This window comes from Coprococcus sp. HPP0074, assembly GCF_964238105.1.
GTDB classification, from domain to species: Bacteria; Bacillota; Clostridia; order Lachnospirales; family Lachnospiraceae; genus Faecalimonas; species Faecalimonas umbilicata.
The window spans coordinates 1-57671 of the sequence record NZ_CAXSKS010000009.1 but is presented as its reverse complement, the minus strand read 5'-3'; the positions used below and the strand labels follow the sequence as shown (position 1 = coordinate 57671).

Annotated in this window: 51 protein-coding genes, 5 tRNA genes and 1 other annotated feature (1 of these 57 running past the window's edge); of the genes, 49 read left to right on the top strand and 7 right to left on the bottom strand. The window is 42.5% G+C overall.

Going from position 1 to position 57671, the window contains the following annotated elements:
* The 19 genes from ACESPO_RS11690 to ACESPO_RS11600 form a co-directional block, all read left to right on the top strand.
* A protein-coding gene (locus tag ACESPO_RS11690) for an AI-2E family transporter (protein ID WP_270457541.1) crosses the window boundary here: on the top strand, window positions 1–325 show its 3' end. The gene continues 728 nt to the left of window position 1, outside the view; only the last 325 of its 1053 coding nucleotides appear in the window; its start codon lies off the left edge, out of view; its stop codon occupies window positions 323–325.
* A 36-nt stretch (window positions 326–361) separates the two neighbouring features.
* Window positions 362–589 (top strand) — a binding site (T-box leader).
* A gap of 132 nt (window positions 590–721) precedes the next feature.
* Window positions 722–2161, top strand: a complete 1440-nt coding sequence (gene proS / locus ACESPO_RS11685; protein ID WP_009263767.1) for a proline--tRNA ligase — start codon at window positions 722–724, stop codon at window positions 2159–2161.
* 68 nt (window positions 2162–2229) lie between these two features.
* Window positions 2230–3564, top strand: coding sequence for a CCA tRNA nucleotidyltransferase (locus ACESPO_RS11680; RefSeq protein WP_016439902.1), 1335 nt, complete (start codon window positions 2230–2232; stop codon window positions 3562–3564).
* Window positions 3565–3731: 167 nt separating this feature from the next.
* Window positions 3732–4727, top strand: a complete 996-nt coding sequence (locus tag ACESPO_RS11675) for a CotS family spore coat protein (RefSeq protein WP_270666164.1) — start codon at window positions 3732–3734, stop codon at window positions 4725–4727.
* 46 nt (window positions 4728–4773) lie between these two features.
* Window positions 4774–6507 (top strand): phospho-sugar mutase, encoded by a 1734-nt coding sequence (locus ACESPO_RS11670; RefSeq protein ID WP_009263764.1) that lies wholly within the window; start codon window positions 4774–4776, stop codon window positions 6505–6507.
* Window positions 6508–6740: 233 nt separating this feature from the next.
* Complete coding sequence (gene hbs / locus ACESPO_RS11665) at window positions 6741–7016, top strand: non-specific DNA-binding protein Hbs (RefSeq protein ID WP_008977591.1); 276 nt, start codon at window positions 6741–6743, stop codon at window positions 7014–7016.
* Window positions 7017–7100: 84 nt separating this feature from the next.
* A complete protein-coding gene (locus tag ACESPO_RS11660) occupies window positions 7101–7340 on the top strand; it encodes an RNA-binding S4 domain-containing protein (RefSeq protein ID WP_008977590.1) in 240 nt (79 codons plus the stop codon).
* A 95-nt stretch (window positions 7341–7435) separates the two neighbouring features.
* Complete coding sequence (gene yabP, locus ACESPO_RS11655; RefSeq protein ID WP_008977589.1) at window positions 7436–7723, top strand: sporulation protein YabP; 288 nt, start codon at window positions 7436–7438, stop codon at window positions 7721–7723.
* Window positions 7724–7731: 8 nt separating this feature from the next.
* Window positions 7732–8061 (top strand): spore cortex biosynthesis protein YabQ, encoded by a 330-nt coding sequence (gene yabQ, locus ACESPO_RS11650; RefSeq protein ID WP_116440921.1) that lies wholly within the window; start codon window positions 7732–7734, stop codon window positions 8059–8061.
* A gap of 52 nt (window positions 8062–8113) precedes the next feature.
* Window positions 8114–8440, top strand: a complete 327-nt coding sequence (locus ACESPO_RS11645) for a septum formation initiator family protein (RefSeq protein WP_008977587.1) — start codon at window positions 8114–8116, stop codon at window positions 8438–8440.
* Between the two features lie 182 nt (window positions 8441–8622).
* Entirely contained in the window at window positions 8623–10029 is a 1407-nt protein-coding gene (locus ACESPO_RS11640; protein ID WP_270457539.1) for a SpoIIE family protein phosphatase, read from the top strand.
* Window positions 10030–10121: 92 nt separating this feature from the next.
* A complete protein-coding gene (gene tilS / locus ACESPO_RS11635; protein WP_317344064.1) occupies window positions 10122–11639 on the top strand; it encodes a tRNA lysidine(34) synthetase TilS in 1518 nt (505 codons plus the stop codon).
* Entirely contained in the window at window positions 11623–12150 is a 528-nt protein-coding gene (gene hpt / locus ACESPO_RS11630) for a hypoxanthine phosphoribosyltransferase (RefSeq protein WP_008977583.1), read from the top strand. Before tilS ends, hpt begins: the two co-directional genes overlap by 17 nt.
* Window positions 12151–12164: 14 nt before the next feature.
* Window positions 12165–13994 carry an ATP-dependent zinc metalloprotease FtsH gene (gene ftsH, locus ACESPO_RS11625; RefSeq protein ID WP_008977582.1) on the top strand — a complete coding sequence of 610 codons (1830 nt, stop codon included), beginning with the start codon at window positions 12165–12167 and terminating at the stop codon, window positions 13992–13994.
* Between the two features lie 35 nt (window positions 13995–14029).
* The gene (locus ACESPO_RS11620; protein WP_499788881.1) at window positions 14030–16057 is read left to right on the top strand and encodes a glycoside hydrolase family 13 protein; all 2028 of its coding nucleotides are present in this window, start codon (window positions 14030–14032) and stop codon (window positions 16055–16057) included.
* 183 nt (window positions 16058–16240) lie between these two features.
* Window positions 16241–17737: a M81 family metallopeptidase gene (locus ACESPO_RS11615; RefSeq protein ID WP_499788880.1), complete on the top strand. Its 1497-nt coding sequence runs from the start codon at window positions 16241–16243 to the stop codon at window positions 17735–17737.
* Between the two features lie 157 nt (window positions 17738–17894).
* Window positions 17895–19355, top strand: coding sequence for an MBOAT family O-acyltransferase (locus tag ACESPO_RS11610; RefSeq protein ID WP_499788879.1), 1461 nt, complete (start codon window positions 17895–17897; stop codon window positions 19353–19355).
* Window positions 19356–19386: 31 nt separating this feature from the next.
* Window positions 19387–20784 carry an alginate O-acetyltransferase AlgX-related protein gene (locus ACESPO_RS11605; protein WP_499788877.1) on the top strand — a complete coding sequence of 466 codons (1398 nt, stop codon included), beginning with the start codon at window positions 19387–19389 and terminating at the stop codon, window positions 20782–20784.
* 41 nt (window positions 20785–20825) lie between these two features.
* Complete coding sequence (locus tag ACESPO_RS11600) at window positions 20826–21938, top strand: DUF3048 domain-containing protein (protein ID WP_499788875.1); 1113 nt, start codon at window positions 20826–20828, stop codon at window positions 21936–21938.
* A 119-nt stretch (window positions 21939–22057) separates the two neighbouring features.
* On the opposite strand, the gene ACESPO_RS11595 is transcribed toward ACESPO_RS11600, so the two are convergent.
* On the bottom strand, window positions 22058–24025 hold the full coding sequence (locus ACESPO_RS11595) for an oleate hydratase (RefSeq protein WP_499788873.1): 1968 nt from the start codon (window positions 24023–24025) through the stop codon (window positions 22058–22060).
* A 111-nt stretch (window positions 24026–24136) separates the two neighbouring features.
* The gene (locus tag ACESPO_RS11590; protein WP_116440914.1) at window positions 24137–24700 is read right to left on the bottom strand and encodes a TetR/AcrR family transcriptional regulator; all 564 of its coding nucleotides are present in this window, start codon (window positions 24698–24700) and stop codon (window positions 24137–24139) included.
* A 226-nt stretch (window positions 24701–24926) separates the two neighbouring features.
* Here ACESPO_RS11590 and ACESPO_RS11585 point away from each other — a divergent pair.
* Window positions 24927–25008: transfer RNA gene (locus ACESPO_RS11585), tRNA-Tyr, on the top strand.
* A 17-nt stretch (window positions 25009–25025) separates the two neighbouring features.
* Window positions 25026–25112: transfer RNA gene (locus ACESPO_RS11580), tRNA-Leu, on the top strand.
* Between the two features lie 157 nt (window positions 25113–25269).
* On the opposite strand, the gene ACESPO_RS11575 is transcribed toward ACESPO_RS11580, so the two are convergent.
* Window positions 25270–26118: a helix-turn-helix transcriptional regulator gene (locus tag ACESPO_RS11575; RefSeq protein WP_499788872.1), complete on the bottom strand. Its 849-nt coding sequence runs from the start codon at window positions 26116–26118 to the stop codon at window positions 25270–25272.
* Between the two features lie 138 nt (window positions 26119–26256).
* Here ACESPO_RS11575 and ACESPO_RS11570 point away from each other — a divergent pair, with 138 nt between their 5' ends.
* On the top strand, window positions 26257–26436 hold the full coding sequence (locus tag ACESPO_RS11570) for a hypothetical protein (RefSeq protein ID WP_008977566.1): 180 nt from the start codon (window positions 26257–26259) through the stop codon (window positions 26434–26436).
* A gap of 105 nt (window positions 26437–26541) precedes the next feature.
* On the opposite strand, the gene ACESPO_RS11565 is transcribed toward ACESPO_RS11570, so the two are convergent.
* Entirely contained in the window at window positions 26542–27408 is an 867-nt protein-coding gene (locus tag ACESPO_RS11565) for an AraC family transcriptional regulator (RefSeq protein WP_270602833.1), read from the bottom strand.
* Between the two features lie 237 nt (window positions 27409–27645).
* On the opposite strand from ACESPO_RS11565, the gene ACESPO_RS11560 reads away from it, so the two are divergent.
* The 7 genes from ACESPO_RS11560 to ACESPO_RS11530 all read left to right on the top strand — a co-directional run bounded on the left by ACESPO_RS11560 (window position 27646) and on the right by ACESPO_RS11530 (window position 33110).
* Window positions 27646–29898, top strand: a complete 2253-nt coding sequence (locus tag ACESPO_RS11560; protein WP_499788871.1) for a glycoside hydrolase family 3 C-terminal domain-containing protein — start codon at window positions 27646–27648, stop codon at window positions 29896–29898.
* Window positions 29899–29935: 37 nt separating this feature from the next.
* On the top strand, window positions 29936–32194 hold the full coding sequence (locus ACESPO_RS11555) for a glycoside hydrolase family 3 protein (protein WP_270602835.1): 2259 nt from the start codon (window positions 29936–29938) through the stop codon (window positions 32192–32194).
* Window positions 32195–32285: 91 nt separating this feature from the next.
* The gene (locus tag ACESPO_RS11550) at window positions 32286–32561 is read left to right on the top strand and encodes a hypothetical protein (protein ID WP_117577775.1); all 276 of its coding nucleotides are present in this window, start codon (window positions 32286–32288) and stop codon (window positions 32559–32561) included.
* A gap of 14 nt (window positions 32562–32575) precedes the next feature.
* Complete coding sequence (locus ACESPO_RS11545; RefSeq protein ID WP_120105700.1) at window positions 32576–32761, top strand: RNA polymerase sigma factor; 186 nt, start codon at window positions 32576–32578, stop codon at window positions 32759–32761.
* A gap of 90 nt (window positions 32762–32851) precedes the next feature.
* Window positions 32852–32924: transfer RNA gene (locus ACESPO_RS11540), tRNA-Phe, on the top strand.
* A gap of 4 nt (window positions 32925–32928) precedes the next feature.
* Window positions 32929–32999: transfer RNA gene (locus tag ACESPO_RS11535), tRNA-Gly, on the top strand.
* 40 nt (window positions 33000–33039) lie between these two features.
* Window positions 33040–33110: transfer RNA gene (locus ACESPO_RS11530), tRNA-Gly, on the top strand.
* A 158-nt stretch (window positions 33111–33268) separates the two neighbouring features.
* On the opposite strand, the gene ACESPO_RS11525 is transcribed toward ACESPO_RS11530, so the two are convergent.
* From ACESPO_RS11525 to ACESPO_RS11515, 3 genes are all read right to left on the bottom strand, one after another.
* Window positions 33269–34519, bottom strand: coding sequence for an MFS transporter (locus ACESPO_RS11525; protein WP_120105699.1), 1251 nt, complete (start codon window positions 34517–34519; stop codon window positions 33269–33271).
* A gap of 24 nt (window positions 34520–34543) precedes the next feature.
* Window positions 34544–35335 carry a zinc dependent phospholipase C family protein gene (locus tag ACESPO_RS11520; RefSeq protein ID WP_009263731.1) on the bottom strand — a complete coding sequence of 264 codons (792 nt, stop codon included), beginning with the start codon at window positions 35333–35335 and terminating at the stop codon, window positions 34544–34546.
* Window positions 35336–35432: 97 nt separating this feature from the next.
* Window positions 35433–36296, bottom strand: coding sequence for a methionyl aminopeptidase (locus ACESPO_RS11515; protein ID WP_499788869.1), 864 nt, complete (start codon window positions 36294–36296; stop codon window positions 35433–35435).
* A 243-nt stretch (window positions 36297–36539) separates the two neighbouring features.
* Between ACESPO_RS11515 and ACESPO_RS11510 the strand changes: the two genes are divergently transcribed.
* The 20 genes from ACESPO_RS11510 to xylB all read left to right on the top strand — a co-directional run bounded on the left by ACESPO_RS11510 (window position 36540) and on the right by xylB (window position 57162).
* Complete coding sequence (locus ACESPO_RS11510) at window positions 36540–37616, top strand: 6-phosphofructokinase (RefSeq protein ID WP_120092373.1); 1077 nt, start codon at window positions 36540–36542, stop codon at window positions 37614–37616.
* Between the two features lie 92 nt (window positions 37617–37708).
* The gene (gene dnaX, locus ACESPO_RS11505; RefSeq protein ID WP_009263728.1) at window positions 37709–39274 is read left to right on the top strand and encodes a DNA polymerase III subunit gamma/tau; all 1566 of its coding nucleotides are present in this window, start codon (window positions 37709–37711) and stop codon (window positions 39272–39274) included.
* Window positions 39275–39287: 13 nt separating this feature from the next.
* Window positions 39288–39644, top strand: a complete 357-nt coding sequence (locus ACESPO_RS11500) for a YbaB/EbfC family nucleoid-associated protein (protein ID WP_009263727.1) — start codon at window positions 39288–39290, stop codon at window positions 39642–39644.
* A 20-nt stretch (window positions 39645–39664) separates the two neighbouring features.
* Window positions 39665–40261: a recombination mediator RecR gene (recR, locus tag ACESPO_RS11495; protein ID WP_008977554.1), complete on the top strand. Its 597-nt coding sequence runs from the start codon at window positions 39665–39667 to the stop codon at window positions 40259–40261.
* 69 nt (window positions 40262–40330) lie between these two features.
* A complete protein-coding gene (gene fsa, locus ACESPO_RS11490; protein ID WP_008977553.1) occupies window positions 40331–40984 on the top strand; it encodes a fructose-6-phosphate aldolase in 654 nt (217 codons plus the stop codon).
* Between the two features lie 66 nt (window positions 40985–41050).
* The gene (locus tag ACESPO_RS11485) at window positions 41051–41887 is read left to right on the top strand and encodes a transketolase (protein ID WP_008977552.1); all 837 of its coding nucleotides are present in this window, start codon (window positions 41051–41053) and stop codon (window positions 41885–41887) included.
* Window positions 41875–42816, top strand: coding sequence for a transketolase family protein (locus ACESPO_RS11480; RefSeq protein ID WP_008977551.1), 942 nt, complete (start codon window positions 41875–41877; stop codon window positions 42814–42816). The genes ACESPO_RS11485 and ACESPO_RS11480 overlap by 13 nt, the downstream gene beginning before the upstream one ends.
* Before the next feature lie 11 nt (window positions 42817–42827).
* A complete protein-coding gene (locus ACESPO_RS11475; RefSeq protein ID WP_009263725.1) occupies window positions 42828–43370 on the top strand; it encodes an HDIG domain-containing metalloprotein in 543 nt (180 codons plus the stop codon).
* Between the two features lie 158 nt (window positions 43371–43528).
* Entirely contained in the window at window positions 43529–44659 is a 1131-nt protein-coding gene (locus ACESPO_RS11470) for a LysM peptidoglycan-binding domain-containing protein (RefSeq protein WP_009263724.1), read from the top strand.
* A 113-nt stretch (window positions 44660–44772) separates the two neighbouring features.
* Window positions 44773–45960, top strand: coding sequence for a DUF5711 family protein (locus ACESPO_RS11465; protein WP_009263723.1), 1188 nt, complete (start codon window positions 44773–44775; stop codon window positions 45958–45960).
* Between the two features lie 15 nt (window positions 45961–45975).
* Window positions 45976–46674 (top strand): CvpA family protein, encoded by a 699-nt coding sequence (locus ACESPO_RS11460; RefSeq protein ID WP_009263722.1) that lies wholly within the window; start codon window positions 45976–45978, stop codon window positions 46672–46674.
* Between the two features lie 63 nt (window positions 46675–46737).
* Window positions 46738–47559 (top strand): AraC family transcriptional regulator, encoded by an 822-nt coding sequence (locus ACESPO_RS11455; protein ID WP_016439884.1) that lies wholly within the window; start codon window positions 46738–46740, stop codon window positions 47557–47559.
* A gap of 205 nt (window positions 47560–47764) precedes the next feature.
* Window positions 47765–48376 (top strand): DUF4867 family protein, encoded by a 612-nt coding sequence (locus ACESPO_RS11450; RefSeq protein ID WP_120092368.1) that lies wholly within the window; start codon window positions 47765–47767, stop codon window positions 48374–48376.
* 16 nt (window positions 48377–48392) lie between these two features.
* On the top strand, window positions 48393–49877 hold the full coding sequence (locus ACESPO_RS11445; RefSeq protein WP_336304525.1) for an L-fucose/L-arabinose isomerase family protein: 1485 nt from the start codon (window positions 48393–48395) through the stop codon (window positions 49875–49877).
* A gap of 327 nt (window positions 49878–50204) precedes the next feature.
* Window positions 50205–51560, top strand: coding sequence for an ABC transporter substrate-binding protein (locus tag ACESPO_RS11440; protein WP_499788867.1), 1356 nt, complete (start codon window positions 50205–50207; stop codon window positions 51558–51560).
* An 88-nt stretch (window positions 51561–51648) separates the two neighbouring features.
* Entirely contained in the window at window positions 51649–52560 is a 912-nt protein-coding gene (locus tag ACESPO_RS11435; protein ID WP_499788866.1) for a carbohydrate ABC transporter permease, read from the top strand.
* Entirely contained in the window at window positions 52561–53406 is an 846-nt protein-coding gene (locus ACESPO_RS11430) for a carbohydrate ABC transporter permease (RefSeq protein ID WP_009263717.1), read from the top strand. It abuts the gene before it with no gap.
* A 3-nt stretch (window positions 53407–53409) separates the two neighbouring features.
* A complete protein-coding gene (locus ACESPO_RS11425) occupies window positions 53410–54615 on the top strand; it encodes a MalY/PatB family protein (protein WP_499788865.1) in 1206 nt (401 codons plus the stop codon).
* 21 nt (window positions 54616–54636) lie between these two features.
* Window positions 54637–55659, top strand: a complete 1023-nt coding sequence (locus tag ACESPO_RS11420; protein WP_499788864.1) for a M20/M25/M40 family metallo-hydrolase — start codon at window positions 54637–54639, stop codon at window positions 55657–55659.
* Between the two features lie 45 nt (window positions 55660–55704).
* Window positions 55705–57162, top strand: coding sequence for a xylulokinase (gene xylB, locus ACESPO_RS11415; RefSeq protein ID WP_270457514.1), 1458 nt, complete (start codon window positions 55705–55707; stop codon window positions 57160–57162).
* Window positions 57163–57671 lie beyond the last annotated feature (509 nt).

Genomic DNA, 57671 nt, shown 5'->3' with positions numbered 1-57671 from the left:
ATTGATCGGGTTTCTTGACGCGCTGCCGGTACTTGGAACGGCAGTTGTATTATATCCACTTGCAATTGTGCAGGCATTTCAAGGACGCTTTTTGTTTGCAGCAGTTTATGCGGGATTGTCTGTGATCTGCAATCTGACGAGAGAATTTTTAGAGCCGAAGCTGATTGGGGAGCATTTGGGAATCCCTGCGATTATGGTACTTGTCACGGTCTATGTGGGAATTCGTCTGTTTGGTGTAAGTGGTGTGATCACAGGTCCTTTCGGATATCTTGCGGGGAAAGAGATCGTCCGGGAGCTACTGCAAAAAGGAGAAGGGACTTCTTGACAAAGGGAGGAAATTCTCTTAAAATGAGCTTACGAAACAAGAGCGAGGAAGAGGATTAGTAAATATAGGATATGCCACAGAGAGAGAATCGGATGGTGAGAGATTCTTGCAGAAGATGTATTGAACCTGCCTTGGAGCTTCTGTGTGAAAGCACAGCGTACATCTGCGTTAAAGAGGACAGAGAGAATTTTAGCTGGAGATGGCAGTAGCCGGAGCCGGTTATGATTAATAAGGGTGGTACCGCCGAGCATTTCGGTCCCTTGCAGAGGGATTGAAAGGCTCTTTTTTTCATTCCCGATCAAATATATAGAAAAGCAAAGATCCATGCACGAAAAAAGAGCGCAGTCTATTAGTGGGATGTGCTTTGCATGGAACAAAGAAAAGGAGAAGAAAAGTATGGCGAAAGACAAAAAACTCGTAGAAGCGATCACTTCCATGGAAGATGATTTTGCACAATGGTACACGGATGTGGTAAAGAAAGCGGAGCTGATCGATTACACAAGTGTAAAAGGGTGTATGGTGATCAAACCTGCAGGATATGCAATCTGGGAGAATATCCAGCATGAATTGGACCGCAGATTTAAGGAGACAGGTGTAGAGAATGTATACCTTCCGATGTTTATTCCGGAGAGTCTTCTGCAGAAAGAAAAGGATCATGTGGAAGGGTTTGCACCGGAAGTTGCGTGGGTGACACACGGAGGACTTGAGCCGCTTCAGGAAAGACTTTGTGTGAGACCGACTTCAGAAACATTATTCTGTGATTTTTATGCAAAGGATATCCAGTCACACAGAGATCTTCCGAAAGTGTACAATCAATGGTGTTCGGTTGTGCGTTGGGAGAAGACAACAAGACCATTCCTTCGTTCCAGAGAATTCTTATGGCAGGAAGGTCACACAGCACACGCGACAGCAGAAGAGGCAGAAGAAAGAACAATTATGATGTTAAATGTCTATGCGGATTTCTGTGAAGAAGTACTTGCGATCCCGGTGATCAAGGGAAGAAAGACAGACAAGGAGAAATTTGCAGGGGCAGAGGCAACTTACACGATCGAGTCTTTGATGCACGATGGAAAGGCACTTCAGTCAGGAACAAGTCACAACTTCGGAGATGGATTTGCAAAGGCATTCGGAATTCAATATACAGATAAAGAAAATAAATTACAGTATGTACACCAGACATCCTGGGGAATGACAACTCGTATGATCGGAGCTATCATCATGGTGCACGGAGACAACAGTGGTCTTGTACTTCCTCCAAGAATCGCACCGGTTCAGGTGATGGTCATCCCGATCCAACAGAAAAAGGACGGTGTGCTTGACAAGGCATATGAAGTGAAAGAAGTGCTGAAAAAAGCAGGACTGAGTGTCAAAGTGGATGATTCCGACAAGAGTCCGGGATGGAAATTTTCTGAGCAGGAGATGCGAGGAATTCCGGTTCGGATTGAATTAGGACCAAAGGATATTGAGGCAGGACATGCAGTAGTTGTAAGAAGAGATACAAGAGAGAAGATCATAGTTCCATTCGAAGAGTTAGAAACGAAGGTAGCAGAAGTACTGGATACTATGCAGAAAGAGATGCTTGAGAGAGCAAGAGAGCATAGAGATGCACACACATATACTGCTTCCAGCATGGAAGAGTTTAAGAAACTGGCAGATGAGAAGCCGGGATTTATTAAAGCAATGTGGTGTGGATGTCAGGAATGTGAGGATGCTCTGAAGGAAGAGGCAGGGGTGACTTCACGCTGTATCCCATTTGAGCAGGAAGAGATCACCGGAACCTGTGTACACTGCGGCAAACCTGCAAAGCATATGGTTTACTGGGGAAAAGCATACTAATTTTTACTGTACCGATGTATGGAAGATAAATACTTTAGACCGTACATGGGAAGTCAGGGGGATAGATCATGAAGATACAGTTGCCGGAAAAAGTAAATACGATCATACAGACATTGCAGGAGCATGGATATGAGGCATATGCGGTAGGTGGATGTGTCAGAGATTCGCTGCTTGGAAGAGAGCCGGGAGACTGGGATATCACAACTTCAGCATCCCCGGATGAGACAAAGAAACTATTTGCAAGAACTGTCGATACCGGGATTGAGCACGGGACAGTGACTGTCCTTCTCGGAAAAGAAGGATTTGAGGTGACGACATACCGGATTGACGGGAAATATGAAGACAGCAGACACCCGACGGAAGTGATCTTCACAAGAAATTTAAGGGAAGATTTGCTCCGCAGGGACTTCACGATCAATGCAATGGCATACAATGATACAGAAGGGATCGTCGATATTTTTGGCGGAATGGATGATTTGAAGCGAAAGATAATCCGCTGTGTGGGAAATGCCAGAGAACGGTTTGGAGAAGATGCGCTCCGCATTATGCGCGGAGTGCGTTTTGCTGCGCAGCTTGGATTTTCTCTGGAAAAAGAGACGAAGGAGGCAATGACAGAACTTGCCCCGACGTTGGAGAAGATCAGCGCTGAGCGGATTCAGACAGAGCTGGTAAAACTTCTTGTGTCAGATTCGCCGGAGTTGATCAGGGAAGCATATCATCTGGGGGTCACCGCAGTCATCTTGCCGGAGTTTGATGAGATGATGCGGACCGGTCAGGAGACAAAATACCACAGGTACGATGTGGGTGAGCATACGGTTCAGGCAGTCTGCAATGTGCCGCCGGACAAGGTGCTGCGTCTTACGATGCTGCTCCATGATGTCGCAAAGCCGGAGATGAAGACAGTGGATGCAGATGGAACGGCTCATTTTAAAGGACATGACATCAGGGGAGAGCAGAAAGCGAAAGAAATCCTTCGCCGGTTAAAATTTGACAATGATACGATCCATAAGGTGACAAAACTTGTCCGCTGGCATGATTACCGGATGCCGGCAGAGAAAAAGAATGTCAGAAAGGCAATGAGCAAGATCAGTGCGGAACTGTTTCCTATGTATCTTCTCGTAAAAAGAGCAGATATTTTGGCGCACAGCATGTACCGACGGGAAGAAGAACTGGAAAATTTAAGTGGTCTTCAGAAATGTTATGAGGAAATTGTGGCAGACCATGAGTGTGTCAGTTTAAAACAGCTTGCAGTGACCGGAACGGACTTGATCGGAATCGGTATGAAACCGGGAAAGCAGATTGGAGAAGTGTTAAATGAGCTTCTGCGGATTGTACTTGAATATCCGGAGTTCAATAATAAAGAGCATCTGCTTCGGTTTGTGCAAAATCGATTTGATATTTAGCGGAGGCTTCTGTTTTCAAGGTGAGACAGGCCATTGAAACAATCACAAAATTTGTTGCATAAATTTCAGAAAAAGAATCATACTTCTGTCCAAAAAATCATAGGCTAGAGAGAAAATCAAAGTTACTGCAAAAGGCAGTGGCGGAAAAATGATTATAGGGGGCAGTTATGAAGGATTTTGAAACAGATGTATTGGAACAGTATCATATAGAAGTAAAAGGCACCCGAAAGACAAGAGGTGCCATTTTATGCGATACAGACAGAGGCATGCTCTTACTGAAAGAACTTACTTTCTCAGAGAAACGAGTGCCTCTTTTATATAAACTGTGTCACCAGCTCGAGGAAAAAGGGTATGGACTGGTGGATACGATTGTTCCAAACAAAGAGGGAGAATATGTGACAAGCGCTCCGGACCAGACAAAATATATATTGAAACGCTGGTATGGGGGCAGAGAGTGTGATGTCAGAAATGAGGAGGAACTTTGCAGTGCCACTGCTAATTTAGCATATCTTCACAACCTGATGGCTGGAGCGGATGTTCTGGAGGAAGGAACGGTTGTAAGAGAGCATGATCTGAAAGAGGAGTATCAGAGACATAACAGGGAACTGCGGAAGGTTCGGACCTTTATCCGAAACAAAGTCGGAAAAGGTGAATTTGAGCTGTTGTACTTAAAAGAATTTGAAGAGCAGCATGCACTCGGTGAAGCGGTTGTCAGAAAACTGGAGACAGATCATTATGAAACGCTCAGACAAAAAAGTAAGACAGAACACACGTGGATCCATGGGGATTATAATTACCATAATGTGCTCATGACATATCGGGGAGTGGCAACGACAAATTTTGAACATTTCCGGGAGGATATACAGATGGCAGATTTCTATTATTTTCTGAGAAAAGTCATGGAGAAATGCCAATGGAATGAACGGATTGGAAACATGCTTTTAGAGACATATGATAAGGGAAAGACAATCAGCAGAGAGGAGCTGGATTACCTGGCAGTACGGCTTGCTTATCCGGAGAAATTCTGGAAAGTTGCGAATAGTTACTATCATTCAAACAAGGCGTGGATCCCGGAAAAAAGTGTAGAAAAATTACAGATATCTATTGCACAGACAGAAAAGAAGAATCAGTTTTTGAAAGATTTATTTTCTTTTCATTTATAGTAACGTGTTGTATAATAGATAAAAAGTGAGATTAGGAGGTACCAGGATGGATTATCAGAAAAGATACAGAGAATGGCTGGAGAACGATTATTTTGATGCAGACACAAAAGCCGAACTCACAGCGATCAAAGAGAACGATAATGAGATCAAAGAACGATTTTATAAAGATCTGGAATTTGGAACTGCAGGACTTCGGGGAGTAATCGGAGCAGGTACAAACCGGATGAATATTTATACAGTCAGAAAAGCAACACAGGGATTGGCAAATTATATTCTGAAGAATGGGGCACAAAGCAGAGGAGTTGCGATTGCATACGATTCCAGACGAATGTCACCGGAATTTGCGGACGAGTCGGCGCTTTGCCTTGCAGCAAATGGGATTAAGGCATATGTATTTGAGTCACTCCGCCCGACACCGGAACTTTCTTTTGCAGTGAGAAAGTTAAACTGCATTGCCGGAATCAATATTACAGCAAGCCACAATCCACCGGAATATAACGGATATAAGGTATACTGGGAAGACGGCGCACAGATCACACCGCCGCATGATACCGGGATCATGGCAGAAGTTGAGGCAGTGACAGATTATGCTACAGTCAAGACGATGAGCCTTGAAGCGGCAAAAGAAGCGGGACTTTATGAGGTGATCGGAGAAGCTGTTGATGACGCCTACATGGAGGAACTCAAAAAGCAAGTCATCCACCAGGATGCCATCGACCAGATGAACAAAGATTTAAAGATCGTATACAGCCCACTTCACGGAACGGGGAATATTCCGGTAAGACGTATTTTAAAAGAACTTGGATTTGAGAACGTCTATGTAGTCAAAGAGCAAGAATTGCCAGATGGAAACTTCCCAACAGTATCTTATCCGAACCCGGAGGCAAAAGAAGCTTTTGAGCTTGGCTTAAAGCTTGCAAAAGATGTAGATGCCGATCTTGTTCTTGCAACAGATCCAGATGCAGACCGTCTGGGAGTTTATGTAAAGGATACAAAGTCAGGAGAGTACAAAGTTCTGACAGGAAATATGTCAGGATGTCTTCTTGCAGACTATGAGATCAGCCAGACAAAGGCAGTAAAAGGTCTTCCAAAGGACGGTTGCCTGATCAAATCCATCGTGACATCCAACATGGCAAAAGCGATCGCAGAGAGCTATGGAGTGAAGTTGATCGATGTTCTGACTGGATTTAAGTTTATCGGACAGCAGATCCTCGAATTTGAAAAGACTGGAATAGGAACGTATCTCTTCGGATTTGAAGAAAGTTATGGATGTCTGATTGGTACTTATGCGAGAGACAAGGATGCAATCGTTGCAACAATGGCGCTGTGTGAAGCGGCGGCATACTATAAGACGCTTGGAAAGACGCTCTGGGATGCGATGATCGACATGTATGAGAAATACGGATATTACAAAGATGACATCCAGTCTATCACACTTAAAGGTATCGAAGGACTTGAGAAGATCCAGAATATTCTTGAGACGCTGCGCAAGGAGCCGCCGGCAGAGATCGGGGGATATGGCGTACAAAGAGCGAGAGATTACAAGGCAGGTACGATCAAAGACTTGCGGACAGGAGAGACAAGCGATACAGGACTTCCGGCTTCCAATGTACTTTATTATGAATTGGAAAATGATGCATGGGTATGTGTACGTCCTTCCGGTACAGAGCCAAAAGTGAAATTCTATTATGGAATTAAGGGAAATTCTCTGGAAAATGCGGACGAGATTTCTGCAAAAATGGGTGCATCTGTGCTGGAAATGATTGAAAAAATGTTATAGTTAAGGCGAATTATCAACAAGTATTCAGGGAAAAGAACCGGAGGGTGTCTGAAACATGTTCCGGGACGTGGAAAACACGAAAAATTCCTTGACAAACAATAGGGAAACAGTTATAACTATAACAGTACAATAAGGGTAAACAGCCTGCAAATGCGGAGGGAACGGCCCTTCAAAACGGATAGAATCTATATATTTCATATATTCTATAGCTAAATTAGAGGAGGAACATATTCATGAACAAAACAGAATTAATCGCAGCAGTTGCTGAAGCAGCAGAAGTATCTAAGAAAGACTCTGAGAAAGTATTAAAAGCTTTTGTAGACGTTGTAACAGAAGAATTGAAAAAAGGCGAGAAAGTACAGTTAGTAGGATTTGGTACTTTTGAAGTGACAGAAAGAGCAGCAAGAGAAGGAAGAAATCCTCATACAAAAGAAACAATGATGATCGCTGCATGCAAGGCTCCGAAATTCAAAGCTGGTAAAGCATTAAAAGATGCTGTAAATGCATAATTCAGATAGACAATCCAATAAGAAATAGAAGACAAGAACTGCTGCGAGAATTGCGGCAGTTCTTTGTTACATGAGGGAAAGAAAATGAGATTAGATAAATTTTTAAAAGTTTCCAGATTGATCAAGAGAAGGACGGTTGCTAATGAGGCGTGTGATGCAGGGCGTGTCCTTGTAAACGGAACTGTGGCAAAAGCTTCTGTAAAGGTAAAACCGGGGGATGTCATTGAAATCCAGTTCGGGACAAAGACCGTGAAGGTAGAAGTGCTTGCAATTCAAGATACGACAAAGAAAGAAGAAGCAAAAGATTTATTCCGGTATCTGTAATGAGGTATCTGTAAATCATCATAAATATGAACAACCTTTCATATAATTGAGAGAAAGAAGACGTACTGATCATAGATAGAAAGGTTGTGGGTATAGTGGAAGAAAGACAGGTACAAAAACCTCATAAATTAGTTATCAATAACCGAAAGACAAGTGCGGTGACAGGTGTACTGGATGTACTTTCCTTTGATTTAAATGAGATACTGCTTGAGACAGAACAAGGAATGCTTATGGTGAAGGGAAAAGATCTCCATGTGAACCGGCTGAGTGTGGAAAAAGGAGAAGTGGATCTGGCGGGACATATCGACAGCATCGCTTATTCGGATATCAGCCAGAGTGCTGCAAAGCAGGGAGAAAACTTCTTTTCCAAACTGTTTAAATAGGTGATCCTATGTCTGGAATCGGGGAGGAAGCAAATATTTTTATTCAGGCAGTTTTATCAGGGTTTGTTGTCATGGGAATTTATGATATGATCCGCATTTTTAGAAGGATTCTGCCCCACAATCTGACAGCGGTGACACTGGAAGATCTGTTTTATTGGATCGGAATCAGCCTGTATCTGTCTGTAAAGATTTATCTTACGAGTGATGGAAGCATCCGGTGGTTCTTTGTGACAGGGACACTGGCAGGGATTAGTCTGTTTGCAGCGATATTTTCACAGATGCGGAAAATCTATAAAAAAATCAAGAAAAGTATTGAAAAAAAGAGGGAAACCCATTAGAATGGCTTTAGAGTAGTCTGGAAATACACACATACAAAGGTGGGTAACAGTAATGAAGCATATCAAAGAAAAAAGTCGTACAAGACAACAGCGGCAGAGAATGCGGGCACATAGAAGAAGTATGGTGCTGATTAGTTCCGTAATCATGTTGCTGATCGTGCTTGTGTCTGTCGGAGGGGTCTCATTACGGGCGAAGAATGAAGCATATAAAAAGCAACAGGCAGAGCTGGAGACACAGATCAAAGAAGAAAAAGACAGGACAAAAGAAATTGAGAAGTACAAAGAGTATGTTGGCACAGACGCTTATGTAGAAGATGTGGCAAAGGAAAAATTTGGACTTGTATATGAAGATGAGATTGTATTAAAACCAACAAAATAATAAGATTACAAATGATAACTTTAGGAAATAATTGGATTTCCTAAAGTTTTTTTATTACATAGGAAATTTTCACAAAATCCTATGTAATAAAAAATACGTTTCGCGTGAGAATCTCGTTTGCGAGATTCTTTGTTCTGTTCAGCAGACAAAAAAGGAAAAGAACGGACAGGGGGAGAATAAAAATGGAGAAGGCTGGAATGGGACAGGCTGGGATTTCGGGCCCTTATGCAGTACAGATTGGAAAACTGGCGGATTCACTGGAACATTTATCGAAGGTATTTTTAAAACTGGAGCGGCAGAAGCAGGTATTTACAAAAGATGAACTGCAGGAGATGTTTTTTCAGGTGGAGGAGAGTGTCTGTACAAAATGTGATCATATGGAGCGGTGTTGGGGAGAGGACTATGTCCATACTTACCAGCTGGGATATGAAGTTCTGCATGCCATCGAGGAATATGGAAAAGAATTGAATCTGGAAACAAAGCGGAAATTACAGAAAAAATGTGTGATGGCGCCAAAGTTCCAGAGCGCGCTCATAGAGGTCTTTCATGAAGCAAAACAAAATATGCTCTGGTCGAACCGGCTTGTAAAAAACCGGGAGGGATGTGCGGTGCAGATGGATTTGTTTGCGCAGATCATTAAAAGTACGGCAAAAGAATTTGAGGACAGCATTCTGATTGATGTTCGGATGGAGAAAAAAATTCGAAAACGGCTGCAGAAAATAGGGGTAAAAGTGTTGGATATGACTTTTCTTTGTACGGAGCGAGGAAAGCATGAGATTCACTTGAATGCAAAGGCAGTACAAGATGTGGGAGTGGAGACGAAGGAGATGATTCAAATCATTTCCAGAACGTATGGCAGGAAATTTGTATTTGAGGAACAGAGCCGCACAATGTTGGGAAAAGAGTATGAACCGTATGTCTGTATCGAGCCGTATCAGTTCCATATTATGCAGGGGGTTGCTAAAATAGGAAAAGGAAGAGATACAATATCCGGAGACAGTTTTCTGGAAGTGGCGATGCCAGGTGGAAGGGTTGCATCTGCTCTTTCAGATGGGATGGGATCGGGCAGGAAGGCGTTTCAGGAGAGTGCGATGGTCGTAGAACTTTTGGAAGAACTTCTGACTTCAGGTTTTCCTGGGGAACTGGCGATCCAGATGATTAATACAGCGCTTGTGATGGGGCGTGAGGAAATTCATTTTTCTACGGTAGATATGGGAATTTTTGATCGGTATACAGGGGAATGTGAATTTTTGAAAGTGGGCGCATCGACAACTTTTATTAAATATTGCAATGGGGTGGAACGATTATCCTCGACAAGTCTCCCTATTGGGGTTCTGCACAATCTAGAGATTGACATGGTAAAACGGACACTGAGAAGCGGAGAATTTGTCGTGATGATGACAGACGGGGTGTTGGATGCTCTTCCGGTTGTGGAGCAGGAGATGTTGATGGAGACAATCATAGGCGGAATGAAGCTTGTCAATCCAAAAGAGATGGCACAATACATTTTAGATCAGGTGCTTGCGTTTACCGGCGAGACCCCAAAGGATGACATGACAGTTTTGGTGGCAGGAGTGTGGAAAGGATAGAAGTGTGACTGGATTCTTTTGGATAATCATAGTATCATAGAGAGGAAATACACAAAACGTGTAGGAGAACAAAAGGGAAAAGGAACGTAGATATGGCTGAAAAAGAGCAAAAAACAAGAGCATATCAATATAAGAACAAGGAGATTCCTGCGCGGGTGCAAGCTTATATACAAGAGCACCGGATGTTTGAGCGGGGAGAAACAGTGATTACAGGCATATCGGGAGGGGCGGATTCGGTATGCCTTTTTTTCATTTTGCATTATCTGCAGGAAGAATTGGGGGTGAAGCTCGTGGCGGTGCATGTCAATCATGGGATCCGCGGCGAGGATGCAGATGCGGATGAGAGATTTGTCCAAAACATTTGTGAGACAGATGGTATTCCTCTGGAAATTGTACGCTGCAATCTGGAATTAATTGCAAAAAAGAGGAAACAATCTATGGAGGAAGCCGGCAGAAATATCCGAAGAGAAGCGTTTGAGAGGGCGGCACAGAAATATGGGGCAGCCAAGATTGCTTTGGCACATCACAAGAATGACAATGCAGAGACGCTTTTGATGAATCTTGTAAGAGGAACAGGACTCAATGGAATGACAGGGATCAAACCGGTCAGGGATCGTTATGTTCGCCCGCTTCTTTGTCTGGAACGCAGGGAGATCGAGGGATTTCTGGAACAAAATGGAATACGATATCAGACAGATCAGACAAATCTGACAGAAGACTATACACGCAATAAAATCCGCAACCGGGTCATTCCTTATATGGAAAACCAGATCAATCCGCGGGCGGCAGCGCATTTAAGTGAGGCGGCAGAGCAGCTCCGGGGCGTGCAGGAATTTCTGGAAAAGCAGCTGAAAGTATTTAAAGAAAACTGTGTCAGCAGGAAGGGTGAAAAACTTCTGATCCGGACAGAGCCTTTTCAGAGTGGAGATAAGATACTCAGAGAGATGACAGTGCTTTCCTGTATGGAGGAAGTGGCGGGGCAGGCAAAAGATCTGTCAGCAGTCCATGTTGCAGACGTCAGCACACTTTTCGGGAAGCAATGTGGAAGACAGATCATGCTTCCGTATCATATGCGGGCAGTGCGGGGATATGAGGGAGTGACACTTGAGAAAGTACATGCAGCCAGAGAGAAAGAAGAGGAAGTACGGCAAAAAAAAGAAAAAGGGATACTGCTCCGGGAGGAGGAGCTTCCATTAGAAGTAAAATGCTGTATTCCGGGAACGGTCTTTTACCAAACTCCTAAGGGGAAAAAGACCGCAGTTACATGCAGAATCGTGGATTTGGCAGAGAACCCCGGAAATATGCAAAAAAGTCACACGAACTGTTTTGATTATGATATAATTAAACATGATTTGTGTGTGAGAACAAGAAGACCAGGTGATTATATTGTCATTGACCGGGAGGGAAGGAAACAGAAATTGAAATCTTACCTGATCAATGAGAAGATTCCTGCAAGTGAGCGGGGAGAGATACTGCTGATTGCAGATGGAAGCCATATTTTATGGGTAGTTGGACATCGCCTGAGTCTTTGCGGGAGACCAGACGAACATACAAAAAGAATTTTACAAATACAAATAGATGGAGGAGAAAGCCATGGCAGAGACAATTAAGGTATTAGTTTCAGAAGAAGAAGTAGAAAAGAGAATCAGAGACTTAGGAGAGAAGATCAGCAAGGACTACGAAGGAAAGCAGGTACATCTGATCTGTGTACTGAAGGGCGGTGTGTTCTTTATGTGCGAGCTGGCGAAGAGAATTACCGTTCCGGTTTCTATGGACTTTATGAGCGTAAGCAGCTATGGAGATGGAACGACATCCAGCGGAGTTGTCAAGATCGCAAAAGATCTGGATGAAAGTCTGGAAGGAAAAGACGTACTTGTTGTAGAGGATATTATTGACTCTGGACGTACATTATCTTACCTTCTTGAGATTCTCAAGAAGAGAAATCCAAACAGCATGAAACTCTGTACACTGTTAGATAAACCAGAGAGAAGAGTGATGGATGTCAATGTAGATTATGTAGGATTTAATATCCCAGATGAATTTGTTGTGGGATATGGACTGGATTATGCGCAGAAATATAGAAATCTTCCATACATCGGAGTTGTGGAAGGCGTAGAATAGGAAGGGGACATAAATTGGATAGTAAGAAATATAGAGGAGCCAGCGGTGCTTCGCTTTTGATGCTGGTGATCGTTCTGTTTGCGGTATTCTGGTTTTCAGACCGGATGCAAAGTACAGAACAGCGGTATACAGAAGCGATGTTTCAGGAAGATTTAAAGGAAGACAATGTAGATTCTGTGGTGATCAATCCAAACAAAGAAACACCGACAGGAACACTGAAGATTTATCTGAAGGATGAAGATTATTCCAAGAGTATGAATGTGCTGAATACAGAAAAAGTGCAGGAGATTCTTGAGGAAAATGGGGTGGCATACAAAATTGCAGATATGCCAAAACCTTCCGTATTTACGACGGTAGTGCTTCCGCTTGTACTTACGGTAGGGGTTGTATTATTACTGTTTGTGCTGATGAACCGTCAGGCAGGTGGTGGAGCAAATGCAAAAGCAATGAGCTTTGGCAAGAGCAGGGCGCGATTGAGCACCGATCGGGATAAGAAAGTGACATTTGCCAATGTCGCAGGTCTGAAAGAAGAGAAAGAAGAGTTAGAGGAAATCGTAGATTTCTTAAAAGAACCTAAAAAATATATTCAGGTTGGAGCAAGAATCCCGAAAGGGGTACTTCTTGTAGGACCTCCGGGAACCGGTAAGACATTGCTTGCAAAGGCAGTGGCAGGGGAAGCAGGTGTACCGTTCTTTACTATTTCCGGTTCTGATTTCGTGGAGATGTTTGTCGGTGTCGGAGCCTCCCGTGTGAGGGATCTCTTTGAGGAGGCGAAGAAAAATGCGCCGTGTATTATCTTTATCGATGAGATCGATGCAGTTGCAAGAAGACGTGGAACAGGTATGGGCGGTGGACACGATGAGAGAGAGCAGACATTGAATCAGCTGCTTGTAGAGATGGATGGATTCGGAGTCAACGAAGGAATTATCGTGATGTCTGCCACAAACCGTGTAGATATCCTTGACCCGGCAATTCTGCGTCCGGGAAGATTTGACCGTAAGGTAATGGTCGGAAGACCTGACATTCAGGGAAGAGAAGAAATCTTAAAAGTCCATGCGAAGGGAAAACCACTCAGCGAGGACGTAGACTTAAAACAGGTAGCACAGACGACAGCGGGATTTACAGGGGCAGATCTTGAGAACCTGCTCAACGAGGCGGCAATCATGGCAGCCAAAGAAGGAAGGGTATATATCCAGCAGTCAGATATTCGGCATGCATTTGTCAAAGTCGGTATCGGAGCAGAGAAGAAGAGTCGAGTCATTTCGGATAAGGAGAAGAGGATTACAGCATTCCATGAGGCAGGACATGCAATCTTATTCCATGTGCTCCCGGATGTCGGACCGGTATATAGTGTTTCTATCATTCCAACCGGAGTTGGGGCAGCGGGATATACGATGCCGCTTCCGGAGAAAGATGATGTGTTCAATACAAGAGGAAAGATGATCCAGGATATCACAGTCGCATTGGGAGGACGGATTGCCGAGGAGCTTGTATTTGATGATATTACGACAGGAGCCTCTCAGGATATTAAGCAGGCAACCGGCATTGCAAGGTCGATGGTGACGAAATTTGGTATGTCTGAGAAATTAGGTCTGATCAATTATGACAACGATGAGGATGAAGTATTTATCGGAAGAGACCTTGCACATGCATCACGCGGGTATGGTGAGGCAGTGGCAGGAACGATCGATGAAGAAGTAAAGCGGATCATTGACGAATGCTATGCCAATGCAAAATCAATCATTCAGAAATATGATCGTGTGCTTCATGCGTGTGCAGACCTTTTGCTGGAGAAAGAAAAAATCACAAGAGAAGAATTTGAAGCATTGTTCGATGGTGAATAAACAGAATGGAAAGTCTGGGAAATGAGGTTTTCTTTATGAATATAGACGCATTGTTCTGTGACGGTACAAGCAATTATGTGATACCGCCAGAACCAAAGAAAAATGAAAAGATTCGCCTTCGTTTCCGGACGGCAAAAGATGATGTTGATCAAGTATTTCTGCTTGTTGGTGAGCAGTCTTATGAGATGGAGAAAAAGGAAACGAGAGGGACATTTGACTATTACGAGATGGAATGGCAGCTGGGAGAGAAAGAATTCCACTATGGATTTCAGGTGTCCAAAGGGGAAGAAGTAAAGTACTTTAACCGCTGTGGAGTATCCGGTAACCGGGAAGAGTTCTATTCTTTTATGATCACACCAGGATTTTCCACACCCGATTGGGCAAAAGGGGCGGTCATGTATCAGATTTTCGTAGATCGCTTTTACAACGGGGACCGCACGAATGATGTGGAAACTGGTGAGTATGCTTACATCGGAGAGCACAGTGTCCGTGTGGAAGACTGGTCAAAATACCCTGCATTTATGGGTGTGCGAGAATTTTACGGAGGAGATTTAAAGGGAGTTCTGGAAAAAATAGATTACCTTCAGGAACTTGGCGTGGAGGCGGTTTATTTTAATCCGCTCTTTGTATCTCCATCCAATCATAAATATGATATTCAGGACTATGATTTTATCGATCCGCACTATGGAGTGATTGTGGAAGACGGCGGAGAGGTGTTGACGGATGGATGTCTGGATAACAGCCAGGCGACAAAATATCAGATTCGGACGACAAATCGAAAGAATCTTGAGGCGAGCAATGCATTTTTTGCAGAACTTGTGCAGGAATTCCATCGACGGGGGATCAAGGTCATTATCGACGGTGTGTTCAATCACTGTGGTTCCTTTAATAAATGGCTGGACAGAGAGCGGATCTACGAGAAGCAGGAGGGGTATGGGAAAGGTGCATACGTCTCAGCGGACAGTGATTACCACAGTTTCTTCCGGTTTTTTAAAGAAGAATGGCCGTACAATCATAATTACGATGGCTGGTGGGGGCACGATACCCTGCCAAAACTCAATTATGAAGGTTCCGAGGAATTACAGAAATATATTTTGAACATTGCGAAGAAATGGGTATCTCCACCGTATAATGTAGATGGATGGAGGCTTGATGTGGCGGCAGATCTGGGTTATTCCAATGAATTTAATCATGAGTTCTGGAAGAAATTTCGGACTGCTGTCAAAGAGGCAAATCCGAAAGCACTTATCCTTGCAGAGCACTATGGAGATCCGAGAGAATGGCTTCAAGGTGATGAATGGGATACTGTTATGAATTACGATGCGTTCATGGAGCCGCTCACATGGTTCTTTACCGGAATGGAGAAGCATAGTGATGAGAGACGGCAGGATCTCTGGGGAAATGCAGATCATTTTGTCAGTGTGATGAATCATCACATGGCAGCAATGCAGACACCATCTCTGCAGGTGGCGATGAATGAGTTATCAAATCATGATCATTCCCGATTTTTGACAAGAACCAATCACATTGTGGGGCGAGTGCAGAATCTTGGCTACAAGGCGGCCAGAGAGGGAATTAATTCGGCGGTCATGCGCAGCGCAGTCGTGATGCAGATGACATGGGTAGGAGCACCGACCATTTACTATGGGGATGAGGCTGGTGTATGTGGATTTACCGATCCGGATAATCGGAGAACATATCCATGGGGGCAGGAAGACAAAGAACTGCTACAATTTCACAAAGATATGATCCGGATACACAAGGAGGAAAGTGTACTTCGGTGCGGGTCACTTAAGATGCTTTTCTGGGATGAGAATGTGTTGGCATACAGCCGCTTCACACAAGAACAGCAGATTGTTGTGATCATTAATAACAGTAAGAAACTAAAAGAAATTACTGTACCGGTCTGGATGGCAGAACTTCCGATGAAAGGGAAGATGGACAGATTGTTGTATACCTATGAGCAGGGGTATACGATGGAGCCGGACTATGTGCTGATCGATCAAGGAGAGGTTGTGCTGAATATGGGACGACATTCTGCGATCATCCTTTGCTCGAGGTAAGCTTTAGAGAAAAGATAAGAACAAGCAAGCAGAAAAGACTGTCTTTGTCTGCCGGGAAACCGGTGGATGAGGGCATTTTTTTTGCAGAGTGATTCAAAACCGGGAGCAAACGAGATTGAGCCTGGACATGTGGTGGCATGTCCTTTATATTAAAAATATATTGTTTGCTTAGGAGGAAGAGAGATGAAACGAGTATTAGTTGCATCTATGATGCATGAATCTAACTCATTTAACCCGATCATTGCCGGAGAAAATGACTTCGGCGTTGTACGGGGAGAGAAACTTTTTGAGAGAAATCCGAAAAATGATCCGCTGCGCGGAGTGATGGATACACTGCAGGAGCAAGGGTATGAAGTGGTACCGACACTTTTTGCAAGTGCAGTTCCCAATGGGGAAGTAGACTATGAGTTCTATCTGGGGCTGAAAGAAGAGATTCTTGAGAGAGCGCGTCAGGCACAGGAAGAAAAGCCGCTGGATGCGATCACACTTGCACTTCACGGATCTATGAGAGTGAAAGGTCTTGGAGATGCAGAGGGATATCTGTTGGAAGAATTAAGAGAGATGTTCCAGGACATTCCGATCTTCTCGGCACTGGATATGCACACGACGATGACTGTCCGCATGCACGAGAACTGTGATGGATTTGTCGGATTCAAATGTGCACCGCACACAGATCGGTATGAAACCGGCGTACATGCGGCAAAGATGACCATCGCGGCACTGGAAAATCATGTGCAGGCAAAATCTGCCTGGGTAAAGGTTCCGATTCTAATCGCAGGAGAGCAGTCTTCCACAACGGTAGAGCCGATGAAAGGACTGATCACCAAGCTGCGCGAGACAGAGCAGAAAGAAGGAATCCTTGCGGCCTCTTATCTGATGGGATTTCCTTGGGCGGACAATGAGGACAGTTCTGTGGCAGTCTATATTGTGGCCGAAAATCAGGAACTTGCCGACAGCGAGGCGCTTCGTCTCGCAGATATCATCTGGAATACAAGAAATGATTTCTGTTTCCAGACAGAGACTTATACAGAGGAAGAAACATTAAATGTCGCTTTTGATGCGATTGCAAACGGACAGGAACTTCCGGTATACCTTTCTGATTCCGGAGATAACCCGACAGCCGGATCTTCCTCAGACTGTACCGGATTTTTAAAACGAATTATGGAAGATCCTCGTACAGAGCAGTTAAAAACACCGGTCCTCTATGGCGGAATCTATGACCCGGAGGCAACACTGGCTTGTAAAGGAAAAGTGGGAGAAGAAGTTACGATCACATTCGGTGCAAAGTTTGATACGACGACAACACAGCCGATTACAGCAACCGGAACAGTCAAGGCTTATGTGGAAAAATGGAAAAAGACATCAATCCCTTGTGACATTGCATTGTTTCATTCCTGCGGTGTTGACGTTGTTCTTGCAGAGGGTCATATCGGTTATGTTTCGCCGGATGTATTTACTGATCTTGGAAGAGATCCGAAGGAAGCAGATATTGTTGTATGTAAATTAGGATATCTGACAGCAGATCAGGATGCAATCGCTAAGAGAAGTATTATAGCACTTACAAAAGGAAGTACAAATGAAGACTTAAAGACTTTAAATTACACGAAAGTGCCAAGACCGATCTTTCCTTTGGATGAAGATTTTTCATATGAAGCAAAGGATAATCTTGTTGTAAAATAAGTAAAATGTCAACACGGTGACAGCGTTCAAGAAAAGGACAGAGTAACATAGGGAAATAGAAAAGGAAAAGAAGTCTCTGAGATGTGTCGGAAGACTTCTTTTTTCTTGAGAATGAATGTGATATAATGAATGGAATATTTAGAAGGAGAAAAGATATATGGCGTTTACAACTGTTTTTTTCTTATTTGCAGTGATGCCGGCATCGGTTGCGGGCTATTATCTGATAAAGCTTTTGGGAAATAGAAATGAGAGGTGGAGCGACTGGCTCAGCAATCTGTTTCTGGTTCTTGTAAGCCTTTGCTTTTATGGATGGGCCAGATTGGAGGGAATTGCCCTTTTGAGCATCTATGTGCTTGGAGTGTGGATGGCAGGAAAGGGAATCTGTTATTTGGAAAAGAAAGCAAAGTACAAGAGGAAGGTGTGTTTCATGACACTTTCTATCCTGGCTGTGACAGGCATTTTGATCTGGTACAAGTATTACAATTTTATTGCGGAAAATCTAAGTCATTTTTTCGGCATCAGTCTGGCGATGAGTCAGTGGATCGTTCCTCTTGGAATTTCTTTCATCACGTTTACAGCGATATCCTATCTTGTGGATGTCTTTCGTGGAGATGCAGAGGCGGGAAGCCTTTTGGATGTATTTTTATATCTTTCTTTTTTCCCAAAAGTGATTTCCGGACCGATCGTACAGTGGAAAGATTTTCAGAGACAGACGGTACACCGCAGGGTAGATGAGACCGAATTTTTAGATGGGTTGAATCGGATCATGATCGGGTTTGCCAAAAAAGTCATTTTGGCAGATTCATTTGGGGCTGTGATCAGCAAGATCGATCCATATATCGGAGTGGGAATGGATGTACCGACCGCATGGTTGTTTGCATTTTTTTATATGATGCAGATATACTATGATTTTTCAGGATATTCAGATATCGCGATTGGTTTAGCACAGCTATTTGGATTTCATTTCAAAGAGAATTTTCAGTTCCCATATCGGTCAAAATCCATTACAGAATTTTGGAGACGTTGGCACATTTCACTTGGGACATGGTTCCGATCATATATTTATATTCCACTTGGGGGGAACCGAAAAGGAATGAAACGAACATTATGGAATCTGTCTTGCGTATTTTTGCTGACGGGAATATGGCATGGAGCGGCATGGAATTACATTTTATGGGGTGTGATCAATGGAGTCTGTGTATTGGTAGAGCGCTGCATACGGGAAAAACGTTTCTATCAGAAAATTCCTGCTATAGGTAAATGGGTCGTTACGATGGCAATTGTATTTTTTAGCTGGCAGGTGTTCTACTTTTCAGATTTCAGCCGGCTGGAGGTGTTTCTGAAAAGTCTGTTCGGGCTCAGTGCAGCGAATGCAGCAAGTGCAGTGGAATATACCTATCAGCATTACCTAACAATAAAATTGATTTTCTTATCAGTCGTTGCGGTACTTGGGGCAATCACCTTTTGTATGCCATGGGCAGAAAAAGTGAAAACTTTTTTTGCTCGGACAAAGACGGGACTTTTTATCAAAGAGACAGGATTGATTCTGCTGATGATCGTATCTGTGATCTTTATGATCAATAGTTCATACAGCCCATTCCTGTATTTTCAATATTAAGATGCAGGTCAGAATTGGTTAGGAGAAGAAAATGAAAAAACTAAAGATATTTTTTATTGTAATATTTTTTATACTGCTCGCAATCCCTGTGGTGACCTTTCGCACTGAGGAAAATGCAGTTTCAGAGGTGGATAACCGGATGCTCGCCGCCAATCCTGTTTCGGCAATACGGGAGGGGGAAGATGCCACTCAGGCAATTGAAAATTATGTAAATGACCGCATCGGACTGCGAAATGAGATGATCGAACTTTACACTGTAGGTCATGATAAGATTTTTCATGAAATGATCCACCCGAGTTATGTATATGGAAAGGATGGGTATGTATTTCTGAATACAGGAGGAAATCCAATCTTTAGCGATTACCATATCGCTTTTGCAGATATGATAAAAAAAATCCAGGATTACTGCGAAGCAAGGGGAGTTCCGTTTCTATTCGTGTTTGAGCCTGCAAAGACAACTGTTTTGCAGGAGAAGCTTGAGCAGGGGTGGAATTATGACAATCAGTGGGTGCAGCAGTTTTTGGAAGAGTTAGACAGAAGAGAAATCCGCTATGTAGATAATACGGAGATACTGGAGGAAAAGACGGAGGAAGGAGAGAAGGTATTTAACAAAAAATACGATGGAGGGCATTGGAATGAACTGGGTGCATTCTATGGAGTCAATCATATTTTAGAAGGATTGAGTGAGCAGGGAGTTCCTGTTCATATCAACACGAAAGAAGAATTTTCTGTTCATGAAGAGACGATGGAAAAATTGTTGCTCTCAGAGATTCCGATTCATGAGAAAGTTCCTGTCTATGAAAGAAACGCAGAAGTCAAATGTCTGACAGAACAGTACAGCCCGGAAGTCAGAAGAGATGAAAGTTTTAATCATTTCAATTATTATGTAAATAAGCAGAGAGTTGCCGAAGGGGTGCCGAGAACACTTGTTTTTCAAGGAAGTTATTTAAATGGCCTAGGTTCTAAATTTTTGGAGAACAGTCTTGGAGAATATATTTCTGTTCATGATTATCGGAACATTTTTGACTTTGATTATTATTTTACGATGTTTCAGCCGGAATGTGTTGTTTTTGAAGTGGCAGAGTATACTTTTATAGAAGACTATTTTCCGTATGAGCAGATAAAAACGATGAATCTCCCACCGGTGTTAGAGTCATTTGAGGAGATGCCGGAGGAAAATCTTACAATGCCGGAGACGATGTATCAAGTAGAAGAGGGGCAAATCTATGAAGTAATATCGATAGAGGGGCTTTCGGCCGATACCCAATATGCATATTTGCAGGAAGGGGATCAGGTATTTGACTTGATGAGAAGAGAAGACGGAGTTTACACAACAACAGTGGAAAAACAGCTGTTAAATGTGGATAACATTTCTATAATTGCTGTGGAAAGTGGAAAAAAAGTCTGTTATCATAAAGAAAACAGGTAAATGCAGAGGGAGAAATCTAGGAAGGGTAAGGAGGAAGTCGTATGAAGAAGAGAATGTTGCTATTGTCCATGTGTCTGATGCTCGCGGTTATTCCGGGATGTGGAAAAAGTGGGAAACAACAGGAGGCATCTGTAAAGGCAAGCCAGTCAGATGCAAAAGAGCAGAAGAGTCAGGATATGAAAGGATCAGAGGAGCGTGCATCGTCGAAGGAGATCCCTGCAAATCAGAATCTTCTGACCGGAGTTTTGGATCTGACAGAGGGTGCGATCGGGAAACGTCCAGTGGCAGTCATGGTCAATAACGTGGATCCGGCGATGCCGCAGTATGGGGTCGGAAAGGCAGATATTATTTTTGAAATCCCGGTAGAGGGGGATGCGACAAGATTTATGGCGCTGTACGGTGATTATACGGCTGTCCCGAAAATCTGTGCGATCCGAAGCTGCCGCGCATATTTTCCGGCGCTGTCAGAAGGATTCGATGCCTTTTATGTCAACTGGGGAAGCGATGACACAATCGGAGAATACATTGCTTCGCTGAATCTGGACCAGATTGATGGAATCAGTGATGGAAGCGGTCTGTTCGGAAGAGATCAGGCGCGTCTAAGTGCAGGATATGATCTCGAGCATACAGGATATTTTGATGGTACTCAGTTTGCCAGTGTCGTGCAGTCCAGAGGATTGAGAACGGATATCGAGGAAGATAAGAAGGATGCGGCTTTTTCGTTTTACGGACTCAATGAGCAGGTAAAACCGGACGGAGAGGATTGTCAGAAAGTAGATATTAATTTTGGAGCTGCCAGAGCGACACTTACTTATGATGAAGCAAAAAAAGTATATGTCAAAGACTTAAATGGAAAACCGCAGATCGATGGAAATACTGGAGAGCAGCTTGCATTTACAAACGTATTTGTCCTGGAAACATCGATTACAGTGAGAGATGAGATTGGACATAAAGAGGTAGACTGGGATGGCGCCAGCGATTCGGTTGGATACTATATTTCCAACGGTGGTGTGCAGAAAATTCACTGGTCAAAGGAAGAAAAAAATGAGCAGTCCAGGCTGAAATTTTATGATCAGAATGGGAAGGAAATTAAGATCAACAGAGGAAAGAGCTATATTGCAGTAAATTACGCCGATCAGGCGACTTTCCAATAACAGAAAAAAATACGTCTTGCAGAAATGCTGTGATTTTCACATAAGGCAGTCACAATTTCTGCGGAGACGTATTTTTTTATTTAGATAGTATTTGAAGCAGTGCTTAGGGGAGAACGAGGTTACATTTCATCTGTCAGGATGTCATAATCTCTGAGTAATTTTTCAATTACCGTTCCTTTTATCACACGGATCAGTGGTTTCTTCAGTGCATTTAACGGTCCCGGAAGCTGAATGTCGAGAGGGGATTTTCCATCCATGAGCTTGACAGAGCTGTCGAGCAGGTCGCGGATATCGTAGACACTGCCCCATACTTCCGGTACACCACGGTCTACGCCGAGAAGACCGTATACGGCTTCCATCGCAGTACGAACAGAATATTCTGTTGTAAATACCGTGTCGCGAGGAGTATCGGCAAACTGTCCAAGGAATGCAAAGTTTACACATCCATCCGGGATGACATCCGGACGGTCTCCTTTTGTTCGAGGCATGAAGAATGCAGTGATATACGGCATCATTGTCGGAACACAGACTGCACTCTGTTCTGCCAGTTCAGGAATCTGTTCTACCGGAACACCGATATGGTACAGCCATTCTTCCGTGATCTCCTTTCCGGTACATTCCCGCATCGGTTTCTTGACGAAATCTCCCGGAACATCGGTAAATAGTCCATATACCCAGACACATACTTTATCTTTATCCTGTTCTTTGAATTGTCCCTGACGGTTGATGGTCCAACTCATGAGCCATTTGGAATCCTGGCAGCTCACGATTCCTCCGGTTACGACTTTTCCACTCTTTGGATCACGTTTACAGATCTTTGTGATGTAAGGAATAGTCTTATCATCCAGTGTTGTGATCGTTGCAGATTCCCAGTTTGTTTTGGAAATATCAGAGCAGAATTTCTCAGGATGTCCAAAAGATGGATCCTGCCGTGCGATATTTTTCCATAAGTTCCAGCATCCACTCGTGCGTACTTCTGCATCGCCATTTGGTGCATGGTTCTGGTCACCGTAAATCGTTCCTTCGGTACAGCTTCCGTTTGTCACAAAGACAAGATCGTTCTCTGTAAGCAGGATTCCCTTTTCGACACCTTTTACCTTGCATTCAATTGCGGATGCAATTTTCTTATGATCTTTAAATTCAAAGACAACATTCGTTACTTCAGTGTTGAACTGGAAGTCGACACCTGCATGTTCCAAATATTTCTGCATTGGAAGAATCAGAGATTCGTACTGGTTGTATTTTGTGAATTTCAGCGCACTGAAATCAGGGAGCCCTGCAATATGGTGAATGAAGCGCTGGAAATACAGCTTCATTTCTAATGCACTGTGCCAGTTTTCAAAAGCAAACATCGTTCTCCAGTATAGCCAGAAGGTAGAGTTGAAAACTTCATCATCAAAGACATCTTCGATGGTCTTGTCATAGAGATCTTCGTCTTTTGTCATAAACAGTTTCATGATCTCCATGCAGCCTTTCTGACTTAAATTGAATTTTCCATCTGTGTGTGCATCTTTTCCGCGTTGTACGGTTGCACGGCAAAGAGAATAGTTCGGATCATGCTTGTTGAGCCAGTAATATTCGTCAAGAACAGAAGCACCAGGGGTCTCAAGAGAAGGGATGCTGTGGAAGAGATCCCAAAGGCATTCAAAGTGATCTTCCATCTCTCTGCCACCTCGCATGATATAGCCGCGGGAAGGATCGAAAATTCCGTCGCAGGCTCCTCCTGCAATATCCATCGCCTCTAAAATGTGAATATGAGGTCCCGGCATCTGGGCATCTCTTACGAGAAAGCATGCGGCTGCGAGTGCTGCGAGCCCGCTTCCTACAATGTAAGCGTGTTTCTCATCAACTCCGTCAGGTTTTTCCGGACGTGCAAACGCTTCATAATTTCCGTTGGAATAGTAGATTCCTTTGCTGTTTTTCTCATGCTTGCCTCGCTCTGTGTTCCGATAGTCGGAAGATTTGGAAACACTTTTTGAGGAAGCAGTGTGAGATTCTACATCGGATTTTTTCTTTAATAAAATGGCGGCGCCTGCTCCTGCGGCAACTGCGGAGGCAACACCGATCGCTAATTTTTTCTTTGCCATATAGATGACCACCTTTCTGAAATAACTACATTGCTTTCTTCTGTACTTTCAGCATAGACGTTCTTTTCTTTTGTGGCAATTTACAAAGAGAGGGAGATGATTATTTTTTTATCATTCCCCTTGTTTTGTAAAATTATGAATGGAATTTGCAATTGTTCCGTGCATGGTCACGCAGATATTATGTACGATTTCTTCATAATTTTCTTTCATGCCTTGTTTGATCCAGTCGAGCATAAGACCGACAAAGCTGTATTTGTAAAATTCTGCAATAAATTTCTTTGCATGTTCGGAGATTGGTGTCTGGGCAGCCTGTTCTTCGACGACACCGGCGATCAGCTCGTAAGTAAGGTGAAAGAGATAGTTTTCAATCTGTTCCCGGCTGAGGCAGCGGTAAGCATTTAGGATGAAAGGTTTATTTTCAAAAACGACTTCAAAAATCTGAAGAAGTCCTTCCTGCCAGGTGTCATAAGTTTTCTTTCCCTGAAGTGCTTTCGTTGCATCTTCCAGGCATGACCATTCTACAAGATCATAAATATCCTTAAAATGATAGTAGAATGCCATGCGGCTGATTCCGCAGTCTGATGTGAGATCATTGATCGTGATCTTGTCTAGGGGTTTTTTTAATAAGAGTTTTTTTAATGATGCTTCCAGCGCGTATTTCGTAATATTGGACATTTGCCATTCCTCCAGATCATCCGCGATAACAGGCACGGAGGAAGGAGTCGCGGATTTCCGTGCCTATAAAAAATGATATTTTACAAAATTGGAAAATGATTTTGCTAAGATAAGCTAAGTATAGCATACAAACAGAAGGATGTAAAAATGATAAAAAATTGCTTGCATTTTCAGAACAGATATGATATAAATATATACTAGTTGAGGTAATTTGCTTCAAGAAAATGGATGGATTCCCGAGTGGCCAAAGGGGGCAGACTGTAAATCTGTTGGCAACGCCTTCGAAGGTTCGAATCCTTCTCCATCCATTTAAAATACTTTGTATGCCGCAGTGGCGGAACAGGCAGACGCACAGGACTTAAAATCCTGCGGGACTTATACTCCCGTACCGGTTCGATTCCGGTCTGCGGCATTATTGAAAGGAAGGGAGAAACGTTGATTTTATCGCGTTTCTTCCTTCTTTTTTTAATCTCATTTATTTCTCATTTATTTTGAGCACCTTTGAATACTTTTCAATTATAAATGCCAGACGGCATTTACGGCATTTCTTTGTAATAGGTAATAGGAGGTTACTTTTCTATCGAAAGTTTATGCCGGATCTCCCGCGGTGTACATCCGTAGATTTCTTTGAACATCTTGTTGAACAGTTTGTAGTTCGTAAAACCGTGTCGTTCGACGATTTCCATGATACCGTCCTCTGTGTTGCAGATATCATGGTAAATATGAATCAGGCGGATCTGGTTGACGTACCGCGTGAACGTCACACCGAGGCTCTGTTTAAAGAAGCGGCAGAAATATTCCCGGCTTAGTCCCAGTTTCTGTGCAGCTTCCTCAAGGGAGATTGGTTTACTGTAATGATCATCTACATAAGAAGTGATCGCACTCAATCGGTCAAGGCTCCCGATATTTTCAGGAATCAGTGATTCTTCGGCAGGGCGGGCAAAATGTGTCAGGATCAAATAGAGAACTTCCATTGCGATGGACTCACATTCGAGGCGGTAGCCAAGAGGCTGCTGGACATGGAGTGGTGGAAGCTTTTTCAACAATTCGCAGATCTGGAGATAGATATCGAGCTTCTCTTTGACGAGGATATCCCGGCTGAACTGTAGGTTCAGGTGGTCAAGATCAGGGATATATTTTTGTAAATGCTGACGGGAATAGTGGATGCAGAGCCCCATCGTCATTGTGGCACATTTCGATTCGTGGATCTGATTGGAGTCAATTAAGACAAAATCTCCCGGAACAACGAGATGTCTGTGTCCATTGATGCTCATCTCGGCAGAACCGTTTAATACGAAGATCAGTTCCAGTGGAGAATGCCAGTGAGGCGGTGTATAGTAACCTCTCTCTGTATAATACTTGATAGCAATTCCAGTATCGTCCACGTTATATAATTGTTTATATTTAAATGCAATCATGTGATAATATCTCCTTATGTCAATTTTGACCTAAAAGTAGTCAATTTTATATCTAAAAAACAATATAGTAGTATGATAACATAATACACGTAGCAAGGAAAAGTTAATTATAAAAGTTAAAATAAAGGAGAGATTATTATGTCAACAATCGCATTAAACAATCAGAACGTATATGTAAACAATAAAGCTGAGAAAAAGGTAGAAAAGAAAATGTCTGTATGGGCAAAAATCGGAGCATTTATTATGGAAAATGCAGATGCATTAGAAGCATATGCTTGTACTTTAGACGGAAGAACTTATGTCCCAGATCACAAATAGGATGGGGCATAAGCAAATGGAAAAACAAAAAGATAAATGACAGCAGGAACAACTTTAACAAGTGTTCTGCTGTTTTTTTTGTGGAAAAATCATCAGAATCTTTTTTTACTGGTTTTGACCTTTTAGTTCTTTTCGAAGTGCGCCGGGAGTGGTGTGAAAATGTTCGTGAAACATACGGCGAAATACTCTGTAATTTTTAAACCCATGGATTTCCAACAGCTGATAGAGAGGGTAATCTGTGGAGGTGAGATCCTGGTAAATATGGGAAAGGCGAATTTCGTTAATATATTCCAAATAAGTGCAGCCCATATGCTTTTTGAAAAAGCGGCAGAAATATTCGGGTTGCAGAGAGGCAATATTTGAAATCTCCGGAATAGAGATCTGCAAATGGTAATTCTGCTTAGTGTATTCAATCACCGGCTCTAGAAGAGAGAGACTTTTAAAACGACGGTCGGTAAAGCGAAGCGGCAGCTCCCGGCGAAAATCTCTGTAAAGATGATAGAGAAAATCAAACAGAAGGCTTTGAAAACGGAGTGTATTGGCAGAAGATAAGGATGCTTTGTCGGTAGCTGAGATCATATTTTGCAGGATTGTTTTGAGTGTATCTAGTTTCGCCTTCGTTTCGCGGTCTTGTGCAAAGACAGGTACATCGAAAAAAATCTTTGGCATATCCGGAATGTATTTTTTGAGAAGGGGATATGGAATTTGTATAAGAAGACTTTTGGTATTTTTCACGTATCTGGTGGCATGTATTACTTTGGAATTGATAATGATACAGTCGCCTGACTGCAGAAGGAAAGTCTGACCATCGGCAGTTACCTCAAAAGTGCTGTCCAGAACAAAATTAATCTCAAGTGCATTGTGCCAGTGGGGCATAATGTAGATATCTGATGCATGAAAAAGATCAAAGCGGATATCCAAATTGTGGGAAAGTTCAATGTGCTCATGTGCAGCGGAAATTTCTGTTGACATAGGAAGTTCCTCCTTTTTTATAAAAAATGAAAGAGTATTTACGATCAGCTTTTTTATTTTTCATTTCTTTTCACATATTCTCTATAATATCACAGGAAATTGCCTGAAACAATCGAAAAACAATTCCCAAAAGATAAAATCGACCTATATAAAAGTAAGGATAAGGACTTACAAAAAAAGTGTATGCGGTAGTATAATAAAAAACAGAGTGTATTCGATCAGATTGGAGGAAATCGTATGGACGTAAAAGAATTAGTTGCAAAAATGACATTGGAAGAAAAAGCGAGACTTTGTTCCGGACAGGATTTCTGGCATACAAAAGCAGTAGAACGGCTGCAAATTCCGGCAATGATGGTCAGTGACGGACCTCATGGGCTCCGGAAACAGGATGAGAGCGGAGATCATCTGGGAATCAATGAAAGTATTAAAGCAGTATGCTTTCCGGCAGGATGTGCGACCGCCGCCTCTTTTGACAGAGAGCTTCTCTACAAAGTAGGAGAGACACTGGGAAAGGAATGTCAGGCAGAGGGAGTCGGGGTTATTTTAGGACCTGCGGTCAATATTAAGCGTTCTCCGCTCTGTGGAAGGAACTTTGAGTATTTCTCAGAAGATCCTTATCTTGCGTCAGAGATTGCGGCAAGTCAGATCAAAGGGGTACAGAGTAAAAATGTCGGAACGAGCATCAAGCATTTTCTTGCAAATAATCAGGAGCACAGAAGAATGACTTCGAGCTCGGAAATAGATGAGAGAACGCTGAGAGAGATTTATCTTGGTGCATTTGAGGGAGCAGTGACACAGGCAAAACCGTGGACAGTCATGTGTTCTTATAACAAGATCAATGGAACTTATGCGGCAGAAAACAAAACCTATCTGACAGAAGTACTTAGAAATGAATGGGGATTTGACGGATTTGTTGTCAGTGACTGGGGTGCAGTCAATGACAGAGTGCCGGATCTGGAAGCAGGACTTGACCTTGAAATGCCGACTTCCTTTGGATTAAATGACAAAAAGATTGTGGAAGCAGTCAAAACCGGAACACTAGCAGAGGATGTGCTTGATCAGGCAGTCGAACGGATCCTGAACATCGTATATCGCTTTGAGGAGAACCGGGATGCAACAGCAGTGTTTGACCGTGAGGCAGACCATGCCCTTGCGAGAAAAGTAGCTTCTGAGTGTATGGTACTTCTGAAAAATGACGGAATCCTTCCGCTCACAGAAGAGAGAAAGGCGGCATTTATCGGAGTATTTGCGGAGAAACCTCGCTACCAGGGTGGCGGAAGTTCACATATCAATGCCTCTCAGACAGAATCTGCGCTGGAGATGGCAGCAGGATATCCGGTTGTATATGCGAAAGGATATGACACGAAGGAAGATCAGGTTGATGAAGAACTCGTGGCAGAGGCAGTGCGTGTGGCAAAAGAAGCAGAAGTCGCTGTGATCTTTGCAGGACTGCCGGATGCATTTGAGTCCGAAGGCTATGACAGACAGCATATGCGCCTTCCGGAATGTCAGAACTATCTGATCCGGGAAATTTGCAAAGTCAATGAAAATGTAGTGGTAGTCCTTCACAATGGGTCTCCGGTGGAAATGCCTTGGGCAGATCAGGTGAAAGGCATTTTGGAAGTGTATCTTGGCGGACAGGCAGTCGGCGGAGCGACTGTGAATGTGCTTTACGGCAAGGTAAACCCGAGTGGACATCTGGCAGAGACATTTCCATTGAAACTGCAGGACAATCCATCTTACTTATATTACGTAGGAGAAGGAAATAAAGTAGAGTATCGAGAAGGTGTGTTCGTCGGTTATCGCTATTATGATACAAAAGAGATGGATGTTTTATTCCCATTTGGACACGGACTGAGTTATACGACATTTGCTTACAGCAATATGAAGTTAGATAAGACGGAGATGAACGACACAGAGACACTGACTGTGCAGGTAGATGTGACCAATACCGGAGATCGTTTCGGAAAAGAAGTGGTACAGCTCTATGTGATGCCTCCGAAAGGAAATGTGATCCGTCCGGTCAAGGAGTTAAAAGGGTTTGAGAAGATCGGATTACATCCGGGAGAGACAAAGACCGTTACATTTACATTAGGGAAACGTGCATTTGCTTACTATGACACAGATCTGCATGCATGGAATGTAGAGAGTGGAAGCTATCGGATTGCGTTGGGGCAGTCTTCCAGAAACATTCTGGCAAATCAGGAAGTTCAAGTTCACTCTACAACACAGAAAAGACCAGAACTGACTATGGATACCATGTTTGGTGATATCATGACAATTCCGGGTGCGAAGGAAGTTATGGCAGAAGCAATGGGAGCAATTTCTGTTTTTGATGGAATGCAAGGAGATTCTCTTGGAGAGGGAACCGGAGATATGATGGAAGCCATGATGCGATATATGCCATTGCGTGGACTGACCGCATTTGGCGGTGGAAAACTGACATTTGCAGAGGTGGAGAAACTACTTGAAAAGTTAAGGAGATTATAGGAAGCAAATGAATTCAGAGAAAAGGAATCAGAATTTTATGGAACAGAAATGGACAGAGAAAAAGGAAGACGGATATAGACTGCTCCAAAATGAAAACGGACCAGAGTTGGGAATCAGTGAAGGAAGCAGAGTCAAAATCTTGGTCGTAGATGGATATGCATTTAAAGATCTGGCAGGAGCCGGAGAGTTGCTTCCGTATGAAGATTGGCGTTTATCTTATGAGAAGCGTGCAAAGGATCTGGCAGAGCGTTTGGAAATAGAAGATATTGCAGGGCTAATGCTTTACAGTGCACATCAGCTGATTCCAGCAAAAGGAAAACTAGCAGAGACGTTTGGTGGAACTTATGAAGGAAAACGATATGAGGAAAGTGGTGCAAAGCCATGGGAATTGACAGACCAGCAGAAGGAGTTTGTGCAGAAAGATAAAGTGCGCCATGTTCTAATCATGGGGCTTGAGAGCACAGAGGTGGCGGTCAGATGGAACAATAACCTTCAGGCATTGGCGGAAAATACCGGTTTCGGAATCCCAGTCAATAACAGTTCAGATCCGAGACACAGTGCGGGTTCTACGGCAGAATATATGGGAGTGACCGGAGAACCGATCTCGAAGTGGGCAAATGGCATTGGATTGTCCGCATCCTTCGACCCAGAGCTGGTAAAGGCATTTGGGGAAGCTGGATCTGCAGAATACCGGGCACTTGGGATTACGACAGCACTTTCACCTCAGATTGATCTTGCGACAGAGCCGAGATGGATGCGGTTTGCAGATACGTTCGGGGAGCACACCCAGATGACGATCGATATGACAAAAGCATACTGTGACGGGTTTCAGACAACCGAAGGAACTGCGGACGGATGGGGAAAGGACAGCGTCAATACAATGGTAAAACACTTCCCAGGCGGAGGTCCTTGCGAGGGAGGAAGAGATGCGCATTATGCCTATGGAAAATATGCAGTCTATCCGGGAGAAAATTTTGCAGAGCATTTACGGCCATTTACAGAAGGAGCATTTTCGCTTGGTGGAAAGACAAAAAAAGCAAGCGCTGTCATGCCTTACTACACGATTTCTTATGAGAGAGATCAGAAATACGGAGAGAATGTAGGAAATTCTTTCAACAAATATCTGATCCAGGATTTGCTGCGGGAAGAGCTGGGATATGACGGAGTGGTATGTACCGATTGGGGAATCACTCATGATACCGGAAAGACGGAAGAAGAGTTTGCTGGAAAATGCTGGGGTGTGGAGCATTTGACAGAGGCGGAACGCCATTTAAAAGCATTGGAGGCCGGTGTCGACCAGTTTGGTGGAAATAATGATGTCAAGCCTGTCATGGAAGCCTACGGAATGGCATGTGAAAAGTATGGGAAAGAGGCTACAGATGCAAGATTTCGGAGATCTGCCTACCGCCTGCTTTTAAATATTTTCCGGACAGGACTTTTTGAAAATCCATATTTAAATTTGAAGTCTTCTTTGAGTATTGTAGGATGTGAAACGTTCAAAGAAAAGGGATTTGAGTCACAGCTGAGATCTGTGACGATGGTAAAGAATAGGGAGCATGTACTTCCATTGAAAAAGGGAATCAAAGTTTATATTCCAAAGAGACATATACGCTCTTATCTGAACTTTATGAGTATGCCGACAGGGGATCAGACAGTGACTCCGATGGCAAAACAAGCGGCAGCATCTTATTTCCATATAACAGAAGATCCGAGGGAAGCGGATGCCGCGCTCTGTTTTATCGAATCCCCGATCAGTGTTGGATATGATCCGAAAGACAGAGAAGATGGTGGAAACGGATACGTTCCGGTGGTACTTCAATATCGTCCATATGAGGCAAAAACTGCAAGAGAGATAAGTATTGCAGGAGGGGATCCGCTCGAAGCATCCAAGGACCGTGGGTATAAAGGGAAGTGGAACACGGCGGCAAATGAGGAAGATCTTGATCTGATTCTGAATATGAGAAAAGAGATGGGAGAAAAACCAGTCATTGCGATCGTCACCTTAAAAAATCCGATGGTGATGGCAGAATTTGAACCGTATACGGATGCAATTCTCGTAGAATATGGGGTGACTCCGGCAGCTGTGCTCGATGTTCTTACCGGAGCATTTGATCCCGAAGGACTACTGCCAATCCAGATTCCAAAGGATATGGAAACGGTTGAACAACAGAAAGAAGATGTGGCATTTGACATGGAATGCTACGAAGACAGTGAAGGACATACTTACGATTTTGGATATGGAATGAATTTTGGCGGGGTCATCCGGGATGAAAGAACTAAAAAGTACGTAAAATAGAAAAAATAAAAATATTGAATGGATTTTTGCCTGACAGTCGTATTATAAGTGAAACGTAATTATTACATTTATAGTATGGGAGGACTTCGTTATGAGTATGAAGAAAACAACAGTTGGTATTTTGACTTCAATAATCGTAGTTTCCGCAGGGACAGCAAGTGTCTTTGCTGCTGGACAGGCAAAAGGAAGAAATTTTACAGATGTCGATGGCAATGGAATCTGTGACAATGCAAAAGTGGTCTGTTCCTATGTGGATGAGGATCAAAATGGAATTTATGATCATTGTAAATCTGGCCAAGGGGAAGTTCTGACAAACGGAAAGGGAATGAGACACAGACAAGGATATCGGGCAGGGCGAAATAAGTAGCAGGTGAAAAACTCATGAAAGGTGAGCAAGATGTAAATCGGGTGGTCGAGCAATATTCGGATATGATCCGGCGACTTTGCATGATACATTTAAAAAATTATGCAGATACCGAGGACATATTTCAAACGGTGTTTTTGAAGTATGTCCTTAGTTCTGTTTCGTTTGAAAATGAAGAACACGAAAAGGCATGGAAAGTGTAAGTAAAAAAAGTGAAGAAAAATTTAAAAATGTATTGACAAATCCGAAAACTTAGTATAGAATAATTTTTGTTGTTAGCGCAATACTGAGTTGCCCAGATAGCTCAGTCGGTAGAGCAGAGGACTGAAAATCCTCGTGTCGCTGGTTCGATTCCGGCTCTGGGCACTGTGCGGGTGTAGTTCAATGGTAGAACACCAGCCTTCCAAGCTGGATACGTGGGTTCGATTCCCATCACCCGCTTTGGTGAAAACCAAAGCAGTATCACAATTTTATAGCAGATGCGGGTGTAGTTCAATGGTAGAACACTAGCCTTCCAAGCTAGATACGTGGGTTCGATTCCCATCACCCGCTTTGGAGAAACATGTACAGTTGGTACATGTTTTTTTCTTTGTCAGTGGAAATGTTGTCTTAGCAAAAGGAAAAGGGATTTTCGATAATAATGATAATTTTTATCGGCAATCCCTTTTCTTTTTATATTTGCTTTTTCTGTTGTTGGGTCATGAGACGCTTTAAGAGTATTTTGTCTCAACGTTCCTGCACTTAAAGTGGAAGATCATAAATCCGAGTACGAGCATTCCTCCAATTACGGCGACACCGACTTTGGAGTTGTCGGCAAGCTGGGTTGTGATTCCCATCAACATTGTGCCGAGGAAGGATGCACCTTTACCGAAAATATCATAGATTCCGAAGTATTCACTCGATTTGTTCTTCGGAATGATCCGGGCAAAATGAGATCTGGAGAGTGCCTGAATTGCCCCTTGGAAGACTGCTACGAGTACAGCAAGGAACCAGAATTCCCATGTTTTATCCAGCTGCAGGGCGAAGGCAGCGATTCCGATATAACCTACGATCGATATAGAGATCAGATCTGTCGTGCGATATTTTTTCGTCAGTTTTCCGAACAGGATCGAAAATGGAAAGGCAACAATCTGAGTAAGGAGCAAAGCCAGAAGCAGGCTGTTGTCGTCAATTCCTACATCTTTTCCGTAAGAGGTTGCCATCTCAATGATCGTATATACTCCATCAATATAGAAGAAAAAGGCGAGAAGGAAATAAAAGACGGTTTTATTCTCGCGCAATTCTTTGAAGATATTTCCGAAGCGCTGAAAGCTACTCTTGATCGGGGAGCGTACAGGTTCAATATAGTAGATCTGTTTATAATTTTTTAAAAGCGGCAGCGTCACGACCAGCCACCATACAGCATTTAAGAGGAATGCAATTGCAGTTGCCGCAGCAGTCGACAGTCCGATCGGCTCTGCGAACAGCACAAGGATAAGGCTTGCGATAAATGGAACACAGCTTCCGAGATAGCCCCATGCATAGCCGAGAGAGGAGAGGTTATCCATCCGGTCATCAGTAGTGACATCTGATAACATCGCATCGTAAAAAATGAGACTGGAAGCAAATCCAACTTTGGCAACTACGAAAACAGCCAGAAAGAAGATCCAGGAGGACGGCAGAGCAAGAGCAGCACAGCCAATGACACCGACCATCATGGAGAAGGTAAAAAGTGGTTTCTTGTAGCCTTTTGTATCTGCGATCGTGCCGAGTACAGGACCTATGACTGCAACGATCAGTGTAGAAAGAGACACAGCGTATCCGTAGTAGGCGGTGGAGTCCGAAAGGGAAATTCCGTTGGCAGATGCAATGTTTTTGAAATAGATTGGGATGATCGTTGATACCAGAAGGACAAATGCAGAATTTCCGATATCATAGAGGATCCAGTATTTTTCCAGTTTTGTCAGTTGATTCTTGTCCATAGGGGACTCTCCTTTGTTAAATTGTTATTCAAAGTTTCTGTCAAACCGCTCTTCCAGCGGCTCTCCGGTAGAAAGTGCATTGTAAAAGCTTTCGGTCAGGCGGACACCTACCGGAATTGCCTCGATATACAGGTGGCTGAGTCTGCGGCAGATCGGTGCGCAATCCGGATTGCGATGAAAGTTCATCACAAGACCATGAAGTTCCTCATAACTTCCACTGAGCCGAAAGGCAGCATTGATCACTGCGCGGCGCACTTTGCAAGGGCTGATCAGGAAGTTGTTATAAAAGCGGAATGATTTTAATGCTTCGAACATTTCTTTCTCAGAAATTGCAGGGAAAAACTGTGCAATGCAGTTAGAAATTTCTTTGCTTACCTGGATGTGAGAAAGTGTCTTTGTTGTGATGGGATCTTTCTGACAGTGGAGAAGAATACTCCGGTCAAACTCAGTCTCAATTTCCGTATGAGAGATTCCAGTTTCTGTCATCTCTCCGATATATCCGTGGCATTCGCTGTCGAGAGAGTAGTGGCAGATAAATCCGAGAATATAAGCGATGGATGCTTCTCTGTTATTACTCCGGTTGATGACACGTCTTGCCTGTCGGAAGAAAGGAGCAGCAATTTCTGCGTGCATCAAGTGCCCGGCTTTGCTGACTGGATTGCTCTTTAGCGGTCTGTAAAAGAATAAAATGTCAGGACCGTGGAGTCCGATGTCAAAAAGTGCACGGTGTTCTGTGATGATACGCCGAATATCCGGATTTTCTATATTTGCAAGGACTTTTTTCCCAAATGTGTAGTGTGCATAAGCTGCAGGCATGGCAATTCCTCCTTTGAAATTACAATGATAAAGTGTAAGTATTGTATGTTAAGTTTGTCGTATGTATTGTGTTAAAAATTTGTAAAACAGCTGCTTGTTATTTTGTCAGCACTTCGATTCCAGTCTCTGTGACGAGCACCATATATTCAATCTGTGCGGAAAGTCCATCGTCAATCGTATAGACCGTCCAGTCATTATCCTCATCGACGAAGAAATCAGGGCTTCCTTCATTGAGCATCGGTTCGATTGTAAACATCATACCCGGAACAAGGACCATCTCAGATCCCTTTGGGGTTACATAGGAAACAAAGGGTTCTTCGTGGAACTCCAGTCCGATTCCATGTCCGCCGATATCTTCTACGACAGAATACCCGTTTTCCTGTGCGTGCGTGTAGATTGCATCGGCAATATCTCCGAGGTGTCCCCAAGGTTTTGCCGCTTTTAAGCCAAGTTCTACACATTCTTCAGTTACGCGTACGATCCGTTCGGCACGTTCGCTGACGGTTCCGATTTTAAACATTCTGGACGCGTCTGAAAAGTAACCGTCAAGGATTGTAGAGACATCGACATTGATGATATCTCCTTCCTGAAGGATGATATTTTTATCCGGGATTCCGTGACAGATCTCATTGTTCAGAGAAGTGCATACACTTTTCGGGAATCCTTCATAGCCAAGCGGAGCCGGAATGCCACCGTGGGAAACGGTGAAATCGTGTACGAGTACATCGATGTCCTCTGTGCTCATGCCTGCGTGGATGTGTTTGGCAACGTGGTCAAGCACAGCGGTGTTTAATTCGGCACTTTTTTTGATTGCTTCAATCTGAGCGGGTGTCTTTAACAGTTCTCTTCCCGGGACAATGTGTCCTGCTTCCCTCAGTTGCTCCATTTTTTCTTCCATCGCCATATGGCAGCGTTTATACTTTTTGCCACTGCCGCACCAGCATAATTCATTTCTTTCCATGATGTAAGACTCCTTTTTATAAAATAATGTACATTGTCAGGCAAAGAAAAAAGGGAAAAATACAGTCTTTTCCTTTCTGCCTTGCAATGGTTTAAAATAGTAACAGATGATTTGTACTTCATATAGTATACCGCATTTTTTTGTTGTTAGCACCTGAAAAATAAGATATACTATATTTGTTGAGAAATAGTGACTGTGAATCGGAAGGGATGGGAAATATTTCCATAGAAAGGAAGGGCTTGTATGTTAAGAATAGGAATGTTGACAAGCGGTGGCGATTGCCAGGCACTGAACGCGGCGATGCGTGGTGTGGTAAAGGGTATTTGTTCAAAGATCAAGGACGTGGAGATTTATGGCTTCAAAGAAGGCTATAAAGGATTGATCTATGCTAATTTTGAGATGTTGACTCCGAAAGATTTTTCGGGGATCCTCACGATGGGTGGAACGATCCTTGGGACATCGAGACAGCCATTTAAACTCATGCGGGTTCCGGATGAGAAGGGACTGGATAAAGTGGAAGCGATGAAGCACACTTACCATAAGCTGAACTTAAATTGCCTTGTGATCCTTGGAGGAAACGGGACGCATAAGACGGCGAATCTTCTGAGGGAGGAAGGGCTGAATATCATTACACTTCCAAAGACGATCGATAATGATCTGTGGGGAACGGATATGACATTCGGATTCCAGAGTGCGGTAGACATTGCGACAAATACCATTGACTGTATTCATACAACTGCTACATCCCACAGCAGAATCTTCATTGTCGAGGTGATGGGTCACAAAGTTGGCTGGGTGACGCTTCATGCAGGAATTGCAGGAGGAGCGGATATTATCCTGATTCCGGAGATTCCATATGATATCGAGGTTGTGGCAGAAGCAATCCGGAGAAGGACAGAGGCAGGAAAGCATTTTACAATCCTTGCGGTAGCAGAAGGTGCCATCTCCAAAAAGGATGCAAAGCTTTCTAAGAAGGAATACAAAGAGAAATTAAGAAATCGTAAGTATCCGTCCATCGCTTACGCGGTGGCAGAGGAATTAAAAGAACGTACGGGTCAGGAAATCCGGATTACAGTGCCGGGACATACGCAGAGGGGAGGCTCTCCTTGCCCATATGACAGAGTGCTTGCGACAAGACTCGGAGCAGCGGCAGCGGAATTGATCATGACAGAACAGTATGGTTATATGGTCGGAATCCGCAACGGGGAGACGACAAAAGTGCCGCTGAAGGAAGTGGCAGGAAAGCTGAAGACGGTGCAGCCGGATTCCGGCATTGTCCAGGAGGCGAAGATTACAGGAATCAGTTTTGGTGATAAATAGCAGAGGTTACAGGAAATACAAAAGGGAACTGTAGATTGTTTTCCGGAATATAGAAGAATGAAACACCAGCAGGAAGATAAGGAGAGAAAAATATGTCATATACAGCATTGTACAGAAAGTTTCGCCCGGGTGGATTTGAGGATGTAAAGGGGCAGGATCATATCGTACAGACATTGAAGAATCAGATAAAGGCAGAGCGGATCGGACATGCTTATCTTTTCTGTGGGACAAGAGGAACCGGAAAGACGAGTGTGGCGAAGATTTTTGCGAAGGCCGTAAACTGTGAGCATCCAGTAGACGGAAGCCCGTGCGGGCAATGCGCGATGTGTCAGAAGATTGCGGAAGGGACATCGATGAATGTGATCGAGATCGATGCGGCATCGAACAATGGTGTCGACAATATCCGTGAGATTCGTGAGGAAGTCGCATATCGTCCAACGGAAGGAAAGTATAAGGTATATATCATCGATGAGGTGCATATGCTTTCCATCGGTGCGTTCAATGCACTGCTAAAGACACTGGAGGAGCCGCCGGAGTATGTAATCTTTATTTTGGCTACAACAGAAGTACACAAGATACCTATTACGATTTTGTCCAGATGTCAACGGTATGACTTTAAGCGGATCACGATCGATACGATCGCGGCGAGAATGAGTCAGCTGATGGAGACAGAGCATGTGGAAGTAGAAGAGAAAGCAATCCGCTATATTGCGAAGGCAGCGGACGGTTCTATGCGTGATGCGCTAAGTCTCCTCGACCAGTGTATCGCATTCTATCTCGGACAGAAATTGAAGTATGATGATGTGCTGGAAGTACTTGGCGCAGTGGACACAGATATTTTCAGCAGGATGCTTAGACAGGTCATGGCGCGGGATGTGGCAGGGGTTCTTCAGACGGTGGAGGAACTGGTCATGCAGGGAAGAGAACTGACACAGCTCGTGGCAGATTTTACATGGTATTTAAGGAACTTGCTTCTTGTCAAAAGTTCTGATAATATGGAAGATGTTCTGGATGTTTCCACAGAGAATTTGATTCAGTTGAAGGAAGAGGCAAAGATGATTGAAAGTGATATGCTGTTTCGGTATATCCGTATTTTCTCAGATTTGTCTAATCAGATCAAATACGCCACACAGAAGAGAGTGCTTCTGGAGGTGACATTGATCAAGCTCTGTACACCGGCAATGGAGACGACGCAGGATAGCCTGCTCGATCGGATCCGTGCAGTGGAAGAGAAGGTGGAGAAAGCAGATTTTTCGACGCAGGGAGAGCAGAGAGTTGTCTACGTGCAGGAGGAGAAGCAGGCGGGGCCTGTTGAGCGCCCGAAGCTTGAGAAAGCGATTCCGGATGACGTGCGGGAAGTGGTGCAGAACTTCCGGGGAATTGCCAATGAGGCATCGCCGATGCTGCGCAATTATCTGAAGTATGCGAAGTTAAGTCTCGGAGGAGATGACCGGCTGTTAGTTGTACTGCCGGATGAGATTTCTGCAAATGTTGTGGGGACAGAAGAACATAAGAAGGAGCTGGAAGCTCTGATTGAAAATAGAATCGGCAAGACAGTGACGCTCGATGTCCGTCAGGTAGACGATGGAAGAAGGTTCGAGGATAGTTTTGTGGATATAGAAGATGTGATTCATATGGAAATTACGGTCGAAGATTAAGGAGGATATGATTATGGCAAAACGTGGAGGATTTCCGGGCGGAGGAATGCCGGGGAACATGGCGAATTTAATGAAGCAGGCGCAGAAGATGCAGCGCCAGATGGAAGAACAGGCAAAGGAAATGGAGTCGAAAGAATTTACAGCAACAGCAGGAGGAGGCGCTGTAGAAGTGACTGTTTCCGGTACAAGAGAAGTCCTGAAAGTGAAATTACAGGAAGAAGTGGTAGATCCTGATGATATCGAGATGTTAGAGGATCTGATCGTTGCTGCAACAAATGAGGCGCTCCGTAAAGTGGAGGCAGAATCAGCATCAGCAATGTCAAAATTGACAGGCGGTCTTGGCGGAGGAATGCCGGGACTTCCATTTTAGTGTAAGAAGGAGCGGAGGATATGGACTATTACAGCAGTCAGATCAGTAAATTGATCGAAGAGCTGTCAAGACTTCCGGGAATTGGTGCAAAGTCAGCCGGGAGGCTGGCTTTTCATATTATTAATATGCCGAAGGATCAGGTGGAGCGGCTGGCATCTACGTTGGTGGAGGCGAGAAATAATGTAAGGTACTGCGCGCAGTGCTGTACATTGACAGACAAGGAACTTTGCCCGATCTGCGGAAGTAATAAGCGAGATCAGAGGACAATCATGGTCGTGGAGACGACCAGAGATCTGGCGGCTTATGAGAAGACAGGAAAATATAACGGAGTCTATCATGTTCTTCACGGTGCGATTTCTCCGATGCTTGGGATCGGACCGGGAGATATTAAATTAAAGGAACTGATGGAACGGCTTCAGGGGGATGTCGATGAGGTGATCATCGCCACGAATTCCAGCTTGGAAGGAGAGACAACAGCGATGTACCTCAGTAAACTGATCAAGCCGACCGGAATTAAAGTCAGCCGTATCGCAAGTGGGGTACCGGTAGGAGGAGATCTGGAGTACATCGATGAAGTGACACTTCTGCGTGCATTGGAAGGAAGAACACAGCTGTAAACGTGAAGATGCATTTGTATGAGATACTGCAGGAGGAAACAGAATCAAATATGCAAGGAGGAAACGGGTATGAAATTTTTTATTGACACAGCAAAAGTGGAAGAAATCAAGAAAGCAAATGACATGGGTGTCATCTGCGGAGTAACTACAAACCCATCTTTAATTGCAAAGGCAGGGCGTGCTTTTGAAGATGTGATCGCGGAGATTGCATCGATTGTAGACGGACCGATCAGCGGGGAAGTAAAGGCCACGACCACAGATGCAGAAGGAATGATCGAGGAAGGCAGAAAGATTGCGAAGATCCATCCGAATATGGTTGTGAAGATTCCGATGACGGCGGAAGGGTTAAAGGCATGTAAGGTACTTTCGTCCGAAGGGATCAAAGTCAATGTCACATTGATCTTCACTGCGAATCAGGCGCTGCTGGCGGCGAGAGCCGGTGCAGCTTATGTATCTCCGTTCCTCGGAAGACTGGACGATATCTCTGTGCGAGGCGTGGATCTGATCACAGAAGTGGCAGAGATCTTTGCCGTTTCTGGTATTGACACCGAGATTATCGCGGCGAGTGTCCGCAATCCAATCCATGTTACGGATTGTGCGCTGGCAGGAGCTGATATTGCGACAGTGCCATATGCAGTGATCGAAAAAATGATACACCATCCTCTGACAGACCAGGGAATCGAAAAATTCCAGGCAGATTACCGGGCTGTGTTCGGGGAATAAACGGCTTGCATAAAGAGAAAGCAGCAGATATAATTGAGTAGGAAAACAAAATGTGGAGGCAGTCTAATGAATAAATTAGAATTAATGAAAATGGCGAATGAAATCCGCAAGGGCGCTGTGACGGCGGTTTACCATGCGAAATCAGGACATCCGGGCGGATCATTATCCGCAGCAGATATCTATACATATCTTTTCTTTGAAGAGATGAATGTTGACCCGGCAGATCCGAAAAAAGCAGACAGAGACCGTTTTGTCTTATCGAAAGGTCACACAGCACCGGGATATTATGCGACACTTGCAAACAGAGGATTCTTCCCGGTAGAAGATCTGACAACACTTCGTCATGTGGGATCTTATCTCCAGGGACATCCGGACATGAAGCACATTCCTGGTGTAGATATGTCAAGCGGATCTCTCGGACAGGGAATCTCAGCAGCAGTTGGAATGGCGATCGGAGCAAAGCTTTCCGGAGATGATTATCGTGTATACACACTTCTTGGAGACGGAGAGATCCAGGAAGGGCAGGTGTGGGAAGCAGCCATGCTTGCAGGACATAGAAAATTAGATAATTTAGTTGTGATCGTAGACAACAATGGACTTCAGATCGATGGAAATATTGCAGATGTCAATTCTCCATACCCAATCGACAAGAAGTTTGATGCATTTAACTTCCATGTGATCAATATTGACGGACATAACTTTGACGAGATCGCAGCGGCATTTAAAGAAGCAAAAGAAGTAAAAGGAAAACCGACAGCGATCATCGCGAAGACGATCAAAGGAAAAGATGTTTCTTTCATGGAAAATGAAGCTTCTTGGCATGGAGCAGCTCCAAATGAAGAACAGTATGCAGTGGCAATGGCAGATTTAGAGAAGGTAGGTGAAGCATTATGTCAGATGTAAAGAGAATTGCGACAAGAGAGAGCTATGGAAAGGCATTGGTAGAATTAGGAAAGCTTCACGAAAATCTGGTTGTGCTGGATGCAGACCTTGCAGGTGCTACAAAGACAGCGATGTTTCAGAAGGAATTTCCGGAGCGTCATATTGACTGTGGAATCGCAGAAGGAAATATGATCGGGGTTGCAGCAGGACTTGCTACGACAGGAAAGGTTCCGTTTGCAAGCTCGTTTGCGATGTTTGCAGCAGGACGTGCATTTGAACAGGTGAGAAACTCTGTCGGATACCCGAAGTTAAATGTGAAGATTGGGGCAACGCATGCCGGAATCTCTGTAGGAGAAGATGGAGCGACACATCAGTGTAACGAAGATATTGCGTTGATGAGAACGATTCCGGGAATGGTTGTGATCAACCCTTCAGATGATGTAGAGGCGAAAGCCGCAGTGAAAGCAGCGTATGAACATGAGGGACCGGTATATCTTCGCTTTGGAAGACTTGCAGTTCCGGTGATCAACGATAATCCAGAATACAAGTTTGAACTTGGAAAAGGAATTGTATTGCGTGAAGGAACAGATGTGACAATCATCGCAACCGGGTTGGAAGTATCTGAATCGTTGGAAGCTGCAAAGAAATTAGAAGCAGACGGAATCAGTGCAAAAGTAATCAATATCCATACGATCAAACCGCTGGATGAGAAATTAGTGATCGAATCTGCAAAAGAAACAGGGAAGGTTGTTACAGTAGAAGAACATTCTGTGATTGGCGGACTTGGAAGTGCTGTATGTGACGTGCTGTCAGAAAATTATCCGGTGAAAGTGCTGAAGATCGGAGTGAATGATGTGTTTGGAGAATCCGGACCGGCATTAGAACTGATCAAGAAATATGAACTGGATGCGGACAGCATTTACAAAAAAGTAAAAGCATTTGTATCATAAGAGCAGAGACTATGATCAGAAAGAGTAAGAGATATAAAAGTTGGAAGCGTAAAGTCCTCCATGTGCGTAAGGAGTGGCAGGATGAGTTTTGTGAGAGCATCCGTGACATCGCGACACATCCGGTGGTACTTCGCATGAAATTGTATCCCCATCACGGTAACAGCAACTGCTACGAACATTGTCTGCATGTTGCGTATTATAATTATCAGTGGTGTAAGTTTCTTGGTTTGGATGCAAGATCTGCAGCGAGAGGCGCAATGCTTCATGACTTGTTTTTGTATGACTGGCACACACACAGAAAAAAGACGGGTGATCGGTTTCACGGATTGACACACCCGAGAACAGCATTGAAAAATGCAAGTAAGTTTTTTGATCTCAATGAAATTGAGAAGGATATTATTTATCGGCATATGTGGCCTGTGACATTTTTCAGAGTGCCACGGACAGCGGAAGGTTTCATTACCACTTTGACAGATAAATATTGTGGAGCGTGTGAGACGAGTCAGAGAAAGCCTAAGCAACGAAAACAGGTAATGCTCGGATCATATCAATAAAAGTAGAGCAGAAAAAGAACGCGGAAGGGAAAGTACAATGTTTGTACGATTCCTTCCGCTTTTTGTCGAAATATTCCAGCGACCTCTCGACAACAAGTGATAAATTCAGTCGGCTTTGTGTGCTATGCTAAAGAAAATACGCAGAGAGGTGAGTAAAGATGGAAAGAGAGATTCCTAGAAATGTAAGACAGATTGGGAACATATCCGGTGGTCCTAAAATCTATGTAGAAGATTATGTAGATACATTTTTCGGGCAAATTTCGGATCAGACAGAGGAAATTCGGGGAGCATTTTTAATAGGAGAGATGGAAGACAAGGAGCATCCGGATTACATATACATCACAGGAGCGATCCAGATGTATGAACTGAAACGGGACGGAAATACATTTCAGATTACGGAAGAAACATGGAAAAATGCATACGAAGACTGCAAGCGTTATTTTGGAAATGCAACGATCGTAGGATGGTTTGTAAGTGCCCCGGGAATTCCGGCTGAGATCAATGACGAGGTGATACGGACACACGAGAATGCTTTTCCAAATACGTATTCTATATTTGTTATGCGGGATTTGCGGGAGAAAGAAGATTATTTTTATGTGAATAAATTCAATGATCTGATGAAGGTGAGTGGATATTATATTTACTATGAGAAAAATCCTGCGATGCAGAATTATATGATTGCATCGCGCAGAAAAAATGGCCTTACGATCAGTGAGTCGGTGGAGGACAGGGCTGCAAAAAGTTTTCGGAACCTGATTCGTACGAAGGGGGAGTTAGAAGATCAAAAACAGTCAATTCATTTTATGCGTATCGCCAGTTCGTTTTTGATCTTAGTCATGCTGGTGATGGGGATAACGATGATGAATAATTATGACAAGATTCAGTCGGTACAAAAATCGCTGGAAGCACTCACAGAATCTGCACAATCGGAACAGGAAGCAAAAAGAGTCAGCGTAGATCGGACGCCTTCCGTTGGATTAAAAAAGGAGCTGGAAGAGCACGCAGTAGAGAAAAAAGAAATCAACAAAGAAGATGCTGCAGCAAAAAGTGGAGAAAAGACCACAGAAGAAAAAACAAAACAGGAAGCATCTGACTGGAAAGAAGGAGCTGCGGAGGAACTTGAGGAGGGAAGCCAGGGAGATATTTATGTTGTGCGGAAAGGGGACACGCTTTTGTCTATCAGCAGAAAAGTTTATGGTACGGATGAAAATATTGCATCTATCTGTAAGATCAATGGTTTGAAAGAAAATGACTTTATCTATGTAGGACAAAAACTGCTTCTTCCGTAATCAGAAAAAGAAAATTAAAAACACACCAGAAAGAAAAAGTGTGATATAATGTACGCGAATATAAGTAAAACAGCGGGATAACGATTAGATCCCGAAAAACAAAGGGGAAAACTATGACTGATAAAATCAATAAAGAATTACATTTGTCAGAGTCGATGCAAAATCTGAAAGAAAAGATCAGAAAGCATAAATTAATGAGGTGGAAAAGAATTATTACGGCAGCATTTCTGGGATTTATGATCATTTTTGGATCTTATCTGCTTTTGGAGTACCGCACATATGAAAATACACGAGTGATTCGTACATACAAAGGAGACAGTTCGGCAGATGGAAGCTATAAGATGTTCGGGGATTCCGTTTTAAAATATACAAAAGACGGAATGACACTGATTGATCAAAAAGGAAAAGAAATATGGAATCACTCTTATCAGATCAAGAATCCGATCATTGAGATCAATCATGAGGTTGCAGCAATCGGAGACAGTGGCGGAAACAGTATCATTGTAATCGACCATGAAGGGATCAAAGGAGAGATTGAGACGACGCAGCCAATCGAAAAGTTGTCTATTTCCACGAATGGAATTGTGGCAGCAGTGTTAAAAGATGAAGTTTCTCCGAAGGTGATGTGTTATGACTCGACGGGAAATATTCTCGTAGAAAATAAAGTATCAGCAGCAAAAGACGGTTATCCAGTGGAAATCGCACTTTCCAATGATGGGACAACCTTGATCGTGTCCTATTTACATGTACAAAGCGGAGCGCTTGCTTCCAACGTGGTGTATTACAACTTTGGGGATGCGGGAAGAGAAGAGAAAAATAATCAGGTTGCCGGAGAAAGCTATACGGGTCAGATTGTTCCAAGTGCTTTTTTTATGGATGATGAGACGTCTGTGCTGGTCGGGGAGTCTGGGTTTTATATTTATGAGGGAACAGACAAGCCTAAATTGAAAAAAGAAGTAAAATTTGATACAGAGATCAAGAGTGTATATCATACAGAGAAGTATATCGGTTTTGTTTTAAAGGCAAAGGACAAAAAGGGATATGAAATCTGTCTTTATAATCAAAAAGGACAGCGGACGATGTCCAAAAAGTTTCAAGGGGATTATGCACATGTAAAGATGGTCGGAGAAACGGTGATGATGTATGACGGTGTAAATTGCTGTATCTACACTGCGAATGGTGTGAAGCGGTTTGCCGGACAATTTCAAGATAAGATTCTCGATATAGTTCCGGTGGGGGGAATCAACACTTATACGGTCATGAATATCAACGGAATCCAGAAAGTTCGTCTGGTAAAATAGAAGGGGAAAAGAGCAATGGATCAGACAAACTGGATGGCAGTCATTGTTATGGCAATTTTTGCGATCAGTATCTGCAATGGCTATCGAAAAGGGTTTTTCAGGCTTTGTGTTTCTTTTGCTGCGACAATTTTTACGGTGATACTGGTGAGCATTCTTACGCCACATGTCGGGGAAGCAATCATGAAGTGGACGTCTGTGGATGAGGTGATAGAGAAAAATTGCATGGAGATTTTTGCACCGGCGGAGATTGCAGAAAAGGAAGATGTTTCCCTTCAAGAGCAGATTCAGACAATCGAACAGGCAGGACTTCCAGAATTTTTCAAGCAGATCCTTTTGGAAAACAATAACCGGGAAATTTATGGGATACTCGGAGCGGAACGATTTGCAGATTATATCAGCAGTTATATTACGAGGACTGTGATCAATGTAATCGCTTTTTTGACGACATTTGTTTTCCTTACAATCGTGGTGAGGATGACTTTGTTTACATTGGATGTGATCACAAAGATTCCGATCCTGCATGGATTGAACCGATGGGCAGGAGCGGCACTTGGGTTTTTTCTAGGAGTCATTTTTGTGTGGATGTTCTTTTTGGTGCTTACTTTGTTTGGAGGTACTCCGTTGGGAGCGGAGTGTTTCCGACAGATACAGTCAAGTAGATTCCTGTCAGAATTATACAGAGCGAATGTGATTTTAAGAGAAATGCTGCTTTAAGCAAGAAGGACTTCGATAACAGAAATAGAAAACATATTTAAAAAGAGGAAGAGATGAGATGGGATGGGATATAGTCATGAGATTATTTTGCCAAATGAGGATTTGAGTTTTAAAATGTTTCTATTTGAAGGGAAAAATGGAAACTATGTTAGGGGAAAACATTGGCATCGCTCAATAGAGATTTTTGCAATTTTTGAAGGTAGTTTACGCTTCTTTTTGAATGAAGAAGAGTATAAAATGAATGCGGGGGAATTCCTTTTAGTAAACTCCAACGAAGTGCATTCGATTTTTTCGCCAAAGCCGAATGTAACAGTTGTGATTCAGATTCCACTTGTCGTTTTTAAAAAATACTATACAAATGAACAATTTATTTCTTTTTCGCATGAGCCGCGCGTCCGCAATCAGGAATTAATGAAGCTGATGCATAAAATGTATGATACCTATGTGAAAAAAGAATGCGGATATGAATTTCGAGTACAAAGCTATTTTTATGAATTGCTTTACACACTCGTTACGGAATATAGAGATATAGATATTAGTCCTGAGGCGGTTAAGAGTTATCAGAAACTAAGTCGGCTTACGGAAATTACAGATTATATCAAAAAGAATTATCAAAAAGAATTGTCGCTGGAGAGTCTGGCAGAAATCTTCGGATATTCTCCAACGTATTTGTCGAAGATGTTTCAAAAGTATGCAAAGATTAATTATAGGGATTATGTACAAAATGTGAGATTGGAGCGTGCCAGTAAGGAGTTAATGGAGACGGATCACATGATTAGCGATATTGCATTGAATCATGGGTTTGCCAATAGCAAAGCCTTTGCAAATGCATTTCGTAAAAAGTATGGAAGATTACCAAGTGATTTTAGAAAAGAGAAAAACTAAAAGAAGTGTATGCAGAGACAGCTGCTTCCGAATGAAATCGGAAAGAAGTGTTTCGCATACGCTTTTTTATGTTGCAAGTCATAAAGAGGTTATTGTGGAAAAATGACAAGAAAGTGACATTAAAAAGGCAATATATTGGTTGAATAGAATAAAAAAACTTGTTAAAATATAGAAAAATTTTCAAAAGAGGGGGAGAAGCTTAAAAATGAAAAAGGTAACGGATGAATCTTTTAAAAAATACGGGAAAGTGATAAGTAATTTAGATTTCTCGGATCTGTTAGAAAAAATGAATGCTACACAAGTTCCGGAGGATGTTATTTATGTACCATCAATGGAATGTTTGGAAAAATCGGATGTAGCACAGAAATTGAAAAATAGTATATACGGCGGCTTAGATATTCAGATAGGATATTGCAACGGACATAATAAGTCATTGAATGCACTGGAATATCATCGTTGCTCAGAAGTGGATGTGGCGGTGGATAATCTGATTCTGTTGCTTGGCTGTCAGCAGGATATAGAGGACGACTTTACATATGACACGGAACGGGTAGAAGCTTTTTATGTACCGGCAGGAACTGCGGTAGAATTATATGCAACGACGCTTCACTATGCACCGTGTAACGTGGAAGATCAGGGATTTCGTTGTGTGATCGTACTTCCAAAGGATACGAACACAGAGCTTACTTTTGAAACATCCGGTGAGGGTGAAGAAAAATTGATGGTCGCAAAAAACAAATGGTTAATCGCTCACGAAGATGCAAAGATTGAAGGAGCTTTTAATGGACTCAAAGGTCTGAATATTACGTTGGAGTAAATCAGGAGGAGAAAAAATGAATAATATGCCAAAACTTAAGATTGGTGTGGTAGCAGTAAGTCGGGATTGTTTTCCGGAAAGTTTATCTGTTACAAGACGAGAAGCACTTATCAAAGCTTATGTTGAAAAATATGGAGAAGCAGAAATCTATGAATGCCCGATTTGCATCGTGGAAAGTGAAATTCACATGGTTCAGGCTTTAGAGGATGTCAAGAAAGCAGGATGTAATGCATTGGTTGTATACCTTGGAAACTTTGGACCGGAAATTTCTGAAACTTTACTTGCAAAGCATTTTGACGGACCAAAAATGTTTGTTGCAGCTGCAGAAGAAAGAGGAGACAATTTGATTCAGGGACGTGGTGATGCATATTGTGGAATGTTGAATGCAAGCTACAATCTGAAACTTCGCAATGTCAAAGTATATATTCCAGAATATCCGGTTGGAACCGCAGAAGAATGTGCAGATATGATCCATGAATTTGCTCCGATCGCAAAAGCGATTATTGGACTGCATAGTTTAAAGATTATCAGCTTTGGTCCGCGTCCGTTAAACTTTTTAGCTTGTAATGCCCCGATTCAGCAACTTTACAATTTAGGGGTTGAGATTGAAGAAAACTCTGAGCTGGATCTCTTCGAAGCATTTAATAAACACGCAGATGACGAGAGAATTTCGGAAATTGTAAAAGAAATGGAAGAGGAACTTGGTGCAGGAAATAAAAAACCAGAGATTCTTAGAAAATTAGCACAGTATGAGTTGACGTTAAAAGATTGGGTAGAGGAGCATAAAGGGTACAGAGAATATGTTGCCATTGCAGGAAAATGCTGGCCTGCATTCCAGACTCAGTTCGGATTTGTGCCTTGCTATGTGAACAGCCGTCTTACAGCGCAGGGAATTCCGGTATCTTGTGAGGTAGATATTTATGGAGCTTTGAGTGAGTTTATTGGTACAGTAGTAAGTAATGACATCGTAACCTTACTGGATATCAATAACAATGTTCCGGCAGATCTCTATCGGGAGGATATTGAAGGAAAATTTGATTATACACATAAAGACACATTTATGGGATTCCACTGCGGAAACACTGCAAGCAAAAAACTTTCTTTCTGCGAGATGAAATATCAGCTGATCATGGCAAGATCGCTTCCGGAAGAAGTGACACAGGGAACTTTGGAAGGAGATATTGTTCCGGGCGATATCACATTCTTCAGACTCCAAAGTACAGCAGATTGTAAGCTGCGTGCATACATTGCACAGGGAGAAGTTCTTCCGGTTGCTACAAGATCATTCGGTTCGATTGGTATTTTTGCGATTCCGGAGATGGGAAGATTCTATCGCCATGTGTTGATTGAGAAAAACTTCCCGCATCACGGAGCAGTTGCGTTTGGAAAACATGGAAAAGTATTATTTGAAGTATTCAAATATATTGGAGTTCCAGTAGAAGAGATCGGATACAATCAGCCAAAAGGTGTGAGATATCCTACTGAAAATCCATGGGGATAAATAAGTGAATCGATAAGTTGCCTATACTTTTTGCGTATGGGCAACTTTTTTATGTTCGTAGGAGATTGCTTTGGAATCTTATACGATAAAACATGCTTGCGAGAGAGGTTTTGTTCTTTGGATATTCCAAGAAATATATGTGCGAATATGATATTTTATTGACAATCTCGTTGATGTGCATAAAAAAGTAGATATACAAATGTGTTTTATATGCAAAATGACAAGAAAGTGACATTGAGAGGTTGAAAGTCTGCTAGTGATGCACAAAAAAGATTGCTATAATTTAAAATATAAGAAACAGGAAATCCACAAAAGGAGGAAACAAAAATGAAAAAGAGACTTGCGAGAGTTCTTGCTGCAACCTTAGCAGCATCGACAGTACTTACAGGTTGCGGGGGTGGAAGTGAGAAAAAATCTGTGAATGGAAAAGCACCTGAGAAACAGAAAATCACTGAGGATGTAACAAAGACAGAAGGAGAAATCAACGTTTGGACAAACTTAAGCCAGGACGAGATGAATTTCTATGTGGAGGAGTTCAATAAAATTGTACCGGGTGTTAAGGTAAATGTAACAGTTATGCCGTCCAAAGAATACCGGACAAAACTTCAAAATGCGTTCCGTACAGGAACAAATGCACCGGATGTAGCAACTTTTGAAATTTCAGACTTTGGTGTTTATAAAGATTCCGATATGCTTGAGAACTTAAGCCAGGAACAGTACGGGGCAGATGCGATTTCGAAAGATATGATCCCATATGTAGATGAGTTATCAAGAGATGGGGAAGGAAATGTAAAAGGTCTTTCATGGCAGTCAACACCGGGCGGATTCTGGTACAAAAAAGCATTAGCAAAAGAATATCTTGGAACCGATGATCCACAGGAATTATATGAGATGTTATCAAGCTGGGACAAAATTGTTGAAACGGGTAAACAGGTTTATGAAAAATCAGGTGGAAAAATTGCTTTATTAGATGACGTGGAATCTGTATTACAGCTCTATGCATCTTACAAAGGACAGGCATGGGTAGATGAAAACAACCACATCATTGATGATGAGTATATGCTTGAGATGTACGAAATGATGGATACTGTTGTAAAAAATAAAGTAGATGCAGAAGCTGATATGTGGTCAGCAGGCTGGACATCCGGAATGTATTCAAAAGATATGTTTATTTTAACATGTCTTCCAACTTGGGGATTAAACTTCTGTATTAAACCAGGTATTCCGGCAGACGAAATGGACAAAGCTGCTAATACATGGGGATATATGCAGGCTCCAATTCCTTACCAGAATGGTGGAACATGGTATGGAATGTATTCGAAATCAGAAAATAAAGATGCTGCATGGGCTTGGATTAAAACTATGACATCCAACGAAGATTACCTTGTAAACGGTCTTGCAAACACATGGGGAGATTTCCCAGGATATATCCCGGCAATTGAAAGATGTATTGAAGAGGGACATACAGATATCGTTACAGGAGATCAGCAGTATTTTGCAGATTTCTATGAAACAGCAAAAAATGTAAAAGGAGATCCGATGACAAAATATGACCGTCAGGCATGGGCAAGTGCAACTGCACAGATGGATCTGATAGCTACAGGACAGACAACACCGGAAGAAGCAGTAGAAGGCTTTAAAGAAGAAATGAAAAATATTTATCCGGAAATCGAAATCGATTAATTTTTAGCAACATAGCTGCTTCGTGGAGGTATTCGGGAAGAGTACAACGCGAAGCAGCTTTTTTAGTCGGAAGGAGGATTACAAAAAAGTGTCCGCAAAAACAAAGAAAAAACGAAACAAAATAAATAAAAATAATGCAGGATATTTCTTTATTGCCCCATATATTATTGTGTTCCTGGGGTTTACGCTGTATCCGATTCTTTATACGTTTAAATTAAGCTTTATGACATGGGATGGATTTGGAGAACAACAATTTGTTGGATTAGCCAATTATGCCAGATTGTTACATGATCCGATGTTTATCAAGTCGGTCGGGAATACAATATTCATTGCGCTGCTTTCGATGATACCACAGATGGTATTCGGATTAGTGCTTGCATTTTTATTGAATCAGAGAAGATTAAAAGGATCTAATTTCTTTAAAACGGTTTTCTATTTTCCGAATCTTGTCACAGCAGTTTCGCTCGGTGTTTTATTCAGCTTACTCTTTGACTGGAAAGTCGGAAGCGTGAACCAGTTACTTACCTCTTTGCATATTATTTCGGAACCGATCAACTGGAAAGGAAGTCCGATCTTATCACAGTTGATTGTTGCATTTGTTCTGTTTTGGCAGTATTTTGGATATTATACGATTATCTTCACAGCAGGAATTCGTGGTATTTCTTATGAACTGTTTGAGGCAGCAGAGGTGGATGGGGCAACAAAGGTTCAAACCTTCTTTAAAATTGTTCTTCCGCTTATGCGACCGATCATGACCTTCGCATTTGTAACTTCCATCATAGGTGGTCTGCAAATATTTGACCTTCCATATACATTTGGCGGTCAAATGGGAGGAACGAAAGGATCCTTGTTGACGATGGTTATGTATATGTACAATATTGCATTTACAAATTTAGATTATGGATACGGTGCAGCTATTTCTTATGGATTATTTGTGATTATTATTGTATTTTCTATTATCTTTATGAAGTATACAACAGGAAAGAAGGAGCAGTATTAAATGAGTGTGAAAGCAAAAAAAGAAAACCACGCAAAAATCGGCAGGATTTTGACCTATATCGTTTTGATTTTTCTGGCTATTATAAGTATAGTACCATTTTATAATATGATTATTGGATGTACTCATGATAATGCAGCCTTAGCAACATCTTTTCAAATGCTTCCAGGAAGCCATTTGATGGATAATTATAAACGATTACAAGACAATGTAAATATCTGGAGAGGACTTGCGAACAGTATTTTTATTTCGGTTACTTATACATTGATCTCTACATATATTGGAGCTTTAACGGCATATGGATTTGCAAAATATAAATTCCGCGGAAACAAAGTTTTGTTCTGGATTGTACTTGCAACGATGATGCTGCCAGGACAGCTTGGTATCATCGGATATTTCCAGGAGATGAATGGATTAGGATTGCTGGATAGTTATCTTTCTATTATTATGCCGAGTTTTGCAACTCCGGTTATGGTATATTGGATCCGTCAGTATATAGATGCGTATGTTCCGAATGAACTTATGGAAAGTGCGAGGATTGATGGTTGCAATGAATTTAAAATTTTCAATAAAATTATTTTCCCGGTAATTATTCCGGGTGTAGCTACACAGGCAATTTTCACATTTGTAGGATGTTGGAACTCATTTGTTCAGCCGTCTATTCTTTTGTTCTCGCAGGAGAAATTTACACTTCCTATTTTGGTACAGCAGATGCAAGGGGTATACAAGACGGACTATGGTGTTATATATTTAGGAGTAACACTATCAGTTATTCCAATTCTTCTTTTATTTATGTTCTGTTCAAAGAAGATTTTGGAAAGTTCAATGGCTGGTGCAGTAAAGGGATAATCTATGAAATATGATTTTGATGAACAAATAGACAGAAGAAATACAAACAGCGCAAAATTTGATGAGATGGATGCGTTGTTTGGCTCGGACGTGATGCATTTGGGAGTGGCAGATATGGACTACCGCTCCCCAAAGCCAATCATAGAGGCAATGCAGAACATTGTTGAGAAAGGTGTGTTTGGATATACTATTTGGCCAGAGAATTATGGAGAACTGGTTTCTCAATGGATGAAGCGTCGTTATGAACAAGAAACTAAGACCGAATGGGTTGTATTTTCTCCGAGAATTAATATGGCATTGAATATGGCAGTGGAAACTTTTACAAATGAGGGAGATGGGATTGTTCTTCATACTCCGGCTTACACAGCGCTCCAAAATGCAGTTGAGAAATATCACCGTGTTATGATTGAAAGTCCTCTTGTGTTGGAGAACGGTAGATATAAAATGGATTTTCAGCAGTTGAGAAGAAATCTGGACGAGAAGAAAGCGCAAGGTGTCTGTGCAAAAATCATGCTTTTATGTAATCCACATAATCCAACGGGGAGAGTCTGGGAAATCGAGGAGCTGCAGCAAGTAGTTGATATTTGTAAGGAATATGATCTGCTTTTGATATCGGATGAAATACATGAAGACTTTGTGAAAAAAGGGCATAAATTTGTGTCGTGCCTGCACTTTCAAGAGGATCTTCAGGGACGGATGATTGTGTGCAATTCGATTACAAAGACATTTAACGTACCGGGAGTTATCTTGTCGAACTTATTGATTCCGGATCAAGGAATCAGGGAGCGGATGAAAGAAACCATGGACCGTTGGGGACTTCATAATCCGAATATTTTTGCTGCCGGTATTATGGAAGCGGCTTATACGCAATGTGATGAATGGATAGAACAGGTCAATGCATATCTGGATGAGAATTATGAGTTTTTGAAAAAATATATTGAAAAGAATATGCCAGAACTGGAAGTGATTCCATCAGAGGGTACTTATATGGCATGGGTGCAAACAGAAAAGCTTCAGATCAGTCCGGAGGAGTTAGAAAAGTTTTTTATCGAAGATGCAAAGGTATCTGTTTATATGGGCAGCAGATATGGGAAGCATACTGATTCTTTCATAAGGATCAATATTGCAACGTCAAGGAGTTATCTACAGGAAGCATTAGAAAGGATTCGGGCACAGTATTACAAAATAGCGCCAAACAATAAAAAGTAAAAGCAATTAGAGGTGTAGAAGATGGATAGGGAATTTTTGGATAAACTATTAGAGCAGATATCGGTATCTGGCTGTGAGGAGTGTGGACAAGAGGTAGTAAAATCTCACATGCAGCCCTTTTCAGATGAGATATGGACAGATGAAATGGGAGATGTAATCTGTATTTTAAATCCGGAAAGTCCGGTTAGAGTCATGCTGTCTGCACATGCAGATGAAATTGGTCTTCTTGTCACGAGGATTACAGAGGAAGGCAGAATTCAGGCGATTGAGCGTGGAGGTATCATTCATCAGAATTATCCGGGACAGAAAGTTCGGATTCATACGCAAAAGGGGATTGTGTATGGTGTTGTAGAGTGCAGCAGGGAATTGTTTAAACAAGATAATTTAAAAGCTTCTGATTTTTTGATTGACATCGGTGCTACTTCGAAAAAAGATGCGGAAGAATATGTATCGCTTGGAGATGCGGTTGTATTGGATGCAGGAGTAAGGGAACTTGCAAATGGCAGACTGGCAGCGCGGGCATTCGATGATCGAATTGGTGTTTTTGTAATTATGGAGGCATTAAAAAGAGCGAGGGAGAGAGGCTGTGAGATAGGAGTTTATGCTGCAGCGACGGTTGGCGAAGAGACGGTTAAAAACGGGGCATATTGGTCTAGTACACGGATTCAGCCGACAGCAGCCGTCGTTGTAGACGTTACGAATTGTACGGATTATAGCAGGTTCCCAAATCCGGCAGTAGCGGGAGATGTTGTTCTTGGAGGGGGACCATCTCTTTGCAATAGTCCGTTAGCATCCAAACGGTTGAATAAAAAAATGCAGGAATGTGCAGAACGCATCGGCATTCATACACAGCGTGAGGCGGCAAGTGCAAGAAGCTATACGGATGCAGATGAGATTCATTTTTCCAATCAAGGGGTACCGGTAGTATTTACAGCAGTTCCACTGCGGAACATGCATACACCGGGAGAAATTGCGGATATGAAAGATGTAGAAGGCTGTATTGAAGTGATTGCAGAATTTTTATGTTCGTTTACTGAGCCGTAATGAATGTGTGGTAAGTTAACAGGAAGGTAGTTGGAGGAAACAAATATGTTATACATAGGTATCGATTTAGGGACATCGGCTGTGAAGCTGCTTCTGATGGATGGAAACGGAGAAATTAAAAAAATAGTTTCAAAAGAATATCCTTTGTTTTTCCCGCACCCTGGATGGTCAGAACAAAATCCGGAAGATTGGTTCGAACAATCTATGAACGGCCTGAAAGAGCTGACTGCAGAATGTGATAAATCGCAAATTGCAGGAATCAGTTTTGGTGGACAGATGCATGGATTGGTTGTCCTGGATGAAGAAGATAATGTAATAAGACCGGCGATTTTGTGGAATGATGGTCGTACGGGAGAAGAAACAGAGTATTTAAATACAGTAGTCGGAAAAGAAACACTTTCGAAGTATACTGCCAATATTGCGTTTGCCGGTTTTACGGCTCCAAAGATTCTTTGGATGAAACGTCATGAACCGGAACGTTTTCAGAAAATTAAAAAAATCATGCTTCCAAAAGATTATCTTGCTTATCGATTGTGCGGAACATTTTGTACAGATGTATCGGATGCTTCCGGTATGCTTTTGATGGATGTGAAAAATAAATGCTGGTCAAAAGAAATGCTTGAGATATGCAGTATTACAGAAGAACAGCTTCCGAAGCTATATGAAAGCTATGAGGTCGTAGGATCCTTAAAGAAGAATATTGCAGAGGAACTTGGAATGACGGAAGAGGTAAAAGTGATTGCAGGAGCCGGAGACAATGCGGCGGCAGCGGTGGGTACAGGCACAGTAGGAGAGGGAATGTGTAATATTTCTCTTGGAACTTCCGGAACGATTTTTATTTCCAGTAAAAAATTTAAAGTAGATGAAAATAATGCACTTCATTCTTTTGCACATGCAGATGGAAATTATCATCTGATGGGATGCATGCTAAGTGCAGCATCCTGCAATAAGTGGTGGTCAGAAGAAATATTGAAAACAACAGATTTTGTAAACGAACAGGCAGGTATTACAAAACTTGGTGAGAATAACGTATTCTATCTTCCATATTTAATGGGAGAAAGATCTCCGCATAATGATCCAAAAGTCCGGGCTGCTTTTATCGGAATGTCTATGGACACAACACGGGAAGAAATGACACAGGCAGTTTTAGAAGGAGTGGCATTTGGATTAAGAGACTCTCTTGAGGTTGCGAGAAGTCTTGGCATAAATATTGCGAGAACGAAAATCTGCGGTGGAGGTGCAAAAAGTCCACTTTGGAAAAAGATTATTGCAAATGTCATGAACATAAAAGTAGAAGTGATAGAGAGTGAAGAAGGACCGGCGCTTGGAGCTGCCATGCTTGCAGCGGTCGGGTGTGGAGAATATCCGGATGTTGAAACAGCGACAAAGCAATTTGTGAAGACTATCGATACCGTAGAGCCGGAAAAGGAACTTGTAGAAAAATACGAGGAAAGATATCAGAAATTCAAAAATATCTATCCGGCGGTAAAAAATCTGTTTTAGTCTGAAAAGCTTGGGAATCGTTTGATTATCTAGGTTTAAAAATTTTCCTGAGGTACGGGGATTCGAAAAAGAATAGTGCAAATCAGCATGAAGTCGGATCCCGTGCCGGGAATTGCGAATGAATTATGGATGAGATAAGAAAGCGGTAGAGAAGAAAGAGTAAAGCTTTTTGAAATAAAATAAAAAATGTATTGACAGTTTTTGAATAAGATGATATTATAAATGTCGCTGCAAACAGCAGTGGCTATATTTTTTGAAATATTTCAATCAGAGTTAACAGGAAATGAAAAATAAAATAAAAAAACTGTTGACAAAGAAAGAATAAAGTGATAAGATATAGAAGTTGTCGCGACAAGCGATAACGAAAAAATAAAAATAAAAAAGTGCTTGACAAGTAAGAAACGCTGTGATAAAATGAAACAGCTGATTACGAAAAGCAAAACAGAACATTGATAATTAAACAATAGACAACACAACCCTGAAAATTTCGAACAATTGAGAAAATTTCA

What these genes read in the sequence shown, in the direction of transcription:
- ACESPO_RS11550 (WP_117577775.1), top strand. Translation starts at nt 32,286, where the DNA reads ATGAGTATGAAGAAAACAACAGTTGGTATTTTGACTTCAATAATCGTA.
- ACESPO_RS11545 (WP_120105700.1), top strand. Translation starts at nt 32,576, where the DNA reads ATGAAAGGTGAGCAAGATGTAAATCGGGTGGTCGAGCAATATTCGGAT.
- ACESPO_RS11420 (WP_499788864.1), top strand. Translation starts at nt 54,637, where the DNA reads ATGGATAGGGAATTTTTGGATAAACTATTAGAGCAGATATCGGTATCT.
- hbs (WP_008977591.1), top strand. Translation starts at nt 6,741, where the DNA reads ATGAACAAAACAGAATTAATCGCAGCAGTTGCTGAAGCAGCAGAAGTA.
- ACESPO_RS11555 (WP_270602835.1), top strand. Translation starts at nt 29,936, where the DNA reads ATGGAACAGAAATGGACAGAGAAAAAGGAAGACGGATATAGACTGCTC.
- ACESPO_RS11660 (WP_008977590.1), top strand. Translation starts at nt 7,101, where the DNA reads ATGAGATTAGATAAATTTTTAAAAGTTTCCAGATTGATCAAGAGAAGG.
- ACESPO_RS11450 (WP_120092368.1), top strand. Translation starts at nt 47,765, where the DNA reads ATGAAAAAGGTAACGGATGAATCTTTTAAAAAATACGGGAAAGTGATA.
- ACESPO_RS11470 (WP_009263724.1), top strand. Translation starts at nt 43,529, where the DNA reads ATGGAAAGAGAGATTCCTAGAAATGTAAGACAGATTGGGAACATATCC.
- ACESPO_RS11455 (WP_016439884.1), top strand. Translation starts at nt 46,738, where the DNA reads ATGGGATATAGTCATGAGATTATTTTGCCAAATGAGGATTTGAGTTTT.
- ACESPO_RS11600 (WP_499788875.1), top strand. Translation starts at nt 20,826, where the DNA reads ATGAAGAAGAGAATGTTGCTATTGTCCATGTGTCTGATGCTCGCGGTT.
- proS (WP_009263767.1), top strand. Translation starts at nt 722, where the DNA reads ATGGCGAAAGACAAAAAACTCGTAGAAGCGATCACTTCCATGGAAGAT.
- recR (WP_008977554.1), top strand. Translation starts at nt 39,665, where the DNA reads ATGGACTATTACAGCAGTCAGATCAGTAAATTGATCGAAGAGCTGTCA.
- fsa (WP_008977553.1), top strand. Translation starts at nt 40,331, where the DNA reads ATGAAATTTTTTATTGACACAGCAAAAGTGGAAGAAATCAAGAAAGCA.
- ACESPO_RS11680 (WP_016439902.1), top strand. Translation starts at nt 2,230, where the DNA reads ATGAAGATACAGTTGCCGGAAAAAGTAAATACGATCATACAGACATTG.
- ACESPO_RS11475 (WP_009263725.1), top strand. Translation starts at nt 42,828, where the DNA reads ATGATCAGAAAGAGTAAGAGATATAAAAGTTGGAAGCGTAAAGTCCTC.
- ACESPO_RS11520 (WP_009263731.1), bottom strand. Translation starts at nt 35,335, where the DNA reads ATGCCTGCAGCTTATGCACACTACACATTTGGGAAAAAAGTCCTTGCA.
- ACESPO_RS11500 (WP_009263727.1), top strand. Translation starts at nt 39,288, where the DNA reads ATGGCAAAACGTGGAGGATTTCCGGGCGGAGGAATGCCGGGGAACATG.
- ACESPO_RS11485 (WP_008977552.1), top strand. Translation starts at nt 41,051, where the DNA reads ATGAATAAATTAGAATTAATGAAAATGGCGAATGAAATCCGCAAGGGC.
- ACESPO_RS11620 (WP_499788881.1), top strand. Translation starts at nt 14,030, where the DNA reads ATGAATATAGACGCATTGTTCTGTGACGGTACAAGCAATTATGTGATA.
- ACESPO_RS11465 (WP_009263723.1), top strand. Translation starts at nt 44,773, where the DNA reads ATGACTGATAAAATCAATAAAGAATTACATTTGTCAGAGTCGATGCAA.
- ACESPO_RS11670 (WP_009263764.1), top strand. Translation starts at nt 4,774, where the DNA reads ATGGATTATCAGAAAAGATACAGAGAATGGCTGGAGAACGATTATTTT.
- ACESPO_RS11590 (WP_116440914.1), bottom strand. Translation starts at nt 24,700, where the DNA reads ATGTCCAATATTACGAAATACGCGCTGGAAGCATCATTAAAAAAACTC.
- ACESPO_RS11645 (WP_008977587.1), top strand. Translation starts at nt 8,114, where the DNA reads ATGAAGCATATCAAAGAAAAAAGTCGTACAAGACAACAGCGGCAGAGA.
- ACESPO_RS11615 (WP_499788880.1), top strand. Translation starts at nt 16,241, where the DNA reads ATGAAACGAGTATTAGTTGCATCTATGATGCATGAATCTAACTCATTT.
- ACESPO_RS11595 (WP_499788873.1), bottom strand. Translation starts at nt 24,025, where the DNA reads ATGGCAAAGAAAAAATTAGCGATCGGTGTTGCCTCCGCAGTTGCCGCA.
- ACESPO_RS11510 (WP_120092373.1), top strand. Translation starts at nt 36,540, where the DNA reads ATGTTAAGAATAGGAATGTTGACAAGCGGTGGCGATTGCCAGGCACTG.
- ACESPO_RS11525 (WP_120105699.1), bottom strand. Translation starts at nt 34,519, where the DNA reads ATGGACAAGAATCAACTGACAAAACTGGAAAAATACTGGATCCTCTAT.
- ACESPO_RS11575 (WP_499788872.1), bottom strand. Translation starts at nt 26,118, where the DNA reads ATGATTGCATTTAAATATAAACAATTATATAACGTGGACGATACTGGA.
- ACESPO_RS11675 (WP_270666164.1), top strand. Translation starts at nt 3,732, where the DNA reads ATGAAGGATTTTGAAACAGATGTATTGGAACAGTATCATATAGAAGTA.
- ACESPO_RS11605 (WP_499788877.1), top strand. Translation starts at nt 19,387, where the DNA reads ATGAAAAAACTAAAGATATTTTTTATTGTAATATTTTTTATACTGCTC.
- ACESPO_RS11640 (WP_270457539.1), top strand. Translation starts at nt 8,623, where the DNA reads ATGGAGAAGGCTGGAATGGGACAGGCTGGGATTTCGGGCCCTTATGCA.
- ACESPO_RS11565 (WP_270602833.1), bottom strand. Translation starts at nt 27,408, where the DNA reads ATGTCAACAGAAATTTCCGCTGCACATGAGCACATTGAACTTTCCCAC.
- ACESPO_RS11460 (WP_009263722.1), top strand. Translation starts at nt 45,976, where the DNA reads ATGGATCAGACAAACTGGATGGCAGTCATTGTTATGGCAATTTTTGCG.
- ACESPO_RS11440 (WP_499788867.1), top strand. Translation starts at nt 50,205, where the DNA reads ATGAAAAAGAGACTTGCGAGAGTTCTTGCTGCAACCTTAGCAGCATCG.
- hpt (WP_008977583.1), top strand. Translation starts at nt 11,623, where the DNA reads ATGGCAGAGACAATTAAGGTATTAGTTTCAGAAGAAGAAGTAGAAAAG.
- ACESPO_RS11560 (WP_499788871.1), top strand. Translation starts at nt 27,646, where the DNA reads ATGGACGTAAAAGAATTAGTTGCAAAAATGACATTGGAAGAAAAAGCG.
- yabQ (WP_116440921.1), top strand. Translation starts at nt 7,732, where the DNA reads ATGTCTGGAATCGGGGAGGAAGCAAATATTTTTATTCAGGCAGTTTTA.
- ACESPO_RS11430 (WP_009263717.1), top strand. Translation starts at nt 52,561, where the DNA reads ATGAGTGTGAAAGCAAAAAAAGAAAACCACGCAAAAATCGGCAGGATT.
- ACESPO_RS11515 (WP_499788869.1), bottom strand. Translation starts at nt 36,296, where the DNA reads ATGGAAAGAAATGAATTATGCTGGTGCGGCAGTGGCAAAAAGTATAAA.
- dnaX (WP_009263728.1), top strand. Translation starts at nt 37,709, where the DNA reads ATGTCATATACAGCATTGTACAGAAAGTTTCGCCCGGGTGGATTTGAG.
- tilS (WP_317344064.1), top strand. Translation starts at nt 10,122, where the DNA reads ATGGCTGAAAAAGAGCAAAAAACAAGAGCATATCAATATAAGAACAAG.
- ACESPO_RS11610 (WP_499788879.1), top strand. Translation starts at nt 17,895, where the DNA reads ATGGCGTTTACAACTGTTTTTTTCTTATTTGCAGTGATGCCGGCATCG.
- ACESPO_RS11480 (WP_008977551.1), top strand. Translation starts at nt 41,875, where the DNA reads ATGTCAGATGTAAAGAGAATTGCGACAAGAGAGAGCTATGGAAAGGCA.
- ACESPO_RS11425 (WP_499788865.1), top strand. Translation starts at nt 53,410, where the DNA reads ATGAAATATGATTTTGATGAACAAATAGACAGAAGAAATACAAACAGC.
- xylB (WP_270457514.1), top strand. Translation starts at nt 55,705, where the DNA reads ATGTTATACATAGGTATCGATTTAGGGACATCGGCTGTGAAGCTGCTT.
- ACESPO_RS11570 (WP_008977566.1), top strand. Translation starts at nt 26,257, where the DNA reads ATGTCAACAATCGCATTAAACAATCAGAACGTATATGTAAACAATAAA.
- ACESPO_RS11445 (WP_336304525.1), top strand. Translation starts at nt 48,393, where the DNA reads ATGAATAATATGCCAAAACTTAAGATTGGTGTGGTAGCAGTAAGTCGG.